54 protein-coding genes, 1 tRNA gene and 5 pseudogenes (2 of these 60 cut by a window edge) are annotated in these 57,671 nt (G+C 37.4%); 7 read left to right on the forward strand and 53 right to left on the reverse strand.

The features are described 5' to 3' along the window. Window positions 1-1,907: the 3' portion of an eL24 family ribosomal protein gene (locus NQ508_RS13690; RefSeq protein WP_006427200.1), read on the forward strand. The gene continues 691 nt to the left of window position 1, outside the view; the window shows 1,907 of its 2,598 coding nt (coding positions 692-2,598); the start codon falls outside the window, past its left edge; its stop codon occupies window positions 1,905-1,907. A 73-nt stretch (window positions 1,908-1,980) separates the two neighbouring features. Here NQ508_RS13690 and NQ508_RS13695 read toward each other — a convergent pair whose 3' ends face one another. The 13 genes from NQ508_RS13695 to NQ508_RS13755 form a co-directional block, all read right to left on the reverse strand. Further along, window positions 1,981-2,151, reverse strand: a complete 171-nt coding sequence (locus tag NQ508_RS13695) for a hypothetical protein (RefSeq protein WP_155115964.1) — start codon at window positions 2,149-2,151, stop codon at window positions 1,981-1,983. A 346-nt stretch (window positions 2,152-2,497) separates the two neighbouring features. Next, window positions 2,498-3,529: a hypothetical protein gene (locus NQ508_RS13700; protein ID WP_155115963.1), complete on the reverse strand. Its 1,032-nt coding sequence runs from the start codon at window positions 3,527-3,529 to the stop codon at window positions 2,498-2,500. A 279-nt stretch (window positions 3,530-3,808) separates the two neighbouring features. Then, on the reverse strand, window positions 3,809-5,350 hold the full coding sequence (locus NQ508_RS13705) for a lipopolysaccharide biosynthesis protein (protein ID WP_006427196.1): 1,542 nt from the start codon (window positions 5,348-5,350) through the stop codon (window positions 3,809-3,811). Window positions 5,351-5,377: 27 nt separating this feature from the next. Beyond that, the gene (locus NQ508_RS13710; RefSeq protein WP_044919820.1) at window positions 5,378-6,478 is read right to left on the reverse strand and encodes a glycosyltransferase family 2 protein; all 1,101 of its coding nucleotides are present in this window, start codon (window positions 6,476-6,478) and stop codon (window positions 5,378-5,380) included. Continuing rightward, window positions 6,475-8,304 (reverse strand): polysaccharide pyruvyl transferase family protein, encoded by a 1,830-nt coding sequence (locus tag NQ508_RS13715; RefSeq protein ID WP_006427194.1) that lies wholly within the window; start codon window positions 8,302-8,304, stop codon window positions 6,475-6,477. The genes NQ508_RS13710 and NQ508_RS13715 overlap by 4 nt, the downstream gene beginning before the upstream one ends. Continuing rightward, window positions 8,301-8,930, reverse strand: a complete 630-nt coding sequence (locus NQ508_RS13720) for a DUF1919 domain-containing protein (RefSeq protein ID WP_006427193.1) — start codon at window positions 8,928-8,930, stop codon at window positions 8,301-8,303. The genes NQ508_RS13715 and NQ508_RS13720 overlap by 4 nt, the downstream gene beginning before the upstream one ends. 12 nt (window positions 8,931-8,942) lie before the next feature. Next, on the reverse strand, window positions 8,943-9,884 hold the full coding sequence (locus NQ508_RS13725) for a glycosyltransferase family 2 protein (protein WP_006427192.1): 942 nt from the start codon (window positions 9,882-9,884) through the stop codon (window positions 8,943-8,945). Between the two features lie 30 nt (window positions 9,885-9,914). Beyond that, window positions 9,915-10,886, reverse strand: a complete 972-nt coding sequence (locus NQ508_RS13730; RefSeq protein WP_006427191.1) for a glycosyltransferase — start codon at window positions 10,884-10,886, stop codon at window positions 9,915-9,917. 337 nt (window positions 10,887-11,223) lie between these two features. After that, window positions 11,224-12,213, reverse strand: coding sequence for a glycosyltransferase family 2 protein (locus NQ508_RS13735; protein WP_006427189.1), 990 nt, complete (start codon window positions 12,211-12,213; stop codon window positions 11,224-11,226). A gap of 13 nt (window positions 12,214-12,226) precedes the next feature. Then, window positions 12,227-13,357: a glycosyltransferase gene (locus tag NQ508_RS13740; RefSeq protein WP_242654720.1), complete on the reverse strand. Its 1,131-nt coding sequence runs from the start codon at window positions 13,355-13,357 to the stop codon at window positions 12,227-12,229. Between the two features lie 74 nt (window positions 13,358-13,431). Next, window positions 13,432-14,319 (reverse strand): glycosyltransferase family 2 protein, encoded by an 888-nt coding sequence (locus NQ508_RS13745; protein ID WP_006427187.1) that lies wholly within the window; start codon window positions 14,317-14,319, stop codon window positions 13,432-13,434. Next, on the reverse strand, window positions 14,307-15,413 hold the full coding sequence (locus tag NQ508_RS13750) for a glycosyltransferase family 1 protein (RefSeq protein ID WP_044919818.1): 1,107 nt from the start codon (window positions 15,411-15,413) through the stop codon (window positions 14,307-14,309). The genes NQ508_RS13745 and NQ508_RS13750 overlap by 13 nt, the downstream gene beginning before the upstream one ends. A 10-nt stretch (window positions 15,414-15,423) precedes the next feature. Then, window positions 15,424-16,518, reverse strand: coding sequence for an EpsG family protein (locus NQ508_RS13755; RefSeq protein ID WP_006427185.1), 1,095 nt, complete (start codon window positions 16,516-16,518; stop codon window positions 15,424-15,426). Window positions 16,519-16,940: 422 nt separating this feature from the next. Between NQ508_RS13755 and NQ508_RS13760 the strand changes: the two genes are divergently transcribed. After that, window positions 16,941-19,835, forward strand: a complete 2,895-nt coding sequence (locus tag NQ508_RS13760) for a M64 family metallopeptidase (RefSeq protein WP_006427184.1) — start codon at window positions 16,941-16,943, stop codon at window positions 19,833-19,835. A gap of 97 nt (window positions 19,836-19,932) precedes the next feature. On the opposite strand, the gene NQ508_RS13765 is transcribed toward NQ508_RS13760, so the two are convergent. Together NQ508_RS13765 and NQ508_RS13770 are read right to left on the reverse strand one after the other, a co-directional pair. Next, window positions 19,933-21,645 (reverse strand): sugar transferase, encoded by a 1,713-nt coding sequence (locus NQ508_RS13765; RefSeq protein WP_006427183.1) that lies wholly within the window; start codon window positions 21,643-21,645, stop codon window positions 19,933-19,935. Window positions 21,646-21,674: 29 nt separating this feature from the next. Further along, entirely contained in the window at window positions 21,675-23,546 is a 1,872-nt protein-coding gene (locus NQ508_RS13770; RefSeq protein WP_044919815.1) for a polysaccharide biosynthesis protein, read from the reverse strand. Window positions 23,547-23,610: 64 nt separating this feature from the next. On the opposite strand from NQ508_RS13770, the gene NQ508_RS14455 reads away from it, so the two are divergent. Next, window positions 23,611-24,024 (forward strand): DUF6198 family protein, encoded by a 414-nt coding sequence (locus NQ508_RS14455; RefSeq protein WP_006427181.1) that lies wholly within the window; start codon window positions 23,611-23,613, stop codon window positions 24,022-24,024. Here the strand turns inward: NQ508_RS14455 and NQ508_RS14460 are convergent. The 3 genes and pseudogenes from NQ508_RS14460 to NQ508_RS13785 form a co-directional block, all read right to left on the reverse strand. Then, window positions 24,008-24,079 (reverse strand): annotated as a pseudogene (locus tag NQ508_RS14460) (GNAT family N-acetyltransferase); the annotation flags it as partial. The gene NQ508_RS14455 and the pseudogene NQ508_RS14460 sit on opposite strands and share 17 nt — an antisense overlap. A 21-nt stretch (window positions 24,080-24,100) precedes the next feature. After that, window positions 24,101-25,453: a sensor histidine kinase gene (locus tag NQ508_RS13780; protein WP_006427180.1), complete on the reverse strand. Its 1,353-nt coding sequence runs from the start codon at window positions 25,451-25,453 to the stop codon at window positions 24,101-24,103. Then, a complete protein-coding gene (locus NQ508_RS13785) occupies window positions 25,450-26,124 on the reverse strand; it encodes a response regulator transcription factor (protein ID WP_044919842.1) in 675 nt (224 codons plus the stop codon). Before NQ508_RS13785 ends, NQ508_RS13780 begins: the two co-directional genes overlap by 4 nt. Before the next feature lie 157 nt (window positions 26,125-26,281). Here NQ508_RS13785 and NQ508_RS13790 point away from each other — a divergent pair, with 157 nt between their 5' ends. Continuing rightward, window positions 26,282-26,767 (forward strand): hypothetical protein, encoded by a 486-nt coding sequence (locus NQ508_RS13790; protein WP_006427178.1) that lies wholly within the window; start codon window positions 26,282-26,284, stop codon window positions 26,765-26,767. 143 nt (window positions 26,768-26,910) lie between these two features. Here NQ508_RS13790 and NQ508_RS13795 read toward each other — a convergent pair whose 3' ends face one another. Both NQ508_RS13795 and NQ508_RS13800 read right to left on the reverse strand, forming a co-directional pair. After that, on the reverse strand, window positions 26,911-27,594 hold the full coding sequence (locus NQ508_RS13795) for a DUF5714 domain-containing protein (RefSeq protein WP_006427177.1): 684 nt from the start codon (window positions 27,592-27,594) through the stop codon (window positions 26,911-26,913). A 132-nt stretch (window positions 27,595-27,726) separates the two neighbouring features. After that, window positions 27,727-27,954: pseudogene (locus NQ508_RS13800) on the reverse strand (winged helix-turn-helix transcriptional regulator); the annotation flags it as partial. A gap of 135 nt (window positions 27,955-28,089) precedes the next feature. On the opposite strand from NQ508_RS13800, the gene NQ508_RS13805 reads away from it, so the two are divergent. Then, a complete protein-coding gene (locus NQ508_RS13805) occupies window positions 28,090-28,251 on the forward strand; it encodes a hypothetical protein (protein ID WP_006427175.1) in 162 nt (53 codons plus the stop codon). Window positions 28,252-28,446: 195 nt separating this feature from the next. Here the strand turns inward: NQ508_RS13805 and NQ508_RS13810 are convergent, their stop codons facing one another. From NQ508_RS13810 to NQ508_RS13875, 14 genes and pseudogenes are all read right to left on the reverse strand, one after another. Further along, window positions 28,447-29,877: a 6-phospho-beta-glucosidase gene (locus NQ508_RS13810; protein WP_006427174.1), complete on the reverse strand. Its 1,431-nt coding sequence runs from the start codon at window positions 29,875-29,877 to the stop codon at window positions 28,447-28,449. A gap of 97 nt (window positions 29,878-29,974) precedes the next feature. Next, window positions 29,975-30,292, reverse strand: coding sequence for a PTS sugar transporter subunit IIA (locus NQ508_RS13815; RefSeq protein WP_006427173.1), 318 nt, complete (start codon window positions 30,290-30,292; stop codon window positions 29,975-29,977). A gap of 37 nt (window positions 30,293-30,329) precedes the next feature. Further along, entirely contained in the window at window positions 30,330-31,643 is a 1,314-nt protein-coding gene (locus tag NQ508_RS13820; protein ID WP_006427172.1) for a PTS sugar transporter subunit IIC, read from the reverse strand. Window positions 31,644-31,699: 56 nt separating this feature from the next. Next, window positions 31,700-32,008: a PTS sugar transporter subunit IIB gene (locus NQ508_RS13825; protein WP_044919840.1), complete on the reverse strand. Its 309-nt coding sequence runs from the start codon at window positions 32,006-32,008 to the stop codon at window positions 31,700-31,702. Between the two features lie 266 nt (window positions 32,009-32,274). Further along, the gene (locus NQ508_RS13830) at window positions 32,275-33,054 is read right to left on the reverse strand and encodes a MurR/RpiR family transcriptional regulator (RefSeq protein ID WP_006427170.1); all 780 of its coding nucleotides are present in this window, start codon (window positions 33,052-33,054) and stop codon (window positions 32,275-32,277) included. Between the two features lie 402 nt (window positions 33,055-33,456). Further along, complete coding sequence (locus NQ508_RS13835; RefSeq protein ID WP_006427168.1) at window positions 33,457-34,797, reverse strand: MATE family efflux transporter; 1,341 nt, start codon at window positions 34,795-34,797, stop codon at window positions 33,457-33,459. Between the two features lie 415 nt (window positions 34,798-35,212). Beyond that, entirely contained in the window at window positions 35,213-35,785 is a 573-nt protein-coding gene (locus NQ508_RS13840; protein ID WP_006427166.1) for a DUF4230 domain-containing protein, read from the reverse strand. A gap of 81 nt (window positions 35,786-35,866) precedes the next feature. Then, a complete protein-coding gene (locus NQ508_RS13845; RefSeq protein ID WP_006427165.1) occupies window positions 35,867-36,478 on the reverse strand; it encodes an SAM-dependent methyltransferase in 612 nt (203 codons plus the stop codon). Window positions 36,479-36,520: 42 nt separating this feature from the next. Beyond that, window positions 36,521-36,982, reverse strand: a complete 462-nt coding sequence (locus NQ508_RS13850; protein ID WP_006427164.1) for a YaiI/YqxD family protein — start codon at window positions 36,980-36,982, stop codon at window positions 36,521-36,523. A gap of 122 nt (window positions 36,983-37,104) precedes the next feature. Further along, window positions 37,105-37,977 (reverse strand): YitT family protein, encoded by an 873-nt coding sequence (locus NQ508_RS13855; protein ID WP_006427163.1) that lies wholly within the window; start codon window positions 37,975-37,977, stop codon window positions 37,105-37,107. Between the two features lie 71 nt (window positions 37,978-38,048). Further along, window positions 38,049-38,246, reverse strand: a complete 198-nt coding sequence (locus tag NQ508_RS13860; protein WP_006427161.1) for a hypothetical protein — start codon at window positions 38,244-38,246, stop codon at window positions 38,049-38,051. Beyond that, window positions 38,233-38,439: pseudogene (locus NQ508_RS13865) on the reverse strand (GNAT family protein); the annotation flags it as partial. The pseudogene NQ508_RS13865 and the gene NQ508_RS13860, both read right to left, overlap by 14 nt. Beyond that, window positions 38,432-38,635 (reverse strand): hypothetical protein, encoded by a 204-nt coding sequence (locus NQ508_RS13870; protein ID WP_006427157.1) that lies wholly within the window; start codon window positions 38,633-38,635, stop codon window positions 38,432-38,434. The pseudogene NQ508_RS13865 and the gene NQ508_RS13870, both read right to left, overlap by 8 nt. Before the next feature lie 211 nt (window positions 38,636-38,846). After that, window positions 38,847-39,845 carry a hypothetical protein gene (locus NQ508_RS13875; protein ID WP_006427156.1) on the reverse strand — a complete coding sequence of 333 codons (999 nt, stop codon included), beginning with the start codon at window positions 39,843-39,845 and terminating at the stop codon, window positions 38,847-38,849. A gap of 227 nt (window positions 39,846-40,072) precedes the next feature. On the opposite strand from NQ508_RS13875, the pseudogene NQ508_RS14330 reads away from it, so the two are divergent. Continuing rightward, window positions 40,073-40,171 (forward strand): annotated as a pseudogene (locus NQ508_RS14330) (glucosamine-6-phosphate deaminase); the annotation flags it as partial. A gap of 223 nt (window positions 40,172-40,394) precedes the next feature. Further along, window positions 40,395-40,646 (forward strand): ImmA/IrrE family metallo-endopeptidase, encoded by a 252-nt coding sequence (locus NQ508_RS13885; protein ID WP_006427154.1) that lies wholly within the window; start codon window positions 40,395-40,397, stop codon window positions 40,644-40,646. Window positions 40,647-40,823: 177 nt separating this feature from the next. On the opposite strand, the gene NQ508_RS13890 is transcribed toward NQ508_RS13885, so the two are convergent. The 19 genes and pseudogenes from NQ508_RS13890 to NQ508_RS13980 all read right to left on the reverse strand — a co-directional run. Continuing rightward, a complete protein-coding gene (locus tag NQ508_RS13890; RefSeq protein WP_006427153.1) occupies window positions 40,824-41,396 on the reverse strand; it encodes a CDP-alcohol phosphatidyltransferase family protein in 573 nt (190 codons plus the stop codon). Next, window positions 41,386-42,450 (reverse strand): FUSC family protein, encoded by a 1,065-nt coding sequence (locus NQ508_RS13895; protein ID WP_006427152.1) that lies wholly within the window; start codon window positions 42,448-42,450, stop codon window positions 41,386-41,388. The genes NQ508_RS13890 and NQ508_RS13895 overlap by 11 nt, the downstream gene beginning before the upstream one ends. Before the next feature lie 31 nt (window positions 42,451-42,481). Then, window positions 42,482-43,525, reverse strand: coding sequence for a HAMP domain-containing sensor histidine kinase (locus tag NQ508_RS13900; protein WP_006427151.1), 1,044 nt, complete (start codon window positions 43,523-43,525; stop codon window positions 42,482-42,484). Next, window positions 43,525-44,235, reverse strand: a complete 711-nt coding sequence (locus NQ508_RS13905; protein WP_006427150.1) for a response regulator transcription factor — start codon at window positions 44,233-44,235, stop codon at window positions 43,525-43,527. Before NQ508_RS13905 ends, NQ508_RS13900 begins: the two co-directional genes overlap by 1 nt. Next, window positions 44,214-45,647: a phospholipase D family protein gene (locus tag NQ508_RS13910; RefSeq protein WP_006427149.1), complete on the reverse strand. Its 1,434-nt coding sequence runs from the start codon at window positions 45,645-45,647 to the stop codon at window positions 44,214-44,216. The genes NQ508_RS13905 and NQ508_RS13910 overlap by 22 nt, the downstream gene beginning before the upstream one ends. 290 nt (window positions 45,648-45,937) lie before the next feature. Next, a complete protein-coding gene (cls, locus tag NQ508_RS13915) occupies window positions 45,938-47,497 on the reverse strand; it encodes a cardiolipin synthase (protein ID WP_006427148.1) in 1,560 nt (519 codons plus the stop codon). 35 nt (window positions 47,498-47,532) lie between these two features. Beyond that, the gene (locus NQ508_RS13920) at window positions 47,533-48,213 is read right to left on the reverse strand and encodes a GTP pyrophosphokinase (RefSeq protein WP_005360232.1); all 681 of its coding nucleotides are present in this window, start codon (window positions 48,211-48,213) and stop codon (window positions 47,533-47,535) included. A gap of 38 nt (window positions 48,214-48,251) precedes the next feature. After that, window positions 48,252-49,229: a choloylglycine hydrolase gene (bsh, locus tag NQ508_RS13925; RefSeq protein WP_005347230.1), complete on the reverse strand. Its 978-nt coding sequence runs from the start codon at window positions 49,227-49,229 to the stop codon at window positions 48,252-48,254. A gap of 134 nt (window positions 49,230-49,363) precedes the next feature. Beyond that, the gene (locus tag NQ508_RS13930; protein ID WP_006427147.1) at window positions 49,364-49,768 is read right to left on the reverse strand and encodes a hypothetical protein; all 405 of its coding nucleotides are present in this window, start codon (window positions 49,766-49,768) and stop codon (window positions 49,364-49,366) included. A 7-nt stretch (window positions 49,769-49,775) separates the two neighbouring features. Next, the gene (locus tag NQ508_RS13935) at window positions 49,776-50,072 is read right to left on the reverse strand and encodes a hypothetical protein (RefSeq protein WP_005334864.1); all 297 of its coding nucleotides are present in this window, start codon (window positions 50,070-50,072) and stop codon (window positions 49,776-49,778) included. A 9-nt stretch (window positions 50,073-50,081) separates the two neighbouring features. Further along, on the reverse strand, window positions 50,082-51,080 hold the full coding sequence (locus NQ508_RS13940) for a DUF6017 domain-containing protein (protein ID WP_006427146.1): 999 nt from the start codon (window positions 51,078-51,080) through the stop codon (window positions 50,082-50,084). Window positions 51,081-51,158: 78 nt separating this feature from the next. Beyond that, entirely contained in the window at window positions 51,159-51,734 is a 576-nt protein-coding gene (locus tag NQ508_RS13945) for a ParA family protein (protein WP_242654716.1), read from the reverse strand. A 14-nt stretch (window positions 51,735-51,748) separates the two neighbouring features. Continuing rightward, window positions 51,749-52,714, reverse strand: coding sequence for a ParB/RepB/Spo0J family partition protein (locus tag NQ508_RS13950; protein WP_006427144.1), 966 nt, complete (start codon window positions 52,712-52,714; stop codon window positions 51,749-51,751). Between the two features lie 326 nt (window positions 52,715-53,040). Then, a tRNA-Arg gene (locus tag NQ508_RS13955) sits at window positions 53,041-53,114 on the reverse strand. Between the two features lie 437 nt (window positions 53,115-53,551). Continuing rightward, complete coding sequence (locus NQ508_RS13960; protein WP_022415242.1) at window positions 53,552-54,427, reverse strand: DUF3881 family protein; 876 nt, start codon at window positions 54,425-54,427, stop codon at window positions 53,552-53,554. A gap of 20 nt (window positions 54,428-54,447) precedes the next feature. Further along, window positions 54,448-55,737, reverse strand: a complete 1,290-nt coding sequence (serS, locus tag NQ508_RS13965; RefSeq protein ID WP_006427141.1) for a serine--tRNA ligase — start codon at window positions 55,735-55,737, stop codon at window positions 54,448-54,450. A gap of 236 nt (window positions 55,738-55,973) precedes the next feature. Continuing rightward, window positions 55,974-56,492: pseudogene (locus tag NQ508_RS13970) on the reverse strand (DUF4446 family protein); the annotation flags it as partial. A gap of 6 nt (window positions 56,493-56,498) precedes the next feature. Further along, window positions 56,499-57,413: a ParB/RepB/Spo0J family partition protein gene (locus NQ508_RS13975; protein ID WP_006427139.1), complete on the reverse strand. Its 915-nt coding sequence runs from the start codon at window positions 57,411-57,413 to the stop codon at window positions 56,499-56,501. 28 nt (window positions 57,414-57,441) lie between these two features. Next, on the reverse strand, window positions 57,442-57,671 hold the end of the coding sequence (locus NQ508_RS13980; protein WP_006427138.1) for a ParA family protein. The gene runs 532 nt beyond the window's last position; 230 of the gene's 762 nt are visible here — the last part of the coding sequence; its start codon lies beyond the right edge, outside the window; the stop codon is at window positions 57,442-57,444.

Below are 57,671 nucleotides of genomic sequence, written 5' to 3' on the forward strand. Positions count from 1 at the left end.
GCAAGCTTCTCGTATCTCTGGCTACCGACGGCGCAGATCCAGACAACATGTTCGCATCCGGTTCACAGCTTCCACAGGCATACCAGAATGCGATCAAAGCAATGGCCAAAAAAGACGTGCGTTACAAAGACGCTAACCCACGTATGCAGGGTGTACGTCTTCTTTCCACTACAAATCCAGAAGACGTAGACAGCTGGTCCGTTATCGCCAACCAGGAGACCTTCGACAATCTTCCGGCCTGCTGGATCCGCGACAGTATCAACGGCGGCGGATTATGGGATCTTGTTCCATTCAACGGATCTCTGTACGTATCCATGGTAACAGGCAAGACAGATGCCACAACAGGCGTCAATCACAAACAGGGATTCGCCGTATACCGCGGTGATCCGAAAGAAGACGGAACCTGGAACTGGACACCGATCATCGGAGACACATCCAAAGGTGCCAAATATGAATTCGGTCTTGGAAAGAAAGAATCCTGCGCAGGTAACCTGTTCGCATACGGCGACCATCTCTACATCGGCGGCTATAACGACCCGATGCTTGACCTCGCCGAAATCGGTAATGCCGGTGATTTCCAGTCTCTCTATGAAGATCTGAAGAACCCAGCATGCCTGAACCGCATGGACAAGAATGAAAATATCGAACTCATCAACGACGACGGATTCGGAGCAGCTTCCACACAGTATCTGTGGAGATTCTCTGAATACCACGGAAAGCTCCTGATCGGAACATTCGATATCGCAACACTCGCATCCGGATTCACACAGCTGACCGACGGAAGTCTTCTGGAAATGACACCTGAAGAATTCTCACAGAAGATGACTTATGTCAAAGAACTTCTTCAGAGCCTTAAGAAAACTCCTTCCGGCGCAGCACTGACCGCAGAAGAAGGCACAACAGAAGAGGCCGTCACAGAAGATACCGCAGAAGATGCTCAGGAAAATATTCAGGAGAATACAGACGCTGATAATACTGCTGATCAGGCAGCTACAGAAGCCGCAAAAGACCAGGAAGCAGTTGTAACAGACAACACAAATGCAGAACTTACAGACACAGAAGCAGATGCCATCGACCAGATGTTAGATCAGCTGGATGAAATCGAGACACTTTCTTCTGACGACTCTCAGACAGCTGCTTACACACAGAGAAATAAACCATCTGACATCGTCGATGTATATATGGATATGGTAAATAATTACAACAAATATGTAAAACCAATCCTTAACCGCCTGAACCCAGATCTTGCACAGAAGATTGAGAACAACGTCTTCAACACTGCATTCCATCATTTCGTATATTACCTTGGATGCAGCAACATCATCCACACACAGGAAAAAGGATGCGACGTACTGATCTCTTCCGACGGAGTAAACTTTACAACACTCACCCGCAATGGTTTCGGCGATATCTATAACCACGGCGGACGTGCATTTATTCCGACAGACAACGGACTCTTCCTCGGTATGGCTAACCCGTTCTGGGGAACACAGCTCTGGAGAGTAACCGACGGATCAGAAAATCCGACACCGGATAAACCAGGTACGGATAAGCCAGGTACTGATAAACCAGGCACTGACAAACCGGGTACTGATAAACCAGGTACTGACAAACCGGATACTGATAAACCGAGCACACCTGGAACAACAGATCCTTCCGGAACTAACAATGGTACAACCTCTGGTTCTACAGGTAACAACACATCCAATGGTCAGAACGGAGCAACTACTACAGCATCTCCAAAGACTACTAATGCTAATCATGCAAATAAGAAGTCTACAAACGGCAAGGTAAAAACCGGTGATAACAATCACATGATTCTTTATACAGTTTCATTGGTTCTTTCACTTATGATCGCTGCAGGATGCATCTATACTATTATTAGTAAGAGACGTAAGAACAGATAGTATTTTGATTATTCGGCTATAAGGATAATAAAAGCGCAGGGAAATGGCGTATGCCATTTTGCCTGCGCTTATGTTATGTATGCATCGATTCTTTAACAAAATCAATAACATCCAGATTCTTCTTCACAATATTAGGATCTCTCTCCATGTCGGAAATACTCATCCAATAATAGTGTCTGTCATTAACAACAAAGTTCTCCTTCTGCTCATCCTCCGGAAATACTTGAATCTTTATCTCGTACAATCTGTGATTATAGATCCTATTCTCCTTAATGTGCTTAATTCGCATTCTGTAATAACCCATTTTTGTCCATAACGGATTTCCGAGCAAAGGCAAAGATATAACTTTTTCTCATCATCCACACATAAAAAAAATGAGTTCCGATTCAAATTCATAAAAAATGTAATCTAGATATAATCTTCCTCTTTGTATGACTTTATCAAAAAATGTATATCTTCCCATAAATCCATTCCTATCAATTGTTCCAAATTTTATAACTCTATATACAGATTTATTCTCTTTTTTAGCGTCCTTCGGTAATATATCTGTTTCAAAATTTTCTGGAAAACATTCCGTATAAACACCATTCTTATGCAGGTGTCACCTTCAAATTCCTTATGCTCAATCTACCTTTTTCTCCATCTATGTACGATTCTGCAAAGAATACCGTAAAACAAACTTCTTTGATCTTCTCCAAAGCTTCTCCATTTCTTACTTTATCCCGGAATCTATATTTAAAATGTCCTCCACCGTTACTTACATCATTCTCTTCATCTATTATTTTCACACCAGTATCATTTTTTATTTCCAACTGAACTTTCTTTATAGCTCCTGTCGCAGCTGCGTCAAATTCTATGGCATATCCGGCGTCAAAGAAGCCAGTCCAGTTATCACAAGGAATATATTCCATCAATGCCATCGCAAATTCTCCCATCCCTCTCTTGGTTACATTGCTGATATCAACATCCATGTCAAAGCTATCTGCAAATGTTGCTATCCTTGCGACCTTTTCATCACCACAGGAGATAATTGGTTTTACCTTGGAAAATGGAGTATAATCCTTCAACAGATCAATCTCTTGTCTCTGAGCTACCGGCGCATCAAATCTTGTTTTTACCTTCGTTTTATTTGATTCATTTACAGACTCGGACGAGGTAATTTCAATATTCTTTTTCTGCGCAATAATCTTTATCTTATCTAAAAAATCGTCTCTTTTTTCTTCCCATTCATCTTCATTTATTGATCCAAGACCAAACTCCTCAATAATGCCGTTTCTAAATTCTCTGAGTCTCTGTTTTATATCCGGATCATCTAATTTAATACAGATCTGATTTTTATCAATACATCCGGCTAATTTGTCAAATGTAAAACCTGGCAATAATAATCCTGTCCATTTACACCTCATTACCCAAGCTGCACCCATTTCATTTAATGTTGCTACGCTGGAATAATAATTATCCGAAAAGGCGTACACGACGTGAAGGTCGCTCGTCTGAAATTGTTTGGCTAACCAGTCATATATGTTACATCTAACCGGAATATAACATTGCGGAACGGAAGTACAAGTTATTTGATTCTTATGCACTCCTATTGCTACAAGCAAATCTACAAATGCTTTCATATATTCTGCATCTTTGCTGCTGTGTGAAATGAATAATTTGTGTGGTTTGTTTTTCATCTTTTTGTACCTTCCTTTCGGGATTTTATTGTCTTTGCTTCATATTTTTCCTATGGTATGTTGTATATATTTTTGTATCTATTCTTTTTCTCTTCAATGTTGGATTAATACTTTTTTCAATAATCCACATTTCCGTAGCTTTAAGAAATACTTATCCACATTCCATTCAAAGTTTTCGCTATATTTTCAATAGCTTCGATGTCTTTCATTTTCAATATTATTTCACGATTTTTTAATTATCAAATTTATTATATTTTTAATAATCTTTCTTAATGTAATAAATTCTTCTGATTTTCTAAAAAATATATAAAAAACTAAATTCGTAACTACACTACACAATACTATTTCTTCCATTACACGTGCTAGAATTCCACCTTTAATAAGTTTAAATGAAAGCCAACATCCACCCGCAGATATTAATAACACAATAATAAAATAAATATACTTTTTTAAATACTGTAATGGTGATTTATGAAATCCATGAATAAATATTGCATACGGATCATACCATAAATTTGTCATAGCTCGCGCTATAAATGTGGCAAATAAAATTCCAAACAATCCCCAATAGTGTCCTAATACTATTGAGAAAATAATATTAAGCACTCCTGTAATAATCTGCAAAAATCTTCCATATCTAAATAAGCCCATTGTATGTTTATACGTCCATACGGCATTCATCATCCCTACAGTATAAAAATTTAATGCTAATACAAATGGAATTTCTTTTGACAAAACGTATTTCTCGCCAAAGCACAATCTTACAACATCTGAAGAACAAAAAATAATTCCTAATGTCGCCCAGCCAAAAATCCAGAAATTCATTAAATTCATGAAGCTGAACATCTCATATTTTTTTTTCTCCGTTTCAGTTGCATTATGGTTTCCAATACTTGCAGTTAAACTATTAAAAATTTGACCTAATAAGGAATTTATTGTATTTGTTAACAATGTGTAATTTGATGCGACTCCAGTTGTAGCCAATCCCTTAAAAAAAGTAATTAATATATTATCAGTGCTATTAACTAATAATCCAGAAATCTTGTAATATGTAAGATCCTTTATATTTTTAAATAATGCCTTTTTTTCATCAACTGGCAACGGTTCAATATCTTTTGACATAATACATGGGAAACGCTTTGTTGCTATATGCGACACCCCAAAATTGTATGCCAATGTTCCTATCGTCTGAATAGTAAGATACACCAAATAATTATGCGTCGCTAATAATGCCACCATTTGCAAAATGCTTTGTAAAATAGTTACTATATAATTCGTTGCAACCACAATATAATTTTGTTGAGCAGCTATTAGCAACGAACTTCTATAACTATAGAAATATGTTATTACTGTGTTGAACAAATTAAAAATATACAATAAATAAATACTTTCAGAAATATTTGGCTGTTCCGTAATAATTATATTTAAAAACGGCATTAGACATATTCCTATTATCCCAATAACACAACCTATAACTTTATATGCCGTTCCATATACCTTTACCAATGATGCTATTTTTCTTTCATCATTTTCTGCTAATGGTTTATACAGTGCATAAACTATTGCACCGCCTATTCCTAGCTCTGCCAAAGAAAGCATTGTAAGAATATTTGTAAACAACCCGTTTACTCCTAAATAATCCGCTGCCAAACACTTTACAAACACCATTCTGCATATAAAACCAAGAATAGTATTTACAATATATCCCCCAACTCCTGCTATTATATTTAGTATCGAATATTCTGTACGTGAACGACTATCCATATTTTACCATCCTATTCCTAGTTGTCTTTAATTAAAAAGGTACCATTTATTCATAAGCAATTCATAAGATACAAAACTACTTTTCTCTAAAGACAATAACAATTTTTCCCATTTTCTTCCTAGTTTTGTCGCTTGTCCATTAAAATAATTATTAATCATCTCTTTTTCAATTATAAAAATAGCCTTTTTTATTTCTAAAGGTACGTTTTGCGTTCTTATCCAATTCAATCTAACCTGTTCTATAAAGTCGTCTATACTTGGCTTATATCCTCTTTTTACTGCTTCTTCAAAACAACTTTGGGTTATATATAACGTATCCATAACCTCTTTTTTCTTTACTGTATTTGCAGATATTCCTTTTGGATTATTTCGATAATAATAAACAATATTGGGAATTTTTATAATCTTCCGGCTTCCTGGAATTAATAAGGTACTTATTATTGTATCTTCATATAAATATCCCTTTGGAAAACATAAATCCACCCATTTTTCTGCTTTTATAATTTTTCCCCACGGATAACCATTTAACCTTGTTGACTTTGTTTTACAAATAAGATCTTTATGTATATCAGGTTTTATATTGTTATCAAATTCTATATATTCCCCTTCAACAATATCTGCATCTGTTTCAACACTTTTTCTCATCAAAACTTCAATCGCATTATCCATTAACATATCATCTGCATCTACAAACAATACACATTTACCTCGAATGTATTTCAATGCAATGTTTCTTGCCTCGGCCACACCTTCATTCTTTTTATTTATAATATACACATTTTCTTTTTTTGCATATTTATTTAAAATATTGGCCGATTCATCTGTTGATCCATCATTAACAAACACGACGCAATATGAATACCCCGTTTCCTGTACAAGCAACGATTTTATACAATCTTCCAAATATTCTGCAGCATTATATACTGGTACTATAATCATTAAATCATATTCGGGGTTAATTTCTATATCTTGCTTAAAACGGGGTGTGTGTTGATAATAAAAATCATGGATATCCTTTTGTGATTCTTTAATAGATTTTCTTTCCTTATATTTAAGACTCTTTTTATACTTTATATTAATAATTTTTTTATAAATATATCTCTTCACCATTGATACCTCTATTATCAAAATTTCCCCCCTTTAAATTGATTTTTCCATTTTTCAATTTCGTCCCATGGCATTTGTATATCTGTTTCAAAGTTTGACTCAATTTTTTCTTTAAGTAAATTTCCAATATTCTCTCTCAAAACAATCGGAAGTCCTGTGTCATTTGCAATATTTTTTGCTCTATTATCTATAGCAATAACAATTGTTCGATGCCTTTTTCCAATCGCTCTTATCCCAGCATGAAGTCTTGTGCCCACATAATCAATTTCTTTATGTTCTAGCAAAGAATCATAATTTTCAAGACCAAATGGAATCTTTACAATCTTAGAATCAATTCTCAATTCTTTATAATATTCTTCGTCTTCTATCCCTTGTGGCCAAAGATAAATCTTTTTATAACAAAGTAGAAGTATATCCAATAATTTTTGATCATTCTCTAAATCTCTATCATAATCAGTGAGTGTACATATTACTTCTTGTGCTTTTCTTTTTGGTATGTCTTGACATAACTCTTTTGTTATTCCCCACATTGTAGGACATCCTGTATTTATAACATTTGTTATCCCCATACTATTAAGCATTTGTTCCGAAAAACTATCTCTAACCGAATGAATATATTTCTTATGCAAAATAGTATGTAACAACATCTTTGTATAATAATCGTACTCTTGATTATTGCACTCAAATCCTACCCCCATAAGAATTGTATTATTATAAATTCGTACTTTTTTCTCCATTCTCCACAATCCATATGTCCGCATATGACCGGATAATGCATTTGTTCCACACAAAACTTTTATAGTCGCACCAGATAATTCACGAATTTCTTTATTCATCAATTTTCGATGTGTTGGCACATAAATTATATTTTCTTTTTTTGTTAACGGAAAATATTTTTTACAATTTTCTACAATTATTTGATCTCCAGTATTGTCTCCATCATATGAAGGATCTAATAATACTATTTTTTTCTTATCACTCTTAAAAAAACTCGCCAAGATAAGTTCTTTATAATCTGGTACGACCTCTACTATCTTTATAATCCTCTTTTTCAACTTTTCTTTAGCCCTTAGTGGTAATTTAGTAAACATTTTTAATCCTGCATATTTTTGTAAAACACTTTCTATATAAAGGAATTTGTTTGTTCCACCCTTTCCCATCACTCTTTCTAATTTTTGCCTTCGTTTTATCTCTTTTTTAATTTTTTCATCTAACCAAGAAGCAGTAAAATGATGAATTGAAACTGTTCTATTCGATTCATGTATTTTCCCTGTTCTAAAATTTTTGGGACATAAAACGTCTGAAGCATATATCTTCATACTTCGTAAGTTTTGATCTTTATTTTCTTGTAACAATCCATACTCTTTTAATATTTGAGTCGTATAATGTGGCGATGCCAACATATTTAAAGTTCCATCTTCTTTATAAAAAGAAATATGTTCATACAAATCTCTCGCTTTTTTTATGATTTCATGATGAGGAACAGCTCCAAACCCCTGTCCGCAATTTACATAATATGTTTTTTCTCCTGTCTCTTCAAATCCCATAAATGCTTCTTGATCTAATAATTCATCAAAACTACGAATTATCTCTACATCCGTATCTAGATATATTCCTCCATACTCATATATAATATCTAGCCTTGCATAATCCGGAACAAATCCCCATTTTTTTGCTTCATACGCTTGCTTCATATATTTATTTTTTGTAAAATCATAATTCGATTCATTCCACTCTCGAATTTCATAATCTGGGCAAAATTTTTTCCAGCTTTCTATACAATATAATACAGACTTAGGTTTAGGAGCGTTTCCAACCCAACAGTAATGAATAATCTTAGGAATCATATCTTCCCCTTTCTTTTAATACCTTCACCGTTTAAAAAGGCTATATAGTCAAACTCATCTAAATATCTTCTCACTAGGAATTGTTTTTTGAAATATAAAAGCACACCAACACCATCTTTGTTCTCAAATCCAGGAATATAATAAGCAGATTTTATTTCTGGATACTGCTTATGTGTAAAAATCACTTTATTCTTATATGGCAATTTATCAAATTGCTGCATACTTTCATAGGTACAATTATCACCATCTATGCCCAATATAAACAAATTATCCCAATTGATTCTTTTTTTGCGCTCATCCCACTTAGCTACCGCCTCGTCAAAAGTTTTATAATGATTAAATCGGATTTCAATATCCCCTAGCTTTCCTGTTGGGAAATCAAATTTCTCATCATTATACGGTAAGATTGGTTGTTCCATATACCATTTTAGATTTTCTAACATTTTCACATAATCATTCATTTCGAAGCTCAAATTAATTGTCGGCGTTCTAAATTGAAGCCCCATATCATAATATATAAACTCTCCATTGCAATTTGAAGCAATAATTGTCGGCATTTTATTTTTCAATCTTCTTTTTTTTAATTCTTTGTATATTCTCCATTCAATTCTTTGTAATAAATTCATTTTTACTACCTTCTAGTATAATTTTGAGTGTATTCCTGGGAAATATCTCAATAATACTATCCTAACAATTTGTTTTATGTTAAATCTTGCTTTTTTATAATCAATTTGATTATACACCTGCCTATAGTATTCTCTTACCTTATGAAAATCATCTTTATTTAATTTATGATCTATATTTTTTTCAGCATTTGCTAACGCTGCATATAAGCTTAAGAATGCTTCATCCCCATATGGCTGTATATCTCTTTTGATTAAGAAATCCGCTCTCATATAAACAGCCTCAATAAAATCAAAATATCTATTTGAAAACTGCGAACGTCCTAAAATACTCCCTTTTCTGGATAGATACCAATATCCTGTTTTTCCTGTCAATACTACTTTATCAGCTTTATACAATAATTCATGATACACATACGTGTCTTCATAAAATTTTCCATATGGAAATGAGATATTTGCAAACAACTTTGCATCAAATAATTTATTACATACCGATGGCTGATTTAATGTATCAAACCTTCTTATCCCTTCCAACACTTCTTGATTATCTGTTGGATTATAAAATTCTTCTGTACACCCATCATCATAAAAACGCATAATATTACATATCGCTATTTCACTATGAGAAATAAGTATCGCTTGCATCATTTGTTCTAATGCTGTTCTCTCAAGGTAATCATCACTATCTATAAATGAAAGATATTTGCCAGTTGAAACCTGAATTCCTGCATTACGAGCATCTGACAACCCTCCATTTGTCTTATGTATAACTTTTATTCGATAATCTTGTTTCTTCAATTCATCGCAAAGAAATCCTGATTTATCTGTCGATCCATCGTCCACTAGTATAACTTCCAAATTTTTGTACGTTTGCTCTATAATGCTTTTTACACATTTTTCTAAATAATTTTCAACATTGAACACTGGTACAATTACTGAAATTTTATTTGCTTTCATATACTAATCCTCTCATATTTTAGCTAAGAGCTATAGGCCTATTTTTAAGAGGTTTCTTATTCTACACGTAAATGCTAAAGATATCTCCGCCATAGATACCCATATTTCTTGTTTTTCATGAATTCCTCTAAATTTTCTCTTTTTAAACTCATTTTCTCTTAATACTTTTTTACTATATTCAAGTACTTTTTGCACATCATCCTTAGTTCCTGTCCTATAAACTCTCTGAATCTGGTAAATACACGACATCACCAAACAATCATAACTCATTAAAGTGAGTCTTGGAAATTTTTCTTTAATGTATTGATGACGGTATCCTTTGGCTTCTATCGCTTGAATCCTATTCTCTGGTTTTAGCATGTGCATTACAGAGTTGTCCTGTTGTCTATATGCATATAATTTTTCATTACAATGAACTAATTGTTTTGCTCTTCCTATTACCTTATACATCCAAAATTCATCATCAATCTTTTTTCCTTCTGGAAAATACACATTTTTGATACAACTTCGACGGTATAATTTATTCCAAATAAGCTGACGAAAATAATGATCAGCAATATGTTCTCTCATTGCTTCTTCTGAAGAAAAAACTCTAGCCTGTACACTCTTTTCGTCTATAAATAATACATCATCTTCTTCAACAGAAATAAATTCACACTCCACAATATCTATGTCTTCTTCAAAATAGCTTAGTAAATTTTTAAACATATTTACCGACAAGTAATCGTCACTATCTACAAATGAAATGAACTCCCCCTGTGCCAGTTTAAGCGCTACATTTCTTGCTGCTCCAGCACCCGCATTTTTTTGATGAACTACCCTTATCCTAGAATCTAATGTTGCCCACTTATCACAAATAAGCCCACTTTTATCTGGTGAGCCATCATCTACTAGTATAATTTCTAAATTAGAATATGTTTGTGAAACTATACTTTTTATGCATTTATCCAAATATTTTTCAACTTTATATACCGGTATAATTATACTAATCATTGTATTCATTCTGTTTGACTTCCTTTAATCTAACGAATGTTTTTCGAACTTTCTCTCAGAGATTACCTAAGCAACTTTCTTGCCTTTATTTTAATAGTGCAAACCAATTCTGAGTTTTCACAGTATTCTTCTTTTAATCAAATCCTCGAATATATTATTGTTCCACATTTAATTTTCTCTGATTTTAACACTTGTCCAGCTTTTCTAGCCGCATCTCGATATACATCTTCATTTTTGCCAATAATCCTAGCATTATATCTTCTAGACCTCCTGGCAATCGAACCGTTATTCTTATTAACACTTCACAATCATGATTTTCACTGCTTGTATACATGCTATACTTTTCTTAAACATATTTATTTTTCAACAAAATTTTTGCATATATCCTATATAAGATCGGATACATTATTGGTACCTCACATATTAAATGTGCTAATAATTGTTGTTTCCTACTTAACAGGTAAAACCATTCCTTTTTTTCACAGATTAATTTTCTTATTTCATTTTTTTCTGATTTATATTTATTTTTCTTTTCTAAAACAATACTGTTATATACATTAATACATGTTCTAATATAGGCTTTTTGTGTCGGTAAAAACATTTCTTCTTTTGCTAGTGTTAAAATAATTTTCTTTACTCTAATCGGATCAAAAATCCTATGTTCATTTAACTTTTCTCTAGATGCCGATGTGCTTCTTACAATATAATGATACAAGCATCTATCTTCAAATATTGATACTTTTGCATTTAAAAACAAAAGATAGTTCATTAATAAATCTTCATTAATTTTAATATCTTCATTCATTACCGTCGAATGTAACAAGCTGTGGAACAAGTTTTTATGAAAGAGCTTGTTACACAGGCCCGGTTCGACAAGCGAACCGTCCAACAGATCTTTTAGACCTGTTGTCCTGTCTTGTTGTACAAGACAGCCTGTGTTATGAAAATAATTCACTCTTCCATCTTCAAAAATCATTTGATATCCGCAGTGTGATATATCCGCATTATATCTCTTTGCATTATTTAACAGGATTTCGTACATATCTGATTCTATTTCATCATCGCCATCTACAAACCCTATCCATTCTCCCGTAGAACGCCTAACCCCTTTTAATCGGGCACTTGTAACACCACCATTTTCTTGATGTATTGGAATTACTCTATTGTCCTTATCTGCAATTTTTTGAATTATCTTCCAGCTTTCATCACTTGATCCATCATCAACTATTATTACCTCTATATTGGTATATGTTTGCTTTAACACACTTTCAGCAGTTCTTTTTATGTACTTTTCCAAATTATAAACTGGTATTATTATTGAAATCTTTTCATTCATATTATTACATTTCCTATAACGTCAATAACATATTCTCAACTTCTGCTACTGTTTTCTCCGTACTAAACATGTCTCCTCTTTTTTGCGCCTGTTTTCTGTAATGTCTCAACAATTCCGGCGACTTTACCAAACATCTTATTCCTTCATATAATGCTTCATCATTATTTTCTGTAACAATTCCATATTCATTATTTTCTCCCAGCATTTCTTTCATTCCAGAAACTTCAACAGTGCATACTGGTACTCCCAATATTAACGCTTCTGTCGTTGCTGTAGAAAATCCTTCTGCATAACTGGCACATACAAAAAGATCGCATCTACTAATATATTTATATGGATTTATTTGATATCCAAGGAATGTAACATTTTTTCCCAACCCATTAGCTTTTATATAATTTTGTAGGGTTTCTTTTTCAGGACCTTCTCCGAGTATATATGTATGTACCGAATAGTTTTCTGCTATCAGTTGCTTTGTTATACGAAGGATTCTATCAAAGCCTTTACTTTTTAATAACTTTCCAACGCCTACAATATTCACAGTATTTTCTTGATCTATATCAATAGTAATACTCTCTTCTGAAAGCCCACGTATTTTTTTACTTTCATTTGTATTATACAAGACTTGATATGACGCATCTATATTCAATATTTTTCGAAAATCCATTTCCACTGTTTTTGAAACGCTAACAATTTTGTGAAAACGCTTATAACATTTCACTGCTTCCTTCTGATTTCTAAATGATGCTATTGCCCGTTTCGTTGTATGCTGTTCAATGTGAATCCACGAAACCAACTTTACTGATTCATCTGTACATCCACTGATAATTCTTGCACATGGTCCTTCAAGATATGAAACTTCTATATCGTAATGAGCCTTGATAATTAACTTGTGTAATTGTTGCGGAGACAGTAATTTCATAATGTGAGAATTTCCGGGTATCATTTTCTTACACCATGTTTTGTAATGTATTTTATCTCCTAAAAATTGTCGATTCTCACCATGATCAAATAAAGTCATTACGGTTATATCGAATTTTGTATGATCCATATTATTAACAAGATTCACTAATACTTTTTCTGCTCCACCCTGACCAAGATCATGTATAAGGAACAATATTTTTTTCATATTTTCTCCATTCTTCAATAATACCTTCTCAATGAATACTGCGCTCTTAATTTTTATTATATACTATCGTAACAACGCATGTATATCACGTGCTAATTATTAATTGCTTTTTTTCTAATAATAGACGTTAATATACACCCCAATGGTGTACATAAAACGGTAAGTAATTTTCTTGGTGATTCAACAATATACTTTTTATTTCCTGCAATCAAACTACTAGAGCAATAATGTATGCAGTCCCGAATCAATCTCTTCTTACTGGTCGGATAAGTCATTGCCACCTTTCTCAAAAAAGCAAAACCTTTAGGATTTTTCAAATATTGCCGGAACATCGTATTGCTCGAGCCATCCGTTTGATATTCAACATCACATAACACATCATTCATCACAAAAAGCTTATATTTTTGATCAATTAATGTGTATTTATACACCAATCCAACATACTTTTCGCCTTCAAATACTGGATACTGTGGAACACTGTTGATAACATCTGTACGATAAACTAATTTTTTATCTCCCTCTCCACCAGATGCATAATAACCTCCAAGTGTGGTCTCTTTTAATCCATCCGGAAAGCCTTTTCCTATGATTCTTCCGGTATTCATGTCTGCATCCAGTCCTATCAAACCGGCATAATTTTTATTTCTTACTTTCAACCAAGCAGTTTTTATTTTTTTCACAGCTCCTTTTGCCATTCTATCATCAGAATCGATACATACATTTAATTCTGTATGTATATTCTCATACGCAACATTATGAGCTGTATGCATTCCACCATTTTTTTTATAAATATATTGTATTTCAAATCCATTTTCTTTTTTCTGCCACTCTTTTACCAGACTTGCAGTTTCATCAGTAGAACCATCATCTACAATCAGCCAAATAAATTCTTTACATTCTTGATCACACAAGCTTTCATAAGTTCTCGGCAATGTACTTGCTCTATTATAAGCCGGTGTAAAAACTGTTAAAAATACCATTTCTCTTCCCCTGTTTTTTTAATGTAAAAACATTCTAATTGTTTTGCAGCTACACTAATATCATATCCTGCATTTGCGATTTCTCTAATATGATTCTCATGCGTTTTTTCTGATTTCTGCAGTATATAATTTGCCCAATTTTCTACACTATCACTCAATCTCTTTCGTATTACCAGTCCTTTCGTAACTATACATTCTTTTGAAACTTTATCAGATATAATACACTGCATTCCTGATGCTTGCGCCTCAATCATGGTTACCGGTAATCCCTCATACAATGATGGAAATACAAAAACATCCATTGCCTGCATTAATCTATTAACATCGGAACGAATCCCTGTAAAAACAACATTGTCTGCAATTTCCATACTTTCTGCCTTTTCTTTAGCGGTAATAAGTCCATCACCTCCACCGACCAGAAGTAACTTTGAATCTGGTGATTTTTTTAGAATTTCTTTAAATATCTCCAATAAAAATATATGATTTTTAGCCGGTGTAAAATTTCCAACATGACCGATAACTATTTTTCCCAATAATCCCAACTCTTCACGAACGCTTTTATTCACCGTTGTAGTATAAAGATACTTCTCTGTATCTATCGCATTTCTTATGATTTGATATTTCTTTCCAGAAAACATCCAATCTCCCGCCTGTTTTCCACATGCAAAAAGATCTGTCGCAAATCGAGGAATCTTTTTCATATAATATAATTTTATTGGATATTTTATATTCTTTACAGCACTACTAGAATGGCTATGCGCAATTCGAACCGGAACTCCGCAATCTTTCGCACATTGCAACGCTACAGAACTCAGGCAGTCCTGATGTACATGTACAATCTTATATTCCGGATGAGTTCTAAAAAAGCGTCTCAATTCTGCTTTGTATCTTCTACTCCACGGCACAAGCCTTGATACGTGATAGATTCTTCCGCCTAAAGACTTTATTTCCTCGTCATAATCCGCTTCAAATTCTCTATGCACTAGGAAATCGAACTGTACTTTACTTCGATCTATATGACGATAATAATTCATAAGCATCGTCTCAAGACCTCCGCGCCCCATATATGTAACAACATGTAATACTCGAATCATTATTCTCCCTCTATCCCAAAAGATTATTAACACTATACAAATAGAATCCCAGATACCCCACTACCATTACAACATAAATCAATCTTGCTGATCGTTTGGTAAACATATGATCAATCTCCCATGGCAATAAGATATAACTATATAACGAGAAATAAATTGGAAGACGACCAATAAATATTCCACTTGTGAACATAGATACTATATAGAATCCAACAGATACGATTGACATATTCGTACACAGATTAATAACTTTATCATCTTCATTCCGTATAAATCTTAATCCTATTAAAGACAGTACCGATGGCACTGCATACACTAATACACGCAATGCATTCGTTCCATTATCATTCCAACTCTGCCAGTCAGACACAACATTTTTATATTGCGTCTCGGCTAACATAGAATCCAACACATTTGTAAACTGCCCAATACCAGCCACAATTGCAATAACTGCAACCATAAAAAGTAATGTCTTTTTATTCCATGCCTTTCCCTGTGCAATGAAGATAAATGGAATAACCAGTAAAGCGCTCTGATGCATCAATGAGGCAATCAGAATTAAAATAATTGCTTTTGCGTACTTCTTATCCAGTATAAATTTAATTCCTATGAACGTAATCGTAACCGCCAGAAACTGTCGGATACCATTGAACATCCATGAAATGTAATCCGTCGAAGCAATAAATAAGAAAAAGCTTACCAGATATCTGCTGGAATATTTACGATATACATATATCAGCACCCCCGCCTGAATCGCAGCTAATACTATAAAATATATATTAACGTGATTTCCTACAATACATTTGATGACCGCTGACACAAAATAGAAGCCTTTATCCTTCTTTACTGTTGCCATATAAGACGCCATACCACCTAAACTTACCGGCATTTCGGAAAAGCTTTTTTTGTATGCCCACGTATCGCCTATATTTTCTCTATATCCACACCATATAATCAACGGCAATACTGTCACAACCGCCCACACCGGTCTCCACCGATATTCTTTTTTCCCACACACCGTCTCCTCTTGTTTCACCGATGTCAATACAGACAGCATCGCCATCACGGCAACCCATCCGATTATCAATATATAATTCTTGTCCATATTCTTCTCCAAATAATTGATTGATATTGCAGGGATTCTCTTACCTGCTTCATGCGTTCTTCAACACTTAATTTTACCATATATTCCTTAATATTCCAATACAGCACGATAAGCATAACTCACCATTTGTACCGATATCTCGTAATTTATAACGTTTTTTCTTATTTACCTCTCATATTCCATTTCTACCCCTACAAGTTTTATATCACCTTCTTTTCCATTCATAACACTTCGCGTTTTTTCATGTATCTGCCCTTTCTATTCTTTCCGTCATTTTAACCATATTATCCCAACTTTTCCTATTGCATTTGTGCATTTTATATGATATGTTGACTTTAACACATTTGGTGTTTACATGATGTAAGGGAGATAATTATCGTGTAACGCCCAACACACATTGGCATTACTGAAAGGAGGCCTATATGTTTAGAAAAAGTTATTGGAAAAAGAGATTTGCTCCTGTCCTGGCAGGCGCACTGGTGATTTCTTCATTACTGGTACCGCCTGGCCACGCATTCGCAGCCGATCCGGTTACTTCCGAAGAACAGACTGTAAGTCCTGAGACACCGGAAGTTAAGGACGTAACGGATTCCACAGATGCAGCGACCACCGATGCGAACCTGACCACTCCCGATTCCGTTTCGGATTCTGTATCAGATTCTGTAGCCGGTACTTCTGCAACAGATGCTTCATCCGCTAAGGAAGCTGCTAAGCAGGACGTGAAGGAGACAAAGGAAGCAAAGGCAGCTGACGATGCAGTTACCGATCCGATTCCGGACAAGACTCCTCACCTCGTATACGGTGACAAGAGTCTGGCTGACGAAGATGCTTTCGTCCTGCTGATCTTCGGCGACGGCTTCACTGCTTCCGAGCAGGATTCGTTCTATACCAATGCTCAGAATACCGCGGATTATCTGATGGATACTTCTCCTTGGAATGAGTTCAAAGATACGATCAAGATCTACGCTCTCGGAGTTGTATCGAATGAATCGGGCGCAAAAGCAGACACAGCGATCAACCAGGAGCAGGCGAACGCAGACACACGCGACACCTACTTCGGATCTTCATTCTGGTCAGGCGGTATGCAGCGTCTTCTTACGATCAGTTCAGATGGATCTAAGAAAGCAAAGCAGTTATCAGATCAGTACCTTCCTGCAGCAGACTTTAATGTTGTGATCGTCAATGCTACTACATACGGCGGAAGCGGCGGAGATGTATGTGTTGCTTCTCTTAATAATGAATCACTCGAGATGATGCTTCACGAGCTTGGACACACCACTGCCAAACTTTCGGATGAATATTTCGCAGGTGCAAGCTATGCGGCCGAGATGCCGAATATGACAGCTGAGTCTGATCCGGCAAAGGTCCGCTGGTCACGCTTCATCGGTAAGAATGGTGTCGGTGTCTACGAATATGACAATGGCGGTAACGGATGGTACCGTCCACACCAGAATTGTAAGATGCGTTTCCTTGGCAAGCAATATGCTTTCTGTGAAGTGTGTAAAGAACAGATCCGCAAGACCTTCTGCCAGGATTCAAACGTAACGAAGTTATTCTTCCAGCCTTATGCAGACATGTTCTATGAGTCTGACACAGGCAAAGATATGCGTGAATACTTTATCCTCCGCAGAGGCAAGAATGAGATCACAGGCGACAAGCTCGGTGATGCTTTAACGCTTACTTACAAGGATGCGGATGGCAACGTAGTATCCGGTATTCCTGACAAAGCCGGAACTTATACCATCGAAGCTACATTTTCCGGAGACAGCACCTATGAGAAATGCAGTCAGACAGCTTCCTACACGATCGAATTACCGGACCTCATCACTCTCGATGTTCCGTCCAAGGTATACGACGGCAAACCTGCTGACCTTAATTATACCGTTAATTATGATAAAGACTATACGGTAAAAGCACATTATAAAGGAACTGTTCCTTACGCCGCTGAGATCACTTATGACTATGACAGCGACGAAGCACCGGTAACTCCTGGCCGTTACAGCGTAACCCTTACCGCTTATGACAAAGCCACAGGAACTGCGATCAGCAGCAAGACCAAAGACTATGAGATCACCTTCAAGTCTACGACCCTTCAGAATAACGATACAGCCGATTATCCGGGTGCTATGCCTTATTATAACAATAAGACGATCGTATTCTCAGGAGAAGGTTACACAGCCGGCGATCAGTCTCGGTTTGAAGATGTTGCAAAAGACTTTGTGAAGTATTTCCGTTCTACAGAACCTTTCAAAGAAGCTGACACGTACTTTAACTATCACACGGTAGAGACCGTATCCAATGAATCCGGCATCGGTCAGAAAGCCAAAGATACTTACTACAAACTGACTTATGACAAGAATGGTAAGATTGTTCCGACAGACGAAAGTACCGCCGGTGCAATGTACATCGGTAATAATGTCATCACATCTTACTACAAAGCTAATATCGTTATTGTAAATGATAAGAATGTCAAGACAGGTACTACATTCAAGAACAAGCGTTTCACCATCTACACGACAGCAGATGAGGCCGGCATGCAGTTTGCGGCAAATGAACTACGCAATTACTTCACTAACCACGAAGAAGGCTATACTCCTTCTACAGACGCCGAGAAAGATGCGGAAAGAATCGAATTCCTGAAAGCGCTTTATTACACCTGGTATGGATCTGATTACGCTCCGGTATTAAGCCGTGCGTATGACGAGACATTTACGGAGAACGGATCTCCGATCGACCTTGCACCATATTTCCATACTTATGTATTGGGCAAAGATGTAGAGGGCGTTGCTTATAAGATGACTTACTATGCAGATGATAACGGTGCTGTCGGAGAAAAACTTTCCGAAGTTCCTTCCAAGGCAGGTACTTATCATGCGAAAGCGGAGCTTGTCATGGACGATGTGTCCGCGTATGGCGAGCCTTGTAAGAAGGTTACTTTAGACGGTGAGACATATTCGCTTCCTCTGGCACGCGGATGGACCACTTACACGATCCAGGCCAAAGATGACCCGGAGAACCCGAAGCCGGAGAATCCAGATCCAGAGAATCCAGACAAACCGGATCCTGGTACACCGGATGATCCGAAGAATCCTGGAAGCGATAATCCTGGACAGAATCTGAAGCCGAATCAGAACCTGAATAATAACAAGAATACAACCAAGAATATAAATATTAACAAATCAACCAACGGCAAAACTTCTAACAAAGCTGCAGCCAGAACCGGTGATCAGTCACCGGTATGGATGTACACACTTCTTTCTCTGGCAGCACTTGCTGTGATCGCAGCTGTGATCCGTAAGAGAAGATTCCGTAGATAAGGTAGATAAAAAAGCTTAGATAAAAATCTTTAATAAAAGGAAACTCCTTTCTGGCACCTGCCAAAAAGGAGTTTCCTTTTTACCGTCTTTGATTATATTATACTCTCTCGATCCCCTGTATCGTCTTCTTCACAACCTTATCCTTATCGAATTCCCGCGCCATCTTATCTCTGCCGCATACTCCCATTGCTTCGCGTTCTATACGGCTCATCCGGGCGATCTTACTCATCTTACGGTACAGATCATTCCAGTCCTCTGCTTCACACAGAAGCCCGCTCTTATCATCGTCTACGGCTTCCTTACAGCCCGGAATATTGCTGGTAATCACCGGCCGTCCGGTCGCTGCTGCCTCCAGAAGTACATTTGACATTCCTTCATGATAACTTGGGAGCACGACACAGTCGGCCATGGCATAATACGGTCTCGGATCTTCTTGGAAGCCATGGAATACTGCGATCCCTGCATCCACCAGCTTATCAATCTTTTCTTTGTATTCATCTTCGAAGAATCCTACCAAATCCAGAACGAACGGTACTTCTTTTCGCTGTAGTTCTTTCGCTGCATAGAACAGTTCGTCCATTCCTTTTTCCTTCATGATCCTTCCAAGATATAGGAAATGCACTTTGTCATTCTCCGGATATTTCTGATAAGTATAATACTTAAGATTTACTCCTGCCCCTTTAAGCAGACACATCTGTTCCCGACGGATGATCTGCTCCTGCAGGAACACCTTCGCATTTCCCTTATTTTCGAAATACACTGTCTTTGCCTTTTTTAAGGCTATTTTATACATTCTTATAACAATCTCCCGAAGCCCCTTCTTCTGGAATGCAGTTCCGAGTCCCTGTACGTTGACACAATATGGGATCCGCATCTGTCGGCAGGCATATCCTGCATATACATTAGGCTTGATCGAATAGGTAACTACCATATCCGGGTGATGTTCTTTTAATAACCGGCGGTAGGTCAGATACAGCTTCATATCCGTCTTCGGGTTGATCCCACGGCGGTCCACATCCGTCTCGATCATCGTACATCCCATCGCTTTAAAATCATCCTCATGTCCTACGAATGGTGTGCTGATGATCACATCATAATCTTCCATAAGTTTCCCGATCAATTCTCTTCTGAACTGCCACAGCATATAAGAATGATTGGTGATGACCATAAGTTTCTTCTTTGCTCCGGTTCCGCCTTCTACGACTCCGTCACTTCGAAGCACGGAGAATACCGTTCCGATAAAGCAACGGATATCCATAAGCGGCCCCATCTTTTTTACATACTCGCCGTCCAGTCTGGCTTTGACAGGGATCTCAAGTTCATCTCTTCCGTTGATCTGTGCCCATCCGGTAAGTCCCGGTTTTACATCATTAGCCCCGTACTTGTCACGTTCTGCAATCAGGTCATCCTGATTCCAAAGTGCCGGTCTCGGTCCGATCACGGCCATATCTCCTCTGGCAATATTCCAAAGCTGCGGAAGTTCATCTAATGATGATTTTCGCAGGAAACGCCCTACTTTTGTTATGTACTGATCCGGATTCTCCAGAAGGTGTGTCGGCTTATCGTGCGGCGTATCTGTGCGCATGGAGCGGAATTTGTACAGGTTAAAATATTCCTTATGGATTCCTACTCTTTTCTGCGAAAAAAAGACAGGAGCTGTAATCCCGTCTTCTTTCTTGATCGCCACAATAATTGCCAGATAGACGGGTGATAATACCACCAGACCGATCCCTCCAAGAGCTCTTCCTATTATGTTCTTAACCTTCATATATTTCCTTTGTCTGAAAGACAAATGATCCTCTTTGAACATATCTGTTATGCCTCCTGTATTCTCTGGTTCTATTGTGTTGATTTATTTAATTTTGGATGATAGGTCGGAACGATGCTTTCCACGATCAGACGCATATCATCGGTCTCATTCTGTGCTGCGCTCTCAAGGACTCTGAGTGCATGTGCGAGCTTGACTTCATCTACATCGATCGGATGTCCGATATGTATCAGCTTATTCGGTGTATCCGTCATACCTTCTTCGTCCATCAGAAGTTCTTCGTATAATTTTTCTCCCGGACGCAGTCCCGTGAATTCAATCTTGATATCCTGATCGACTTTATAGCCTGACAGCCGGATCATATTCCTTGCAAGATCAAGGATCTTTACCGGTTCTCCCATATCCAGGACGAAGATCTCTCCGCCTTTGGCATAGGCACCTGCCTGAAGTACCAGTGATACCGCTTCCGGAATCGTCATAAAGTAACGGATGATCTCCGGATGTGTGACGGTTACCGGTCCTCCTTCTGCAATCTGTTTTTTAAATAACGGAATAACACTTCCGTTACTTCCAAGTACATTACCGAACCGCACTGCTACATATTCTGTGTTCGATTCTTTATTATAAGTCTGTATGATCATCTCACAGATTCTCTTGGAAGCTCCCATGATATTCGTTGGGTTGACAGCCTTATCTGTAGATATCTGTACAAATCTCTTAACATTCCATTTATCTGCCATTCTGACCATATTATAAGTTCCGAGGACATTATTCTTGATAGCCTCGTTCGGGCTGCCCTCCATAAGCGGCACATGCTTATGTGCTGCCGCATGATAGATGATCTCCGGACGGTACTGTTCGAAGATACTGTTGATACGGTTCTCATCACGTACAGAACCGATCAGCACCACCAGGTCAAGCTTCGGCTGTTCCCTTAACAATTCCTGCTGGATATCATATGCATTGTTCTCATAGATATCGAAGATGATCAGCTGCTTCGGGCTGTGCTTTGCGATCTGTCTGCATAATTCACTTCCGATCGAACCTCCGCCGCCGGTTACCATAATTACTCTTCCTGATACATAATCCATGACCTCGTTCAGATTGACATAGACTTCATCTCTTCCCAGAAGGTCATCGATGTTCACCGGACGCAGCTTACTTACCCTGACCTCACCGTTGACCAGCTGATATACTCCCGGCAGGATCATAAGTTCACAGTTTGTATCCTGACAGATCTCCACGATTGGTCTGATCTTTGCTGCATTTGCCGATGGCATCGTCAGGATGATCTGCTGGACATTGTATTTCTTGACGCTTTTCTTGATACTGTTCCGATTGCCGACAACCTTGACTCCCTTAATATATCTTCCAATCTTATACGGATCATCGTCTATGATACAGACAACCTTCTGATCCAGATATTTACTGTTCTGAATCTCTGTGATCAGACTTCTTCCGGCCTCTCCTCCGCCGATGATCATGACTTTCTTTCTCTTTGACCATGGGAATGTACGGTTCTGTCTGCGCAGACGTATCAGTCGGTAAGATACTCTTGTTGCCCCGATCAGGATCATCAGATAAATTGTATCCAGTACATACCAGCTTCTTGGCATAACGCTCCATGTAAATGAGATGATGACAATCTTCGCTACGGCCGCCGCAAGACAGGCTGCGATCAGACTGAATACTTCTTCAATCCCTGCGTACTCCCATAAACTACTGTAGATACGGAAAAGTGAAAATATAATTAATGTTATGACTATGGTGAATGGTCCGTATTTATAGATTACTTTTAAGAATTCTTTCGGAATCTGGCTGAAATCGAACTCAAAACGTGTCAGTAATGCCAGAATTGATGCTGCGATAATACATATGATATCAAGTACGATAAGACCTATTCTTCTTATCAGTAATTGATAATTTATTTCCTTTTTTTTCATACCCATTTCCCTTTTGTTAATTATTCTCAATTAATAATTATAACATACTTTTTCGGCTCATAAAATGCCAGTTACTACAATCTGCCTCTTCTCATCTAATTTTCTTCTAATTCTGAAATGTTACAACAACGTCTTTCCCGTCTGCCACATTTTTAAACATACTCTTGATTACTTTCTTTGCATTCTTGTCGGATACATTGCAGACTTTATTTGTTATGTAGCGAATGATGTAGTGCAGATTCAGATGAATCTGCCACTGCGTATCCTTGCACTGCTGCTTGCTCAGCTGATGGCATCTATGGGAGTGGCATTATATATGGTCGCAGATATGGGAATCGCTCCATATGACAGTGTCGCAATTATAATCGAGAAACTGACACATCAGAAAATTCCATTCCATAAAGCAAGGATTACAATTCACCAATTCTTGCAAGGCTCATATCCAGAACGGATACGAGCCTTTCTTTTTCACCAGTAGCTTCATCCAAACCTTCACATTGAATAATGAACCCTTCTCTTTGGTAAAAAGAAATTGGATATACAGCGATAGCCCCTTATATTTTCGGAAATCGGAAAATAAAACTCGTTCCGATACCTTCGATACTTTCGACGTGAATGGTTCCATTGTGGAGATTTACAATCCAGCGCACCATAGAAAGACCGAGTCCGGTACCTCCATTTTCTCTGGAACGGCTTTTGTCTATGCGATAGAAACGCTCCCAGATTCTGTCCAGGTGTTCCTCACTTATTCCAATACCATCATCTTTCACTTCACCGACAATCTGGTCATTTTCGACCTTCAGGATAACATGGATATGTCCATTTGTTTTTCCGTAATTGATGGCATTGGTTATTAAATTCATCATCATACGCAAAATCAATGTCTGGTCGCCGTTCATAAATAAATCGTCCTGCTTTTGCAGGGTGATCTCAATATTTTTTTCCTGTGCTTTTGTCTGCAGTTCTTCTATTACAAGTTCGCTTAATAATCCAAAATCCAGTTTTTCCATCAAATGCTGCTCGCCCTGTTCGTTTCTGGCGATCATTAACATTTCGTTTGTCAGCTTTGACATTCGTTTTGCCTGCTTTAAGATGACTGCAATCTCTTCCTTATCTTCCGCAGATAAGTTTTCATTTTCCAATAAGTACTCACACTGGGAAATGATAACAGCAACGGGAGTCCGCAGTTCATGGGATACGTCTGATGTGAATTGACGTTCCTTCTCAAACGAAAATTCCAAGCGCTCGAACATTTCGTTAAATTTCTCCGACAATTCGTATAATTCATCTTTTGCTTTTGGCAGAGACAATCGTTTGGAAAGATCTTTTCCATTGCTGATGTTTTCAACTTCATCGCAGATAAGATCCACCTGTCTCAATGCCCGCTTGATCATAAAATATCCGATGGCTCCAATCAGAATAATGAGTAATGGGAATACAATCAACAGCATTTTCTCGGATGTCTGCATGAAAAGTTCTATAGAATGTACGGAGGTAATTCCTCGTACCCACATTTCCTCATCATCACCGTAAGTGTAAACGCTGTCATATATCATCCATTTTCGATTTGATCCGGATATCATTCGCGGTGTATTCGACTTGAGGATAGTTTCTTCTGGAAATTGGGTTGGAATCGTTCCATAAAGTAAGCGTCCGTTTTTGTCATAAATACAAAACATAATACCGTCATCGTAAAATTCGGTATCGCCGTCAAGATAAAAGGAATCATCCTGAAAATTAATATTTGAAGAGAAACCAGTCACTGCGGCACTGATTTCTTCTTCTGTCGCAGAAATTCCAACCTTATCCACAAAAAGAAGGACGAGAACTAAAATAGTCCCAAGAACTACGGCAATGATTCCGGTGTACCATAGCGTAATTTTTTTCTTGATCGTCAGCTGTTTCATTCGTTTTCCCTCATTACATATCCGACACCGCGAACAGTGTGGATGAGTTTTTGTTCATATTGTGCATCGATTTTTTTTCGCAAATAGCGAATGTATACGTCGATCACATTGGAACCACCTTCAAAATCAAAGTCCCACGCATTCTGTTCAATCTGCTGTCTTGTCATTACGATATTTTTGTTGCGCATAAGACATTCCAGAACCATAAATTCTTTTGCAGAAAGATCAATTTCATTTCCGGCTCTTGTAACCTTTCTTGTGTCACGATCCAGAATAAGATCTGCTATTTTTAGTTGATTGGATGTAAATTGTGGCTTTCTACGCATCATGACACGGATTCTTGCAAGCAGTTCTTCAAATGCAAATGGTTTGATCAGGTAATCATCGGCACCAAGATCCAGTCCTTTGACGCGGTCTTCAATGCTGTCTTTTGCTGTCAGTAACAGAACCGGTGTATCATCTTCTCGTCGCCTTAATTCTCTTAAGATTTCATATCCATCCTTTCCCGGCAACATGATATCAAGAATAATACCATCGTAGGAAGTCATATCGATATAATCCATCGCTTCCAGACCATCCCCACAGGCATCTACACTGTAATGTTCCTTGACAAGCCTTTTTTTGACAATGTTTCTTAAATCATTCTCGTCTTCTACAATCAGTAATCTCATAATGTAATTATTATAATACCAATCATTTTCGTGTGCCAGAGTCCTTTTTTTCATTTTTTGAAATTACTATTTGTTTTAATCTTTTTTTAATCTTCCCTCTATATGATACATATAACAGCAAAAACAAAACACCCAAGAGCCGAAAGGAGAACATATTATGAAAAAAATATTAGTAGTTTTATTATCTCTCACATTAATATTTGCTTTTACAGGATGCACTTCATCCAATAATGGAGCAGCAGAAGATGTAGAAATTAAGACACAGGAAGTTGTAACATCAAATACAGATGACGATGATGATAACATCAGTAACACAGAAAACGCAGTAGAGAATGTGAACGAAAAGGATTATGATTTCTCTTCTTATGAAAACGATGTCCGTAATATAACAAAAAGTGTAAACAATGCAAAAAGATCTACAAATGCATCTGAGAATCATGAACAATTCTACGCTTTGAAAAAACAGGTAGACGCAGTTGATGACGAACTGGATAAGCTTGACGATGAATTTGAGTATGCTTACCAGATGAAAGAGATTAGCTTCGAGACATACAAAGCGAGAGAACGCGCGATTGAAAAACTGGAAGATGAACTGGAATTAGCAGAAGAAGCGCTGGAAAACAAATACGGCATTGATGATTAATTCCATCTGGGCTACAAGAATGTGGCAGAACTTTCTTAATTTCTAAAATCAGGTAGGAGGTAGATAATTATTTTATCTACCTGCATACCTCTGCAATCTGACTACGGCATGAATTATGAACACAGATAAATGCGACTTTTTTCTTATTCATGAAACGGACACCTCTCCTTAATACATTGGTTGTTCTTATCAGAATGAATACACTTTATAACAGGCTTTTCCATTTGTATATTGAAATTCTCTGCCACATAGTCAATTGCTGAGATTATGGCTATATAGGAATCTCTTTTACAACATCTTGGTCCACCAATGCTCCCGATTGCTTCAAGTGCCTTAGAAGTCATTTTATTAGCCAGACCCCATGGTTCATTTTTAAGTGGAGTCGCTCCTGAGATTATTGATATAAACATTCCTGTACTAATTCCGGCGCCACAAGCACCCCAGAATCCACATACACCGCCTGGAACAGCTTTTCCTCTATTCATCATTTCAAGCAGAGCTTCCGGCAAATCAATCTCACCACCTGCATTTTTATATGCGGTAAGAAGCGCTGAACCAACCATAACATGATGCTCTGGTCCATGCATATGACAGAATGGCTGCGCCATCATTCTTCTTATAATTTCTATCGGATTCTTAGATGTTTCACTAAGACATATGTCTATAATTACACCCATTCCTTTTGTATGGCATTCATTACATACATAATGACCCTGCTCACATCTAGTTTTGCTTAATTCCTTTTTATGGCATAACACACACTCCATCATTTCATCTTTTTCAAGATATATAAGTGGTGCTTTACATATAATACATTCTTCTTTCATTTCCTACCTTCCCAAAGCTTCAACAAATGAACTTGCCTCTCTTATTACTTTTTTGTTCAGAGAATAATAATGCCGCTTGCCTTCCTTACGGTCATTTACAATCCCACAGTCACCCCCGCAAACTTGAAGTTATCACTCTGTCAGTCGATTCTCCTCGCCCCAGACACAGAGCTGATCCAGCACAGTCATCAGCGATTTTCCACGCTCCGAAAGTGCATATTCCACCTTCGGCGGAATCTGCGGATACTCGGTACGGACGATCAGTTTGTCTGCTTCCAGCTCCTTGAGATTCGTGCTGAGAGTCTTGTCGGAAATGGTTTTCAGATACCGTTTCAACTCATTGAATCGCACCGTCTCAAACTAGTTCTTTATCATTTAACTTTCTCCTAAGATAGTACCTGTCATAATTGCCAGTACTTGAATTTATAATTTGCATGGAGATAATTATAAGCAGGATGAACAGTCCTGTCAATATGATCACAAGGAGGAATTATCATGCGAACAAAGCTGAAAATTACCGAAGGCATTTTCCCCATGCCGGTTCTGATGGTTGCAACTTACAACGAGGACGGCAGCGTCAATGTCACTGCCGCTGAGAACGTTATGGTGGATGGAAAAATTGATATGTCTAAGGTCAACGCCATCGCATTAAGTTGAATTCTATAGCCAGCATAATGGTGCATATTTTACAGTAGCAAGAAATTATTTTTTGAAAATTTTGTATTTTTCTGAAATTTAGTACGGAAAAGAGCATATGGCTTTTCTCCACATGCTCTTTTTTAGTAAACTGTTAATAGACATCAGATATAATAAGATTCGATCATTATTCTTTTTTAACAGTCATCCTGTCAACTAATTAATATTTTCACCGTTGGTTGAAATAACTTCTTTATACCACTCGAAAGAATCTTTCTTTCTTCTAGACAAGTCTCCTGTTCCATCATTATGTTTATCCACATAAATGAATCCATATCGCTTATCCATCTCACCGGTTCCTGCACTGACAAGGTCAATGCATCCCCATGGTGTATAACCCATCAAATCTACACCATCTTCCTCTACTGCCTTTTTCATTTCTGAAATGTGGTGCTGCAGATATTCCACACGGTATGGATCGTGAATGCTTCCATCCGCTTCTAACGTATCATATGCTCCAAATCCATTTTCTACAATAAACAGTGGTACTTTGTAGCGATCTGTAAACCAATTCAATGAATAGCGCAGTCCGATCGGATCAATCTGCCATCCCCATTCACTTGCCTTTACGTACTGATTCTTTATGCGATCCTTTTCTCCGCGGTAGTCATATTCCGGATTATCTGGTTCTGCTTTTGTACAGAAAGACATATAATAACTGAAACCGATATAATCGACACAGCCTTGTTTCAATACTGAAAGATCTTCTTCTGTTACGTCGATCTTAAGGTCTTTTCTTTCCCAGTATTTCAAAATATTTACAGGATATTCTCCTTTTACATGCACATCTGCATAATAATATCTTTTCTGCATGGCTTTTTCGGCCTGCAGTATATCTTCCGGACGGCAGGTAGCCGGATAGATTGGGCACATTGCAATCATACAGCCAATCTGAAATTCCGGATTGATCTTATGCCCTGCTTTTATCGCTTCAGCACTGGCAACCAGTTCGTAGTGAGATGCCTGATACATCAATTCTTCTACATTTTCTTCTGGTTTAACCACAACCCCGGAATTAGCGTAAAGCATGAATCCGTCACCGATATCTGCCTGATTATTAATCTCATTAAATGTCATCCAATATTTTACTTTGTCTTTGTATCGCTCAAAGCATGTTACTGCAAATTTCACGAAGAAATCAATCAGTTTTCTGTTTCTCCATCCACCGTACTCTTGTACAAGATGCAGAGGCATTTCAAAGTGACTCAGTGTGATCACTGGTTCGATTCCATATTTCAGACATTCATCAAACATGTCATCATAGAATTTTAATCCGGCTTCATTCGGCTGCTCTTCATCGCCATTTGGGAAGATACGTGTCCATGCAATACTTGTACGGAAACACTTGAATCCCATTTCCGCAAATAAGCGGATATCTTCTTTATAGTAATCATAAAAATCGATTGCTTCATGATTCGGATAATTCTCGCCTTTTAGAATTTCACCTGTTATTCTTCTTCTTGTATTTACATCTCCGCTGGTTACAACATCCATAATACTCAAGCCTTTTCCGTCTCGATCATAGGCACCTTCCAGCTGATGGGCAGCAACTGCGCCGCCCCAGAGAAAATCTTTTCGAAATCCCATTGTTATTCCCTTCCTGTTGTCTTAATTGATTTGTATAATAGTGTTGGGGGCTTTTGCCCCCAACTTTCTGTTTCTATATTCAATCTCAGCTTAATGATTATTTCTCATCGATTCTCTTATACAGTGCAATGAATTCATCTGCAAGAATGCGGAATCCTTCTGCACTCATAAGCTGATCTTCTGCATGCATCAGAAGCATGTATCCATTGGAAATTTCACCATTTGCATCCATTGTCAAAAGATCTGCATGAGCGTTATGTCCAAGTGAAAAGGCTTCATCACCTTGTTTAATCAGTTCTGCTGCCTCATCATATTTTCCTTCTTTCGCACACTGGATCGCATTGATAAAATGTGTTCTTGCTGTACCTACATATGTGATGATCTGAAAACATGCCGTTTCAAATTTTTCGTCCATTTTTTTCTCCTATCCTGCTATTATTTTTATTCTGATTTTACCAGTCTTCATCCTCATCTTCTACCGGCTGATTCTTCTCCTGAACCAGATTCATCTTGTCAATCTTCTTAATGAATGGCAGATAAACAAAGAATGAAACACAAAGGATCACTAACTGAAGTAAAGCACTTTTCCATCCTGCTAAAAGGAATCCTGAGATAATCGGTGGACAAGTCCATGGAATCTGTGTTGCTCCATATAATGGGCAGATTCCTGTATACAGTGCAAAATACTGGATTAAACATGCGATCACAGGCATTCCAATAAACGGAATTGCAAGCATTGGATTCATAACGACTGGAGCACCAAACAGGATTGGCTCATTGATTCCAAATATTGCCGGAATAATTCCCAATTTACCAAGTGCTTTCAACTGTTTTGATTTTGCAAAGAAGAACATATACATTACAAGTCCGATTGTGATACCTGCACCTGTTATATTGATAAACTGATCATAAAACTGCTGTGTTACAATATGTCCTCCATTTGCTATTGTAAGTTCTACACCACTGTCAATAATAGCCTGATTTGCAAGGCTGTTTGCCTGTAATAGTCCTGTCATGATTCCACCAACTACTGTTGAACCATGAACTCCGAAGAACCACAGGAATGGTCCTGTAAAGCACATCAGAACTGCTCCACCAAGGGAGTCTGTCATTTTCTGAAGTGGTGTCTGAACAACTTTGTAAATAATTTCCATACCTGTTGTGTTGAATCCAATAGAACAGATACCGTGAATTACTGCAGTCCCTGTCAGGATTACGAATGCCGGGATTAATGCTGAGAATGCATTTGTTACACCTTCCGGAACTCCGGCCGGCATCTTAATACGTATATTTTTCTTCAAGAACCAGCAGTAAACAAGTGGTACGATTAATCCAACAATAATTGCTCCGATCATTCCCTGTCCTGCTGTCCATGTCTTATTAATGATTCCAGTAACAACTTCTCCACTTTCTGTTGTTATGGATGAAGGCATCAGGATCAAGAATGATGCTAATGAAATAATTGCACAGTTGAGTGGTTCCTGATTTTCCAGTTTCGCATAGCTATAGCTGATACCGATAACTGCGATCATCGCACTGATGGAGAATGTTGCACCACATGCCTGATCTAATACTGCTTTGATTCCTGTAGACTCTAATACATCGACAACTGCCTTTACAGGAAAGTTTGACAGGATCAGGAAGATTGATCCGATGATCAGAGGAGACATGGAAGTCACCATACCATTTTTAATTGACTGTATTCCCTTTGTGTTAATAAACTTAAGGATTATAGGGATTACTTTTTCGTTAAATTTCTCTTTCATTTGCTACTACCCTTTGCTCTGTTTTTTTGCTTTAAATTGTGTATCTTTGTTTTCTCTTATTTATTTTTCGCAAGCTTATATGCAAATTTCAAAACATTCATTCCATTGCACATTCCATAGTCCTGCATTGGGATCACATCTACCGGAACCCCTTTTGGCTCACAGATTTCTTTTGCTCTGCCAAGCTGATATCCTACCTGTGGTCCGAGCAGTGCTACATCCACACCTTCAATCACGCGTTCCATCTCTGTAAATGGATATGCTGCGATGTCAGCATCTTTTCCTTTTTCCTTTGCTGCCTCTTCCATCTTCTTTACGAGAAGACTGGTTGACATTCCTGCTGCACAAAATAATCGAATTACCATGATTGTTTCCTCCCTTATTTCTTTCTCATTTGCTTTGATGGTGCTAGTATAACAAGCATTTTTCGTTTTGTCAGTACTTTTTCCTGTTTCTGGTTTCTGTTCCATATAGACGGAATTTGTTACATAAAAAAAACAGGGCATTCTACTTTGTTGTGTAAAATGCACTGTTTTCCTTTTCCTTTTTTGTATATTATGATACTTTTTCGTGTATTCTGTTTTTTTTGTTACTTATCTGGTTACTATTCGTACCATTACATTCTACAACCTTAATGAAATAAGTCTTCCATATCATTTTGAAACAGATCATCTGTATCGTTATGGACGCCCTTCAATTCTCTTCCGATTAATTCCAAAATAAAAACGACTGCCATCTGGGATGTCAGATCATAATTTTCGTCTTCTTTATATTTATACTCTGAAACATAATAATTTATATTGCAGTCACTCATCTTCGCCAAAGAACAGTTTGCCTTATTTGTAATAGATATCAGGCTGCTCCCTCTTCTTTTCAACTTTTCTGCCAACATCAGTGTCTGTTCCGTCTCTCCTGATACAGACAATGCGATTGTAGCTGTTCTCTCACCTTTTCCACGAAATACTGGCGTGAACGGATCATCAATAGCAAATGAAAACCAGCCTACATTATTAAAATATCTTGCCCCATACTTTCCTATAAAAGAAGAATTCCCCACACCTACAAATATAATTGACGATGCCTTTGTAAGTAACTTCACAGCTTCCTGGATATTCTCAGCAAATGCCTGTGTCTGCACCCGTTCAAAGAAATCTTTAACCGCAGTAAGATCCATATTGATTTTCTTCTGTTCCTTGCTGCTGACTTCCTGTTTTAATTTCAAACGGAATTCAGAATATCCCTCGCATCCTACCTTTTTACAAAAGCGAAGGATCGTCGTTGTTGAAACATGAACCTCCTCTGCCAGTTCACGTACTTTCATATATACTACTTTCTCTTCATTGCTGATGATGTAATTATATACATCCATCTCCAACTGATTAAAAGATTTTATCATCTCATGCGTAAACATATGAATTCAGTTCCCTTCTGTTTTTCTCTCTATTTCATTCTTCTTATTATACACTCAACAACTGGCTTACTTCCTTCCAGCACTGTCTTCTTGCTGCCAGTATCGAACACGGCTGATCCAGCGTGATCATTCCACCTTCTGCCGTTAAGTTCAAGTCGAGTCGCCGCATAATCCCACGGATACAACATCAGTTCAAGATATACTCCGTTTGTAGTCCTTTCGTTATGTCGTTTAATTGCAATATCACAGATTCTGTGCTTCTATCTTATCATGATTTTCCTCATTAATCTATAGATATCCGGGGCAAAATCAGCCTGATCAACACCCTGTTTTTTACTGTTCCAAATTATCGAGCCAGTCGTCGAAACGAGAGCTCCAACGGCTGTTTTGTCAAATTATATATCAAATTGAATCCACCTTATCAATCGGCCATAATTTTCTGAGTGCCGCATAAGAAATCAAAAAGTTTGCGAGCCAGCCAGCCGGTACACCAAGCCAGACAAATGCAATACCAAAACGAGGGGCACAGATTAAGGCAACTGACAATCTTATTGCAAGATTTACCATATTTGCAATAAGAAATGGCCACATGATTCCAAGCCCACGAAGGACTCCATCTGTTGCCATCTTGACACCCATGAAAATGAAAAAGTAGCCTAGCCATCTCATATAATCCCCTGATACCTGATAAGCTAAAGCAGTTCCGTCTTTTCCTAAGAATAACGAAGAAATTTGCGTATGCAATGTCTCAATAACTATAAAAGCAAGAACTGCAAAACATAAATCTAACACCAGTGCAGCATGATATCCTTTTTTGATACGTTCGTTTTTCTTTGCACCAAGATTTTGGGAAACATACGGTGAAACTGCATTTCCAATAGATATAAATATCAGTGAAAATACATTCTCTACTCTCATCGTTGCCGAATAACCCGCTAGTGCCTGTGTACCAAATGGATTTACAACCGCCTGTACAATCATCATCCCAATTGACACTGTAGACTGCTGAAGAACCGAAGGTACAGCAATTCGAAGCATTGAACGTAACTCCTGCCCGTCAAACCAGCTAAAGTGACTTTTATATCGGCGCATCCGACTAAAGAAAATCAAAATTGAAAATACTGCAGAAATTCCTTGTGCAATAAGAGTCGCAAGGGCTGCACCAAACACACCAAGACCAAGTCCAGCCACCATCCAAAGGTCCATAAATATATTTAAAACCGAAGAAAATATTAAAAGACCTAACGGAATCTTTGATTCGCCGATTGAAGTGAACATCGTTGAAAGGATATTGTACATAAACAGAAACGGAAATCCCACAAAATAAACTCGAAGGTACAGTACCGCTTCATCCAATATATCAGCAGGTGTCTGTAATAAACTCATCATTGAATGGGAAAAGCAAAATCCAAACAGACCCAGAAGTATACTTAGAATCAGAAAACTAATTAATGATGTCGACACAATCGTTTTCATTTTGCTATAATCACGGGCACCAAAATAACGACTTACAAGAACCCCTGCACCTACACCTGCACCCAATGCTACACAAATGAATACATTCGTAAGTGCGGCGCAGGCACCAACTGCAGCAAGCGCAGATGAGCCAACAAACTGACCAACAATAATAGAATCCGCCATATTATATACTTGTTGAAAAAAACTGCCTAGAATCATAGGCATTGCAAAAACAGTCAGCGCTTTAAGAGGCGCATCTGTAATTAAATATTCATCTTTTGACATTGTCTTATTCTCCTTCTATAGAGATTTATTTTATATCTTCAAAACACAAAATGCAAATGGGAAAAGTACTTCCAAAACCATCCGAAAATTAGGTACGTTAGAAGAACAGGGCTTCATGCCGGTATATGAACGTCAGGAAATCACTGATGATCTCCATGAAACCTGCGGATTCAGAACGGACTATCAATTCATAACAAAACGGAAAATGAAAGGAATTCAGAAAGAAAGTAAGCGGAGATAAAACATTACTATATTTCGTGTATGCAGATAAAAGTGCCACACCCCTTTACAGGGATTGTGGCACTTTTTTAACTAATCAACTGTCAAAGATGAGAGTATAAAGCATATCTTGTACAAAAACAAGTTGAAAGATCTTTTATGCATTTTATTCTCTTATATCACTAAAATTCTGTGATTACTTAAATTCTACAACAACCTTTCTTTCACCGGCCACATTTTCAAACATGCCCTTGATCACTTTCTTTGCATTCTCATCTGCATTATCAAGGAAACCATATTCATCGGATTCGGCCTTTTTCTTTGCCTTTTCTTCCGCTTCTGCGACAACTTCTATCACAGCTTCTTTATCAATACTCATGATTGCAAAATTCGTGTCATAGATTTTCAGATCACTGGATTTGATCTTGATTGAATCTTCGTTGATCGTACAATGTGGGATAGTGATTCTGATCTCATCATCTGTTTCTTTAATCTTCGCCTTTTTCACATCCAGGCCAGCAGTAACCGTTGTCTTATACTGCACCAGGAATTTGTTCTTGTTGATCAGCGGGATATTACCCTTTGTGCTTTTGAATACATCTGAGATGATCATCTTCTGGGTAGTCAGTTCCGCCGCATCTTCAAGCGTGGTTTCCAGTGGAATACTTTCTTCTTTTGGGCTGGTAATATACTTGTATGCGGATATCGAGCCGACACTGATTACGACGGCAAGAATTACCGCAATGATTACTTTCCATTTGGTCTTCATAGGATTCGCCTCTCTTCTTTTGTATTGCCTTATATCTTGTGTTACTTTATATCATATCACATTATCTTTTCTTCCGGATATCTATTCTATATAATCCAGTTTGAATATCGCAATCTTCTCCCTTGGATCTTCTCCCGGGAACAGATCCATACATACGATCTCATCTGTGAACATCAACTCCTCCACCGTCATCAGATACGATATATACTCATCTGACGGATAATAGAAGAATAACTGAATCCGTCTCGGCTCTGCATAATAAGATTCTAATATCCTTGCCATCACTTTTCTTAATATCTCCACCGAAAACGGATTAAAAAAGTACATACAGTCTGCCGTCTCCGGTACTGCAAATTCTTCCGCATTCGCAAGTTCTATCTCCACTCTTCCGGACGATACCGCATCTTTTTTATTCTCTGCTGCTTTCTCATAGATTCGCTCATCATATTCGATTCCGATAGACTTACATCTTGTCTGATATGACAGGAAGAAGTCTACTCTTCCTTTTCCACAGCCATAATCAAGCAGTATATTCCCCTTACGGATATATCCTGCATTTGCCAGCCTTTCCAGCACAGAATACGGCGTCGGTTCGTAAGGGTAGCGGTACTGGTCTGCATGAGTGTCATCTCGTCCCATCGTCCGAATATTCAAAAGCTTGTCCCATCTTGATTCGTTCTTATCTTCTTTCATCTTTTTTTATCGCCTTCTGCTCTTTCACTTCTTTTATTTTTATCACGCTTCATCCTCCGTTTTCAACCGCTTTTCCACAAGTCTGGTAAATGATTCTGCAAATCTTCTGTCATCTTCGTCTGTCCTTTTTGACGGACCTTTCAGATGATGCTTCTTCTTCGCATTTCTCGCTTTCTTCGCGAGATGTCTTTCCATCAGCATACGATCAATATTCTCATTCGTATACCATTTGCCATTCTGATGGATTCCATATGCTCCCTTTCCAAGAATCATTGCTGCGACACCATAATCCTGTGTTACCACGATATCACCTTTATGGCAGAGACTGACCAGTTTAAAGTCCACAGCATCTGCTCCGGCTCCTACCGTCACTACCTCACTGTAATCCGAATATAACACATGATTCGTATCACACAGAAGAGTTACCGGAATCTCATATTCTTTTGCGATCTGTTCAACGATGGCTACCACCGGGCAGGCATCGGCATCCACATATATCTTCATAATACTTTTCCTCAAATACTTGTTAACAGAAAAACGCCACACATGTGACGTTTTTCTCTATTTATCTATTATCTACAGAACCTTCCATTGGCATCTTCTTGGCAATTATCTATCATTACGAACTAGAATGATCTCACCTTCGGTCTGTAGCGCATATCAGATACTGTATACACCGTTACAAATGCTTCCGGATCTTTCTGGACAATATAGTTCATGAGTTTCTGATATTCACTCTTATCTACAATCGTAATAATCTCTCTGTACTTCTGCATATTATAAGCACCCATCGCTTCATAGAATGTCGCTCCACTGTGCAGCTCATGTAAAATAAACTGTCGTACCTCTTCTTCGTATTTTGTAATAATGCAGACTCGTCTTTTTACATTCTGTCCAAAGATGAAATGATCCAGCACAATACCATTAAAATATGTGCCAAGCACACTTAACACTACCGCTTTTTTATCATAGATCAGAGCAGACGAAAGTGCCACACACATTCCTGAAATTGACATAGCTTTTCCTAGTTCGATGTGAAGATACTTGTTCATGATCTTCGCTACGATATCCAGTCCACCGGATGACGCATTCATGTTGAATAAAATGCTAAGACCAATACTTACCACCAGAATATAACATAACACATCCAGCTCATTGCTGTTCGTCAGTGATTCAAAATCCGGAAATACATGTTCAAATACCGCCAGATACACTGGCAGCAAGATACTCGTATATACCGTCTTCGCCCCAAATTCTTTCCCGCAAGTTACAAATCCGATCAGCAATAAGACCACATTCAGGATCATCGTAACCGTTGACACATGCAATGGTACATAATGTGCGATAATAATCGCAAGTGCAGATATACTGCTGATCGAAGTCTGACTCGGAATCAGGAAGAAATACACTGCCGCGGCGATAATCCCCACTGCTATCGTCATGACGGCGGTTTCTTTTAACGTGTCTGATGTGAAACCTTTTTTCTTTTGTTTGTTCATTTTTTATTCCCCACTTTTGTAAATAGTTTTATCAATATTTATATTATATCTCTAATGTATCCTCGTAATAATTATTCTTTTTTCATCATATACATTTTTTTCCTTCCTGCTCCAGTCCGTATGACAGTCCCCTCATCAACCAGCTTTTTAAGTGCTGATTCTACTGAAGAACTTCCAAGGCTAGGGCAGGCAACCAATGCATCATGTTTTGAAAACTTTCCAAGCGTGTTTTCCGAATATGTCTTTACAATATCATATATATTCATCATTTAGTCCTACAAATCCTTGTATCATTTTATCTGCTTCAAACACATAAACTTCGGATTGTGACAGCATTTCTTTTACTAATTCATAATTACTTTTCCAATATTGATTGGAAATAAAATAATGTGCTTTCAGATTTGTCTTTAACCATATGTCAGCGACTCTATCGATATCTCCGTTCAGCAACTTTCTAATCATAACAAATATTCTCCACAACTACATCCTTTATGCTTTTCTCTTTTTTCCATTCTATCACAAGCTCACCATTAATTATCAATTTTTTGATATTTTTTCTTTTCCCCCACTGTAAAACAGCCTCTGAGCGTTTCGTTATATAGAGGGATACAAATAAGGGCAAGATCCACCCATGTTTAACAGTAATGTCGTTTGCCATCCTGTTCTCCTATGGGATTTATCTTGATGGGGATTTCCCCATACCCTCTCAATAACAGACGTTTCACTTGTCTGTTGGTTCCACCTAAAGGTGTTCACAGCACTATTTCTAATATCGGAAGGGACAGCCGATATTGAAATACGTGAACTCCCGGCGGGAGGAATAGTCTCAGCGGAAGGAGGAGTATGAGAACAAAAACAAAAATATCTTCTTAGTGCAGCTTATCTCGCCAAGAAACTGAACTACAAACTACTATTCCATCTTCATAGGAAGAGATTCCATCATGTGAAAACTGTTCTGGATACTCTATATCACTAAGTTTCTCGTTTACATAATTATTAAAATTACGATATCTATTCTGTTCATTAAATTGTCCTGATTTCATCGAATTATATATTTCTTCAAGAATACAATATTTTTCATCTTCATACACCCAACAATAGTATTTTTGATTTTTTACAGACTCACATTGATATACCTGATTTAATGAATCCACATACGAAACAAATGCTTGATAATACATAAAGCATTCTTTATCAAAATTAATTTCTAAGTTAACTTCTCCCTTTCCTTCTGGATCCACATCATGTATATTCCATACTTTATCTATACCAGAGTATGCGTCAAAACATGAACAAATTACATGTTTGCTATCTTTTTGTGGGTAATACATCTGGTTTGTTGATGTATCCTTAATTGAACCCACATTATTTAATTGTACTTTTGCATGCTCGATTGTCTTTTTCCTAACATTCTTATTACAAGTCCCCTTACTTTCAAATAAAAATACTTTTTTTTGCCCATCAACTCCGATCCAATCTGGTGCCATTTTTCCATTCACCAACGTTCCTTTAAAACTCTTATCTGTAAAATGATATAATTTGTTAATGTTATATATTTCATTTGCAATAATTCTTGTTGCTAACATACCCATGGCAAAAGAAATTACATTTTTATATGAAGTTTCCGCAAATTCATACTCATCTGAAATTACATAAAACCCTTTTTCCTTTTTTACTGCCATTCTACACATTGATGAATAAAATTTTCTTGCATCTCGAGAAATCAGTTTTTTTCCGTAAAATCCATTTAAAATAGCATATTTACTAAAATCTCCTCTTGAAACGTTAAATGATCTATGTTTGGTTGCATTAGGATTTTTTGAATAATCATTCTCTGAATCAAAATATTCATAATTCACACTTTCCATCTATTTTCCTTCTCCTTATCAGATGTAAATTTTTTTGATATCATTTTATTAACTTATCATTTTTCTTCATTCTATCACAGCATCTATTCTTCCGCCATCAGTCTTTCAAACCAGCTATCCAATAGCAATGATAAATTGGCCTACATCTGGCAATTCTTGCAGCATTTCGTCCAGAGTTTTCTGTTTCACATATTTCTGCACATACACCCAACAGGCAAGTACTCTATGGAGCAATCACTCCGGAAGTACCGGCTTCCATCCTTCAGTTACATAATGATGTAACAATCGTTGCTGATGAAGCTGCACTGAGTGAGATTGATAAATAATATCTACTGGACACCGGACATTGCAGTGTAACTTATGAAACGCATTTAGCTTTTGTTAAAAAAGGGAAGCTGTGATACACATCCATATACCACAACTTCCCTATATTTTCATCTTCATTTAATTTTAATCAATTGTCCATTTAAGCAGCTGTTCTTTCACCTTTTCAAATATCTGCATTACAACTACTAACACAATTACCATAAAGATAAATCCAACCCAGGTATGCAAGATGATACACTCTACAATATGACGGATAATACAGAATACCAGGCCAATCTGTTTGCTGCCGATCTGCTGATTGAAGATGAGGAAATCGAAGATATGGTTCAGAACGAGGACCTGGATTATTTCGGACTCTGCAGCTCTTTGAATGCGACTCCGGAACTCATGAGCTTTAAACTATACAGCCTGACAAAACGAGGCCAGGCTTACCATATGCCGATGGAGATACAGAGTAATTTCCTGGCGAAATAAAGTAAATAAAGATCCTGTTCTATATATCATAGTATGAACAGGATCTTTTTATAATGATTTATTTTCTATCTAAAATTTTATTAAACCGACTAAAGACTCCATAGTTTGTGTGTTTGACTTACTGTTTATATCTATCTTCTCCTAAATATTTTTCTAGTCATTGCAATATAAAATTGCTTATACAGTCTCTCCCTTAAGAGTCCTGGTATTCTGGATAATATACAGAGCGACCGATATGACCATCATTATAGCGCACAAACCAATCAACAGATCTGATACCATAGGTGTAATGTGGAACCATATAATATGCACCGCTGCAGTTCCATATAATAAAAAGGTTACTATCTTTCCATGCCAGTCTGCACCGTGTACTTTTCCTGTCTTTCGTATCACAAGACATCCACTGACTGCCATATACAGCTCCTTACCTGCCATTATTACGATTAAAAGAAGCATATGCGGAAACCGAGTAAACAGACAGATTAACATCGCTGCCTGTGTCAGCTTATCGGCCACCGGATCAAGTATTTTTCCCAAATTACTAATCATATGGAATCTTCTTGCGATATATCCATCAGCAAGATCCGTAAGACCAGACAGCAATAAGATTTCTCCAGCTAACAGAGGATTTTTCTTTACACAATAGCTCCATATAATTACCGGAATCAGGCAAAGCCGAAAAAAAGAAAGAAGATTAGGAACCGTAATAATTCTATTCAAATTTTCTTCCTGATTCACTTCACTCTGCATGTACGGTCGCCTCACTTTCCTTTTTTTTTGACATAAACCAATAAAATATAACACAAAATGCTAATGCAAACACAACACCAAAAACATTTTGAATCACTCTAAGACTAACCGCTCCTTGTAGTCCATAAGTCTCTGCAGCAATGGCTAAAGCACCAAATGTGTTAAATACTGCCTGCCAGCCATATTGTGCTGAAAGTCCTACACCGATTCCACCAAGAATTCCTATATATGCATAGATTGACGAAGGAAGCAGAAAATATAATACTGTAAAACATATAACACCTGCAATATTTCCGACAATCCTTTTACGGACTCTGTAGTGCATATCTTCCATAAATGGCAAAATCGCGGACATGGCCGCAATACCAGCCCACATTGCACGTGGCATATTACAAAGTTCTGCAATGCAAAGGACAATCGGTACGCATAAAATCTGACATATCTGCCATTTTGTTCTGGAAGAAGTGATATCAAATTCTTGTATCAGATCTTTCAGATTTCTTTTATAAGTTCTGTTTTTATGATTTCGATAAAATACGAAGCAGGTAAGTGCTGCACCTAAAGCCATTCCGACTAATCGCATCTGATAGCTTTTTCCCGTAACATCATAACCATATAGCAGCAGATACCCAAGAACCAATGTAGATTGATTAAACATGAATGGATTATGGCATCCGAACAGAATCAACACAGCCAGTGTCGCAATATTTAACAGCATTCCCAATACCGGTGAAAACTGATTTGCTAAATGCGGACATACAGTCATAATTACAAAGAACAAAGCCAAAAGCATCGTAGATTGTCCGGTGTGGATCCCCAGATCCGCATTCCGAAATACCATAAGGCATAATAAAACTACTACACCCACAATACTATTCTCATTTCCAAATAAGATACTGAAAATAGTAACAAATAAAAAACAAAATGCCATTGTAACAGCTATCTTTACCAAATATACCAGTATATGATATGATTTTTCTTTCACTGTTTCACTCTTTTTCAACAGATTTTTAGAACCTGCCTGATTTAACTGCAATTCCTGATAAAATGTCATGTAATTCCTCCTCTATCTGTTTTTCTTAAACTTATATGGCCTCATCTTTCTGCTTTGGCAGCTCTATAACAAATCTGCATCCACCATATTCACGGTTTTCTGCTTTGATTGTTCCTCCGGCACTATCTACAATCCGTTTTACAAGTGCAAGACCTAGGCCATTTCCTTCTGCTTTATGAGATCCATCTACCTGATAGAACTTGTCAAATATTCTGGATTTTACATCATCCTCTATTCCTGGTCCTTCATCTTCCAGAATGAACTTAACAGAATCCTGTTCTTGTTTCAGAAACATCGTAATTGTCCCCTTTGAAGGGCTGAACTTAATCGCATTATCCAAAAGATTTATCCAGATATGCATAAAAAGTCCTTCATTCCCAGTATATTTAACTTCCTCCAATTCTACCTGAAAACCAATTTCTTTTTCTGTCCATTTTGTTTCCAATGAAAGAAATGCCTGGCGGATTTGTTCATCCAGACGATATTCTGTTTTTTTCATTGGTATATTCTGATTCTCTAACTTGGATAACAGCAAAATATTACCAACCAATCCGGAAAGTCTTTGGGTGTTAAATAAGATTTTTTCTACATATTCCTCTTGATCCGGAGACAGTTCTTCTCCCTGAAGCAGCATTGTATATCCTTCAATGGCATTAATCGGGGTCTTAAACTCATGAGAAACATTAGATACAAAATCCATCTGCAGCACCTCTGTTGCACGAAGTTCTTTTGTCATAACATTAAAACTTTGATAAGATTCTCCAACTTCTGCTATACGGCTGTTCGTTTCCAAATGCTGTTCAAAATCTCCCTGAGAAACTTCCTTCATTGCTTTACTAAGTCTGGTAATTGGTTCCAGTAACTTTGCATTGATAAAGGAAGTGATCAGCCCTGCAATCAATGTATTGAAAATCAAAAGCCAGCCAAGCACAGGTATGCTGCCCGGCAGATTAAAAAAATGATTCAAAAAAGCAAATAATAAAGCAGATATGACTGTTGAAAATACAAGTGCCAGCCAGATTGCACCAGTCAGACAGGATCGGATCCGCAATCCTTTTTCTTTCTTTTGTTCCATTATTTTTTCACCACCTTGTATCCAATTCCACGCATTGTTACGATTTCAAAATCAGGGTTATCTTTAAAACGCTCTCTGATTCTTCCTATATGTACCTCTATCGTATGTGGGTCTGCCTCCGTCTCGTATCCCCATACTTCATCCATCAACTGTTGTTTTGTAAATGTTCTGCCTGGCGAAGCTGCAAGCTTATATAAAAGCAGGAATTCTTTTTTAGGCAAAACAAGACTTTCCTTATCAGTTGTAACCGTCATTGCATCATAATCAAACTCTGTTGAACCGATCACAATTTTGTGTTCATTCAGTATCTGTGCACGGCGAAGCAGTGCTCCGACTCTTAAAACCATTTCATTCACATTTACCGGTTTTACCATATAATCGTCACTTCCCGAAAGAAATCCCTGGCGCATATCATCAAAGGAACCTTTCGCAGTGATCATAAGCACTGGTATCTGATATCCTGCTGAACGAAGTTCTGACACCAGTTCATAGCCATCCATAACCGGCATCATAATATCAGAAATGATCAGATCAATATATTCCTTATCCAATACTTCTAATGCCTGTGCTCCATCCGATGCACTTTTGACTTGATATCCATTCTTCTCAAGCACTTTTTGGAATAGCTGGCTTAATTCTTTATCATCTTCTACAATCAATATTTGAAACACGTTTTTCTTCCTCCTTATTAAAACAGATACCTTGCCCATCCAAGCAGATGCTGTACCAAAAATATTTTTCTCTGACGTTTCTTTGTTAATTCGATTGGCTCTACATGATATGGATCATTATAAGTTCCGCCTTCTAATATCTGGCGGGACACTTTTTCATATTCCATCATGCCCTCTTCCAACTGTTTATTAATATCTTTACTGCGAATTACAAGCATCAGTTCCGTATCCAGATATGCACTTCTCATGTCCATATTAAAGGAACCGATTACAGACAGATCATCGTCAATGAGAATACTTTTTCCGTGGTATGAATAACCGCCTTCATATTCCCAGATATTAATTCCTGTACTTAAGATTCTATTTCTGTTTTTCGCATAATCGGCAGCCCCAAATGGATTCCCATTATTCGCAACTGAATTTGTCATGATAGAAAAATCTGAAACGTTCTCTGCAATCTCCTCCCATGTATTATACATCATATCATTACAGATAATATATGGCGTGTGGATCTTCACACGATCTTTTGCATTTTTCATCAATTCTCCCAACTGATACCACACTACTGGTTCTTTGGAACCTGTGTGAATAGGATTTGACACTAATGTAATCTTTTCTGTCTCAAAAGTTTCGTCCGTATAATCGGTCTCGCAGATTCTTTCCTTATTCTCTTCAAAATATTTCTGATAGCTGTTCTGCAGCTCTAAAACTGCGTTCTTTACAGATTTTCTATTTGCCAGTTTTTTATTGTTATGAAAATAACCACTGTCTTCCTGATTCCATATGGTTTCAAAATACTCTGACAACTGGTTAACTGAATTTTCTTTCTCAGGTTCATCGCAAACCACTAACACGTCTCTGTCATAGTTCTTATGTCCCGGAAAATCACCCAGGAAATAATTATATGTATTTCTTCCCCCAAGAATATATCTCTTTCCATCTGCAATCAAATATTTATCATGCATTCTACCCATCATTTTCCACGGTTTCAACGGATTGGCCTTATTATACAGTTTAATTTCAACATTCTCATGGGAAGATAATCCATAGAAATACGGATTTCCTTCCATATCAATCCAGCTCTCCATTCCATCTACTAACAGACGAATATGTACACCTCTGTCTGCCGCATCATGCAGTGCTCCTAAAATCAATTTTCCACTTTCATCGGATTGAAATGCAAAAGTAGAAAGAATAATTTCCTTTTTTGCATTCTTGATCAAACGCACTCTTTGTAAAAGCGCTTCTGGATTCTTTTCTATGATTACTGCCCGTTCTGTATTTTCACTGCATTCGTTCCATGACCCATTTTTTGTTTCTTTTTTGGTTGTATTGGACACTTCCGGCTGCTTTTTATATGCAACGCAGATTCCGAGCAATTCATAAAAAGCCACACATAAAAAAATTGCCAGTATAACAAGAAGGATTTTACATATTTTATGCTTTTTCATTGTACATCACCTGCTTCCTTTTTATTTCATACTTATACAATACAAAGTCAATCTCAATTTAACCTCAACAAAATTTATTTTTCATAAAAAAATATGACCGGCTTCTTTTTAAAGAAACAGTCATATTTTTATTCTAATATATGAAGGAGCTTTTCTTACTCCGTTGTATTAATCACTATCCATGCAAAATCTTCTTTGTACAACAGACTGTTAGATATAGCAAAAACGGCCTTTCAAAAACAGTTAACTTCTAAATCAACTGTTTTTTGAAAGGTCGTTTCATCAGATTCTTATAGCAATCCAGCAAATAATCTCATAAATAATTGTCCCAGTCGCAAATATGCACTTCGTCCGGTTTGATATTGGTCTGTCACATCACGACATTCTCCCATCGTTCTTATCAGATCATTTTTTATTTCCACAACTGCCTGACAATCTGCCATAAAACAGCCGTTTTCAAAATGGTGATATAAACTTCGATAATCCAGATTAATTGTTCCACAAGTTGCCATACAGTCATCTGCCACACTCATTTTTGCATGACAGAAACCAGGAGTCCACTCATAAACACGAACACCATGTTTAACTAATCCATGATAAAAAGAACGAGTTATATTATAAATGAATTTTTTATCAGGGATACCAGGTGTGATAATTCTTACGTCTACCCCTCGCTTAGCAGCCAGACATAACGCATGCGTCATTTCATCTGTTATGATTAGATATGGAGTCATAAACCAACAATATTTTTCAGCTTTATTTATCATACTGATATAAACTTCTTCTCCTACTTGCTCATTATCCATAGGGCTGTCTGCATAAGGTTGAACAAACCCAGTTTGCTGTGCCGCATAATCATAGTGGAAAAGGTATTTACTAAAATCAGAATCATTAGCATCCTTATCACTTACTGCATTCCACATTTCCAAAAATGTCACCGTAAGCGACTGAACAGCATCTCCTTCTAAACGAATACCTGTATCTTTCCACTGTCCATACGGGTGTGTGTAATTAAAATATTCGTTTGCTAGATTATATCCACCTGTAAATCCGACTTTTCCATCAATAACTGTTATTTTTCTATGATCACGATTGTTCAAAAACAGATTTAAACCTGGCATAAACGGATTGAATACACGGCAATGAATTCCTATTGCTTCCATCTTTTTCACAAAATCTGTGTTAATAAAGCCTATAGAACCCATATCATCGTAGAATACTCTAACTTCCACACCTGCTTTTACTCGCTCTTCCAGAACATCTTGAATCTTATGCCATGCTTCAGCGTCTTCTATCGCATGATATTCCATAAAGATAAACTTCTGTGCTTTCTCCAAATCCTTAAGCTGTGCCTCTAATCCTTTCACTGCTTCATCAAAATACACAATATCCGTATTCTGATAGATTGGATACTGCGAATTTCTTTGTATGTAACTTGCTATATTTCCTGCTTTCGGAATTTTTTCTTTTATTTTGCTCAAACACTCCTGACTGTCCGGAAGCATTGGTAACAATTTGCTATCAATTTCTGCATATCGCTCACGCATTTTATGTGTGCCACCATTCAAACCAATCAACAAATACAGGCCTACACCCATAATTGGGAAAATTAGAATTAAGATGACCCAAGGCATTTTCATAGAGGATGTCTTATTTGATGCGTACAATCCCAAAACCAAGATCCCACTCAAAATCCTTGTAAATAAATTTATGATTTCTGCATATTCATTCAAGCGTGTTACGATAGTAATAATAAAAATCACTTCCAGAAGAATGCAGATTATGGAAAAACACAGCCGTTTTACCCCATTTTTTGTTTTTGCTTTGCCCTCTAAAGTATCTTGTTTCATATATATTCCACCTTCCTACTTGCTCAGTTTTCTTCCTAAATTTCGTGGAACATACCAATTTTGTCTTTTATTCTCTGCATTTCATTATCTGCTTCAATGATAGCTCTTGCAGAATGAAGTAATTCTTCACTTATCTCATCATAGCCAGGCATTTCTTCAATTCCTTTTTTATAGCGAAGTTGATGTTCCAATGTTGCCCAGAAATCCATACCATTGGTTCGAATCTGTAATTCTACACGCATAGGTGTTTTACCCTTAGCAAAAAATACTGGTATTTCAACAATCATATGATAGCTTCGATAACCATTCGATTTTGGATTTTTTATATAATCTTTTATTTCAATAACTTTAATATCATCCTGTTGGGTAATCAAATCTGATATCATATAAATATCGTCAATAAACGCACAAACTATTCGAACGCCTGCTACATCATTGAGATATGTCTGTATATTTTCTGTTGTAAATTCATATCCCATCTTCTGCAGTTTATCGTAAATACTATTGGGCTGCTTAATTCTTGTTTTTATAAAAGAAATAGGATTTCGATTGTTCTCAACTGAAAATTCATCATCCAAAACCTCAAGTTTAGTTTGTATCTCCCGAATAGCACAACGATACATCATCATTAAATTATAAAATTTTGTAGCATTATTTAAAAACTGTAGTGATTCCGGACTGTTCATCCTGAGTTTTTTTACTTCATCTTTTGTCATGGAACTTTCCTTTCTACCTCATCCCTGATTTCAAAACATTATTTATTTTGATAGTTGATTCGTTCTCCTTGAATTACTGGATAACAAATCATTTTATCACTATCCAGATTTTCTACATGCATATCTACTGCACTGATCTGATGGTTTTCATAAGTATTGTAATAATAAATACCTTTTGTAACATTACAACACGACGTATACAATGTGATTTCATATTTTCCATCCGCTACTTCGCAACATCCTCGTTGCTGATCCACAGATCCGAGAATGTGGAAGAATTGGCTAACGCTTTCTTCCTCTGATTCACCTGAAATTGCATTTACCTTTGTAAAAGCTACACGTACAAAGCGTGAGGAAGATGAGAGATCTCCCGGAAGACCTAATCCTCCCATACCTCTACTATATGCATCAAGAGCCAAATTTTCGCAGAAAGTATTTCTGGGCTGTTTAGGAGATAAATACATATAATTATTTAGTTGAAACATCTGCTGTGGAAATGGAGGATTATTCGTAAGCACTCCTACTGGATTGTCATAAATATGCAAACCATCTGACATAGATTCTACCGTAATTGACTCATTCTCATCAGAAATGATCCAGTGTAATTGTGCTAATGGTAATTGCTCGCTGAAAGGAGTATTAACAATATTAATTCGTTCAAGAAGCTCGCGAACTTCAACTAAAGAAGAACACTGACTTAAAATCCACGGAATAAATTCAAACTGTGCAATATTTTCCACATCTGGCTTAATCGCGGCATAAACAGCATTTCCGACAAAATTCAGTCCTGCCATTGCCACTCCTTTTTCATTCATAGCATCATAATACAAAGGATAATCCTCAGCAACATGAGCCATTCCAATAATTGCATAATGATTTTTCATATCGCCAACATGGCGAAAATTAAACGCATAATTACGTGGTGTAATTACTATCTGATCACCATAAGAGAATTCATAATCGAGGGTTCGTCCAAAGTAAAAATCTTTTGTTTTATAAGTTGCTGCTGTACACATGATCGTTTATCCTCCTAAATAGATTGAAATATGTCAATGAGCTTTTTCTTGAACAATATTATAGCACAATTCTTTTATTTTGTTCCAACTTCATACATGATCATAACATGTAAACTTTAAACTATTTTCCTAGATTATTTCTCCATCAGTTTTTCAAACCAGGTATCCATAGCTAGGATGAATTGACCTACGTCTGGCAATTCTTGCAGCATTTCGTTTAGGGTTTTGTGCTTCACATATTTCTGCACATACACCCAACAGGCAACGCTACTGGCTTCTGATACAATGTCAGCTATGGTTTTGCGCATAAGCTCTTCAAATTCAGCAATTTCTTCTTTTGGAACAACATCATACAGTGTTGGTGCCTGATGACTTAATTTTACGCCATTTTCATTTGCATCTTTAAGCAGATTCTTAACTTTTTCTCTTGAGTTCTCCGGTACTTTCATGTACTCCCAGATAAATGCTACCACATCGGACGGTGTGTCTTTTTTTAGTGGTGGTAACTGAATATAATCATTGTTTTCGCTCATTTTCATATTCTCCTCACGATATAATAAAATCAATAATACGTTCTCTTGTCATGTCCAGTACAGTATCTACAAACACTCCTGCAAACAGGATCAGATACAGAATTACACTCAGCGAAAATAGAAATGCAACCTGTACCCAGTCATGATAACAGTATGCAGTCGCTATAATCAATAAAGTGAATATAAATCCAAGGATCCCTCTGACAACCGCATAAGTCTGTACTGTCATTTTTACTGCCAGGCCGATTACAAAAAGGATCAGCCATACCGGCAGTAATAATATCTTTCCAGCAAGTTTTAAAATAAACATGTGCACCTCCTATCTTACCAGTCCTGGCATATCATGGTTCACCTCTGCCTGATAATACCCGTTCATCGTTGACGGTGCATTAAACAGGGCTGCTAATAAATATTTCTTGATGTTCTTCACCTTTGTGGTGTTACCACTCATACAGTGTAAGACATACTCGATATGTGAATAGGTCAGCATCAGAAATTTTTTCTTCACCAGTGATGCCGGATACCAGTTGCTGGCAATCAAGATCTTGTCATTTTTACACATCACAGTCTCTACGATCAGGTTCACGATTTCATCTACCTGCCGCATATCGTCATGATGGGTTACTTCCAGTGATTCATAATCAATGGTCTCTTTGACAAGGTTTTCATAAGCCTGATAATCCTCAGAGCGGTTATCGCCATCGGATCGATTCTCATCTGCAGATACGATTTGATTAGATTTATTATCATTCATTTCAGTATCACTAAGATTAGTATTATTAGGGTTTGAAATGTAAACTTCTTGAAGTTTGTTTTCGGGACTTCTAGAAGTTTGATTTTGGGACTTCATGAAGTTTGAAATGTAAACTTCTGTAGATTCCTCATTTTCCACAGAAGTTTGTTTTTTAAACTTCTTTAATTCCTCTTCAAATTTTTTCTCATCTGTTTTCTCAGGCATAAAGGTTTTCACGTAGATAACGTTCACCTTTCCAAATCCCTGTCTGCGTTTCTCAATCAGGCCAATCCCTGTTTCGTCATCCAGTTCTCTCATGGATTTGATGGCTTTATTTCTGCCACAGTTCAGTAATTCCATGATATCTTCGATGGAAAAGTAGATATATGCTCTGTTTTTGTCATCAAACCACTGATTCTTGATGGAAAGAGACATTCGATCCAACATCAGTCCATATAAAATTTTAGCATCGCTCGATAAATCTTTAAAATAACTGTCTGTAAATAATGCTTTTGGTATGCGGTAGAAGCTGAACTGATCAGCTTCGGTACCGTAAAAATAATTAAATGTCATTTTTTTCTCCATAATTTTCTCCTTTCATTTTCTGCTAAGAAGTCCTCTTTTTAAACTTCTTTGACTTTGTTTTCTTAGCTTTTTCTATCCTTAACAGGACTGTTCCTGCATCCATTTTTCTAATAATGATTCAATCACCTGTTCCATATCTTTGGCTGTATAATCATCCGGAAAGTACTTTGTCAGTTTCTTTTCTGAGAAGGTAAGAGACCGGGATACTTTCTTTGCCATCACACAGTTATTGAAAATCGATAACATCTGGATCTGATTGATACAGTCGATCAGGATATAATCGTATCGGCATCGTATCGCATCGATATATTCTTTCATGATCATTTCTCTGCTCATAACATTTCCCATCGTTACTTCCAGTGCGGAAAGCTCAATATTTGCCGGGAGAAGATCTACATTTTCCTGGTGATGTAAAATCCCATCTTCCAGAGAGATTTCTTCTTCGTTGATGACCTCCATCATGATCGTTGCCAATGTGATGCGAAGATCATCCGGTTCCTCATATCCAAGACTTGCGGTTAAACTTCCCTGTGGATCCGCGTCGATCAGCAACACTTTCTTACCTTCTCTTGCCAGTCCAATGCCTACATTTACGGTTGTGGTGGTCTTTCCGACGCCACCTTTCTGGTTTACTACGGATATAACTTTACACATGATTTCTTCCTCCTTTAACTTTCCCATGATTCTTTTTTCCATAATTTCAACAGTGCCAGTATTTCCCGTTTCATCATTGCCGGTGTATAAGAATTTGGAAAATACTTGTGCAACTGCTCGTTTGTGAATGCCACTCTTGTAATCTCACCCTTTTTCACTTCACACATGATCTCTTCCATCTTTTCCAGTGACAACTGTTTTTCTTTACTCAGTTGCCGGATCCTCTGGGCCTGTGAGAGTGATGGGATTGCCTGTGCATACTCCATTGCTACAAGCAGTTCTCTTTGTTCTTTTTCACTTAATGCAGCTATCTCTACAGCCGGACAAAAAGAAATAATCTCATCATCCAGTTTCTGCAACATTTCCGGTATCAGTTTTGTCAGTGAGATATAACGCTGCACTTGTTTTGGGCTATCACCACAATCTTCACTGATGATTTCTATTGCCCGCTTTCTTGGTGTTTTGTGGTCAACTTGGCTCTTTTTTCGACCACTTTTTCTTTTTAATACGTCATTCTTCAGTTTGTAAGCAAAAGCTTTTTCACTGTAGCTGATCCGTTCTCTGTGAAGATTGGAATCTACCATGCTCAAGATGGAATCATCTTCACTTAATACCCGGATGATTACCGGTACTTTACGGTATCCCAGTTTCTCCGCAGCATGTTTTCTTCTGTGACCGGATATGATCTCATAGTATCCATCCGGTACTGGTCTGACGATTAACGGATTTAAAATTCCATACTTCTCAATGCTTTCCTGCAAAAGAAACATTTCCTTATCATCTTTTACCTGAAACGGGTGCTCTTTGAACGGACGAAGACGCTCAATCTCAATTTCTATGATTCTTTCTTCGTTTTCTTCTGATTGTCTGTTTGGTTCAGTCATCTTGACTCCTTTCCTCCAGGATTCAGGAAATAAAAAATGCCTGCCTGGAACTTTTATAGATAGTAAAGTTCCAAACAGACATTGCTGTTTGACCATTAGCTGTAGCTAATAGAATTGAATACTGTTTCAGCTAATGCATGTTTGCAGGTTTGGGAGAGATTGTTTCTTTTCCCGCCTTTTCTCTGATTTACATCCCCGAATAAGGGGTGACAACAGAGCGGGACCCAAATGTTAGCTGAACTTCCTAAAACCCATGTTTGCAAACCGGTAATTTTGATTAGCTGTCAGCTAACAAAAATCAGATTGCGTTAGCTGGAAATTGATCATTTTGAATGGAATTTTGTGTCACGAACGTGATTTGAAAATAACAAAAGCGTTCGTTGTCAGCTAATCCAGCTAACATTTTCGAACGCTTTGAAGCCCGTCGCCAAGAGGATTTGAACCTCCGACCCCTCGCTTAGGAGGCGAGTGCTCTATCCAGCTGAGCTATGACGACACATGCCGCAAACCCTTGATTTTACTGGGGTTCTTGGATTTTTCCCTTCGGCCATATATAAGATTATCAACTCTTTTTTGAGTTGTCAATCTACAGATTTTTTTGAGTTGGTAACATTAGAACGTTCCCCAATTTGGGGAATGCTTTGTTGTCACCTTTGGCATTTTTCAGAATAGATTCGAACTGAAAGTTGTTTTTCATTTTTTCCCTTTGGGGAATGCCTCGGCTTTCTCTTAGGAGGGGCTTGTTATATCCATTTAACTAAGGGAGCCTGACTAACTCGTACTTTATTATTTTACCTATTAATCCTGTAAAAGTCAATACAGGGATGGTTTTCCCCATCCCTGTATCTTTCAAAAATATTTATCCACATTTTTCTTTATTTATCCACATACAAAGGGTCTGCCATCGGAAACTTCTTCCGAATGCATGGCAGATTAAAAGTTGATTCTTCCCTGCAACCACACATTTCCTTTGAATCTGCGTCCGACTGCCGGTTCGCCCATGACCTCTCTTTTTGGTACACATACATCGAACAGAAGGCCGTTCACATCCAGTTTCATGATGCAGATATCTTCTCTCGTTATCTCATTTCTGGTAAGACGATATTCCAGGATTTCTCCCATGATCGAATACCGGTCACATTCGATTCCGTACGGCATGATGTACGTATCCACGATCGTAAATACATCTTCCGATATCAATCTTCTTGATACTTTGGAATATGTATCGATGTCATCCAGAGTAAGACTTTCAATCGCCTGTGGATCGCCAGATTTTGCTGCGCTTAACAGCAGCATACGATTGTGTACATCTTCCTGCTGTTCCCGCTCCTGTTCTTTACTTTTCAGCACCGGAAGCAGAATGATTCCCTCATTGCAAAGACCGGACAATGTCACGGAAGAATACTTGATACTTCTTCCACCAAGCTGCCTTTCCCTCAGATATTCCATCATATTCTGAAGATAAAATACCAGATTAATGCCTACTTTTGTATCTTCACAGATGCCCACATATGCTTCCCGGTCTATCCTTCGTTCCACACTGACATCCGCATAGGATGTCACACCGGATCCTTTGAAATATGGTGTATAATAACGGTACTCAAACTGTTCATCGATGTCCATATCTCCGCACACCTTGATCCCGATTCCTTCTCCATATTCTTTTTCAAACTCACAAAGATCCGTTGTTTCATCCTGTGTAACGAGCTGATGTTGTGTATAGGATTCTTCCACATCTTTTAAAATCTGTGTTAAGTGTTTTTTGTCTCTGATATTTCCAAATCCAATGGATTTCATATATTGATGCATACGCTTATCCTTATAACTGCTTATTTTTTAGGTACAAGCTTCTCTGTTCCACCCATGTATGGCTGTAATGCCTTAGGGATCTTAACTGATCCGTCTTCCTGAAGGTTGTTTTCCAGGAATGCGATCAACATTCTCGGTGGAGCTACTACTGTATTGTTCAGTGTGTGTGCGAAGTATTTTGTTCCGTCTTCACCTTTGACACGGATACCAAGTCTTCTTGCCTGTGCATCACCAAGGTTAGAGCAGCTTCCTACTTCGAAGTATTTCTTCTGTCTTGGAGACCATGCTTCTACGTCACAAGATTTTACCTTCAGATCTGCCAGGTCACCTGAGCAGCACTCTAATGTACGTACCGGAATATCCAGTGAGCGGAACAGATCTACTGTGTTCTGCCATAATTTATCATACCAGATCTTGCTTTCTTCCGGTTTACATACAACGATCATTTCCTGTTTCTCGAACTGGTGGATTCTGTATACTCCACGCTCCTCAATACCGTGAGCTCCTTTTTCCTTACGGAAACATGGTGAATAGCTTGTAAGTGTCTGTGGAAGCTGTTTTTCTTCTAACATTGTGTCGATGAATTTACCAATCATAGAGTGCTCACTTGTTCCGATCAGGTACAGGTCTTCTCCTTCGATCTTATACATCATGGAATCCATCTCTGCGAAACTCATAACACCTGTTACAACATTGCTTCTGATCATGAAAGGTGGTACACAGTAAGTAAATCCACGGTTGATCATGAAATCTCTTGCATATGCAAGTACAGAAGAATGAATTCTTGCGATATCACCCATCAGATAATAGAATCCATTTCCCGCTACTCTTCCGGCGCTCTCAAGATCGATTCCGTCAAATGCTTCCATGATCTCTGTATGGTATGGAATCTCGAAATCAGGAACAAAAGGCTCACCGAATTTTTCAATTTCTACATTCTGACTGTCATCTTTTCCGATTGGTACAGAAGGATCGATGATGTTCGGAATGATCATCATATTCTGTTTCAGTTTCTCTTCTACTTCTTTTTCTTCTTTGGAAAGTTCTTCGATCCTTGCAGCACTCTCAGCTACTTTTCTCTTTAATTCTTCCGCTTCTTCTTTCTTTCCCTGTGCCATACATGCACCGATCTGTTTAGAGATTTTGTTCTTTTCTGCACGGAGTGCTTCTACTTCTCCCTTAATATCTCTATTCTTCTGATCCAGTTCTATTACCTCATCTACTAAAGGTAATTTCTCATCCTGAAATTTGTTCTTAATGTTCTGCTTTACAACATCCGGATTATTTCTTACAAATTTGATATCTAACATTTTTCTAAATTCCTCCTGATTATATATATGTTATATTATCTCTCATTTCTTGTTTTTTCAGGTCTTGCCATATCTGGACGCACATTACTGGTTCTTGCATTTAAGATCTTACCATTGTTTGCTTTTCCAGATGTCTGTTTTGTATTTCTCGCATTCGCGCTTTTCTGATTTCCATTCTTTGCCGGACCAGACTTAACAGACTTAAGACTTCCTGTTGCAGATGCAACTGCTTTATCCACCTCTTCTTCATAACCATCTTCGAAGATTGCTTTATCCAGTGCTTCTGCTTCTTCCTCTGCAAGCTCTACATAACTTTCACCTTTTACGATCTCTTTCACATAAGTATAGCAGCCTTCTCTGCTGTGCATCGCATTGATGATCCAACCAGTATTATTATTGTCCAGCATTGCAAGTGCGAAACTGAGTTTACCACCCATTTCATTAAATGCATCATACTTTACAATTCCAAGTTTCTGGTAAGATTTTTCCATCTTCTTGTTAAGTTTCTGAATGTCTGTACGATTCTGTTTTGTATATTTCAGAATGGCCTCTACATCCGAGAATCCCGACATCATACTTTCTTCCAGAGTTTTTCCATCTTTACCACGCATAAACGTCGTATAGCTGCTTTTCAATCGATTATACTTCATTGTTACATTTACATACAGAACGAATAATATAACAATCAGTATCAGCAAAAATATAAATATTAATGCCGGATCGATACCAAGTGCTTTCAGTATTTTGCTATCCATATTCAATTACTCTCCTCTTTTAATGCTCATCATCATATCGAACAGATGTTCTAATTCGTCATCTGAATAATATTCTATCTCTATCTTACCTTTTCCCTTTCCTTTTGATGCTATACTTACCTTTGTTCCAAATACACTCTTCATTTTCTCTTCCAGATCCTGGTAAATAAATGAATTGGCCACCGGTTTCTTTTCTTTCGGCTTCTTTGGATTTTTTATTTCTTTGACCAATTTCTCAGTTTCTCTTACACTGAGTTTTTCGTCAAATATCTTATTTGCCAGTGTGTACTGAAGCTCAGGATCATCAATGGCCAGCAATGCTCTTGCATGTCCCGTTGAAATCATGTCGTCAATGATCATCTGTTGAACTTTATCACTAAGTTTCAGCAAACGCATAGAGTTCGTTACGGCTGTTCTGCTCTTCGATACTCTCTCTGCGACTTCATCTTGTTTCAGATTGAATTCCTCCAGAAGTCTCTTGTATGCAATTGCTTCTTCAATCGGATTCAAGTTTTCTCTCTGAATGTTCTCAATCAAACCTATCTCAAGAATTTCCTGATCTGTATATTCCTTTTCAATCACAGGAACCTCTTTTACTCCGGCAAGTTTTGCAGCTCTCCATCTTCTTTCGCCCGCAATGATCTCATAGTAATCTTTTCTTTTTCGAACAAGCAATGGCTGTAACACACCAAATTGCTTAATCGAATCCGAAAGTTCAAGGAGAGCATCTTCATCAAAATTCTTTCTCGGCTGGTCTCTGTTTGGCTCAACCTCATTAATTTTCATTACCTGTACACCGGATTTAGCTGCTGCATCTTCTTTTGATTCCACAGTTTTTTCCGATGTAACAGACTTCATGCTCTTATTATCAGGAATCAGACTGTCCAGTCCTTTCCCCAATCCTTTTTTCTTTATTGGCATTCGTTTCCTCCTACATTACATCTTTCATTTACTCTCTATTCATAACTTCATCCGCCAGTCTCTGATATGCGCTTGCTCCTGTAGACTTTGGATCATACAGATTAATCGGCATACCATAACTTGGTGCTTCAGCCAATCGGATATTTCTAGGAATAATCGTCTTATAGATGTTCTGTTGCAGGTTTTCCTTTACATTTTCCACTACCTGGAGTGAAAGATTGGTTCGTGCATCATACATAGTAAATACAACTCCTTCAA

Source organism: Dorea longicatena (genome assembly GCF_025150085.1).
Lineage (GTDB): Bacteria > Bacillota > Clostridia > Lachnospirales > Lachnospiraceae > Dorea_A > Dorea_A longicatena.

What these genes read in the sequence shown, in the direction of transcription:
- NQ508_RS14455 (WP_006427181.1), top strand. Translation starts at nt 23,611, where the DNA reads ATGCCAGTTACTACAATCTGCCTCTTCTCATCTAATTTTCTTCTAATT.
- NQ508_RS13765 (WP_006427183.1), bottom strand. Translation starts at nt 21,645, where the DNA reads ATGTTCAAAGAGGATCATTTGTCTTTCAGACAAAGGAAATATATGAAG.
- serS (WP_006427141.1), bottom strand. Translation starts at nt 55,737, where the DNA reads ATGTTAGATATCAAATTTGTAAGAAATAATCCGGATGTTGTAAAGCAG.
- NQ508_RS13890 (WP_006427153.1), bottom strand. Translation starts at nt 41,396, where the DNA reads ATGCAGAGTGAAGTGAATCAGGAAGAAAATTTGAATAGAATTATTACG.
- NQ508_RS13720 (WP_006427193.1), bottom strand. Translation starts at nt 8,930, where the DNA reads ATGAATTTATTACAAAGAATTGAATGGAGAATATACAAAGAATTAAAA.
- NQ508_RS13870 (WP_006427157.1), bottom strand. Translation starts at nt 38,635, where the DNA reads ATGGCAAACGACATTACTGTTAAACATGGGTGGATCTTGCCCTTATTT.
- NQ508_RS13900 (WP_006427151.1), bottom strand. Translation starts at nt 43,525, where the DNA reads ATGGAACAAAAGAAAGAAAAAGGATTGCGGATCCGATCCTGTCTGACT.
- NQ508_RS13960 (WP_022415242.1), bottom strand. Translation starts at nt 54,427, where the DNA reads ATGCATCAATATATGAAATCCATTGGATTTGGAAATATCAGAGACAAA.
- NQ508_RS13715 (WP_006427194.1), bottom strand. Translation starts at nt 8,304, where the DNA reads ATGATTCCTAAGATTATTCATTACTGTTGGGTTGGAAACGCTCCTAAA.
- NQ508_RS13935 (WP_005334864.1), bottom strand. Translation starts at nt 50,072, where the DNA reads ATGTTTATTTTAAAACTTGCTGGAAAGATATTATTACTGCCGGTATGG.
- NQ508_RS13950 (WP_006427144.1), bottom strand. Translation starts at nt 52,714, where the DNA reads ATGGTCAAACAGCAATGTCTGTTTGGAACTTTACTATCTATAAAAGTT.
- NQ508_RS13785 (WP_044919842.1), bottom strand. Translation starts at nt 26,124, where the DNA reads ATGAGATTACTGATTGTAGAAGACGAGAATGATTTAAGAAACATTGTC.
- NQ508_RS13725 (WP_006427192.1), bottom strand. Translation starts at nt 9,884, where the DNA reads ATGAAAGCAAATAAAATTTCAGTAATTGTACCAGTGTTCAATGTTGAA.
- NQ508_RS13780 (WP_006427180.1), bottom strand. Translation starts at nt 25,453, where the DNA reads ATGAAACAGCTGACGATCAAGAAAAAAATTACGCTATGGTACACCGGA.
- NQ508_RS13845 (WP_006427165.1), bottom strand. Translation starts at nt 36,478, where the DNA reads ATGAAAGAAGATAAGAACGAATCAAGATGGGACAAGCTTTTGAATATT.
- NQ508_RS13700 (WP_155115963.1), bottom strand. Translation starts at nt 3,529, where the DNA reads ATGAAAGCATTTGTAGATTTGCTTGTAGCAATAGGAGTGCATAAGAAT.
- NQ508_RS13745 (WP_006427187.1), bottom strand. Translation starts at nt 14,319, where the DNA reads ATGGTATTTTTAACAGTTTTTACACCGGCTTATAATAGAGCAAGTACA.
- NQ508_RS13835 (WP_006427168.1), bottom strand. Translation starts at nt 34,797, where the DNA reads ATGTCAAAAGATGAATATTTAATTACAGATGCGCCTCTTAAAGCGCTG.
- NQ508_RS13840 (WP_006427166.1), bottom strand. Translation starts at nt 35,785, where the DNA reads ATGAAGACCAAATGGAAAGTAATCATTGCGGTAATTCTTGCCGTCGTA.
- NQ508_RS13910 (WP_006427149.1), bottom strand. Translation starts at nt 45,647, where the DNA reads ATGAAAAAGCATAAAATATGTAAAATCCTTCTTGTTATACTGGCAATT.
- NQ508_RS13755 (WP_006427185.1), bottom strand. Translation starts at nt 16,518, where the DNA reads ATGGACAAGAATTATATATTGATAATCGGATGGGTTGCCGTGATGGCG.
- NQ508_RS13820 (WP_006427172.1), bottom strand. Translation starts at nt 31,643, where the DNA reads ATGAAAGAGAAATTTAACGAAAAAGTAATCCCTATAATCCTTAAGTTT.
- NQ508_RS13805 (WP_006427175.1), top strand. Translation starts at nt 28,090, where the DNA reads ATGCGAACAAAGCTGAAAATTACCGAAGGCATTTTCCCCATGCCGGTT.
- NQ508_RS13730 (WP_006427191.1), bottom strand. Translation starts at nt 10,886, where the DNA reads ATGAATACAATGATTAGTATAATTATACCGGTATATAAAGTTGAAAAA.
- NQ508_RS13885 (WP_006427154.1), top strand. Translation starts at nt 40,395, where the DNA reads ATGCAAGATGATACACTCTACAATATGACGGATAATACAGAATACCAG.
- NQ508_RS13905 (WP_006427150.1), bottom strand. Translation starts at nt 44,235, where the DNA reads ATGGGCAAGGTATCTGTTTTAATAAGGAGGAAGAAAAACGTGTTTCAA.
- NQ508_RS13795 (WP_006427177.1), bottom strand. Translation starts at nt 27,594, where the DNA reads ATGAAAGAAGAATGTATTATATGTAAAGCACCACTTATATATCTTGAA.
- NQ508_RS13770 (WP_044919815.1), bottom strand. Translation starts at nt 23,546, where the DNA reads ATGAAAAAAAAGGAAATAAATTATCAATTACTGATAAGAAGAATAGGT.
- NQ508_RS13790 (WP_006427178.1), top strand. Translation starts at nt 26,282, where the DNA reads ATGAAAAAAATATTAGTAGTTTTATTATCTCTCACATTAATATTTGCT.
- NQ508_RS13975 (WP_006427139.1), bottom strand. Translation starts at nt 57,413, where the DNA reads ATGCCAATAAAGAAAAAAGGATTGGGGAAAGGACTGGACAGTCTGATT.
- NQ508_RS13855 (WP_006427163.1), bottom strand. Translation starts at nt 37,977, where the DNA reads ATGAACAAACAAAAGAAAAAAGGTTTCACATCAGACACGTTAAAAGAA.
- bsh (WP_005347230.1), bottom strand. Translation starts at nt 49,229, where the DNA reads ATGTGTACAGCAGCAACTTATAAAACAAAAGATTTTTACTTTGGACGA.
- NQ508_RS13945 (WP_242654716.1), bottom strand. Translation starts at nt 51,734, where the DNA reads ATGTGTAAAGTTATATCCGTAGTAAACCAGAAAGGTGGCGTCGGAAAG.
- NQ508_RS13735 (WP_006427189.1), bottom strand. Translation starts at nt 12,213, where the DNA reads ATGAATGAAAAGATTTCAATAATAATACCAGTTTATAATTTGGAAAAG.
- NQ508_RS13940 (WP_006427146.1), bottom strand. Translation starts at nt 51,080, where the DNA reads ATGGAGAAAAAAATGACATTTAATTATTTTTACGGTACCGAAGCTGAT.
- NQ508_RS13810 (WP_006427174.1), bottom strand. Translation starts at nt 29,877, where the DNA reads ATGGGATTTCGAAAAGATTTTCTCTGGGGCGGCGCAGTTGCTGCCCAT.
- NQ508_RS13895 (WP_006427152.1), bottom strand. Translation starts at nt 42,450, where the DNA reads ATGACATTTTATCAGGAATTGCAGTTAAATCAGGCAGGTTCTAAAAAT.
- NQ508_RS13705 (WP_006427196.1), bottom strand. Translation starts at nt 5,350, where the DNA reads ATGGATAGTCGTTCACGTACAGAATATTCGATACTAAATATAATAGCA.
- NQ508_RS13920 (WP_005360232.1), bottom strand. Translation starts at nt 48,213, where the DNA reads ATGACAAAAGATGAAGTAAAAAAACTCAGGATGAACAGTCCGGAATCA.
- NQ508_RS13760 (WP_006427184.1), top strand. Translation starts at nt 16,941, where the DNA reads ATGTTTAGAAAAAGTTATTGGAAAAAGAGATTTGCTCCTGTCCTGGCA.
- NQ508_RS13825 (WP_044919840.1), bottom strand. Translation starts at nt 32,008, where the DNA reads ATGGTAATTCGATTATTTTGTGCAGCAGGAATGTCAACCAGTCTTCTC.
- NQ508_RS13850 (WP_006427164.1), bottom strand. Translation starts at nt 36,982, where the DNA reads ATGAAGATATATGTGGATGCCGATGCCTGCCCGGTGGTAGCCATCGTT.
- NQ508_RS13860 (WP_006427161.1), bottom strand. Translation starts at nt 38,246, where the DNA reads ATGATGAATATATATGATATTGTAAAGACATATTCGGAAAACACGCTT.
- NQ508_RS13815 (WP_006427173.1), bottom strand. Translation starts at nt 30,292, where the DNA reads ATGGACGAAAAATTTGAAACGGCATGTTTTCAGATCATCACATATGTA.
- NQ508_RS13830 (WP_006427170.1), bottom strand. Translation starts at nt 33,054, where the DNA reads ATGTTTACGCATGAGATGATAAAATCTTTTAATCAGTTGGAGATGGAT.
- NQ508_RS13930 (WP_006427147.1), bottom strand. Translation starts at nt 49,768, where the DNA reads ATGAAAATGAGCGAAAACAATGATTATATTCAGTTACCACCACTAAAA.
- cls (WP_006427148.1), bottom strand. Translation starts at nt 47,497, where the DNA reads ATGAAACAAGATACTTTAGAGGGCAAAGCAAAAACAAAAAATGGGGTA.
- NQ508_RS13750 (WP_044919818.1), bottom strand. Translation starts at nt 15,413, where the DNA reads ATGATTCGAGTATTACATGTTGTTACATATATGGGGCGCGGAGGTCTT.
- NQ508_RS13875 (WP_006427156.1), bottom strand. Translation starts at nt 39,845, where the DNA reads ATGGAAAGTGTGAATTATGAATATTTTGATTCAGAGAATGATTATTCA.